Consider the following 55,438-nt stretch of genomic DNA (forward strand, 5'->3'; position numbering starts at 1 on the left):
CTTCCGCTCCGCTACAGCCGCTTCCCCGCTGCCGAGAGCGTCCAGCCTCAACCATGAGGCTTTTTATTCAAACCAACTGGCCCCTTTTTAAACCGGTGCCTGGCCCAATTTTATCCCGGCGTTGACACGGCATGTCGATGCATACGGACAAGCAGATTTTCGCCAGAGATACCGTCTGGAAAACCGAGGAGGTTATGTGTCGTCGGGATGCGGGTCGCGCGGCCATCGCCAGCATCGATGACCAGCGTAGAACGCAGAAACCGGGCTAGATAGGTGGCTGCTGTCAGCCCTGCGGGGCCGCCGCCGATGATGACGCAGTCGTACATGCGTGCCTTTCACTGAGCTCGGTCTTCACTGGTATTACGCGGAATGAGGCTTCTTCCCTCAAACGAGTGCGCGTTCTTCGAAAAAAAGGTCGGGTCGTGAGGGGTAAACCCCGTCGCTGCGTAAAATCAGATGAAGCCCATCGCCTAGCAGGATGGACAGCCGAGGTGCCCACGGGTCGCAGCGTGGCGCGGGGGCGAGCGGATGTGGGGAAGACGGATTGGAATAAACCGATCGCGCTCCATGTCGCTCGCCCCGCAACAACCACAGGCCGCAACGTCAGGGGGCGACGAAACCATCATCGTCGGGGGAGAGATGGAGACCTACAGCCCTTTTTCGGTTTCGATGGGCCAGGCGCTTTGGGTGATAATGGTTGTCGCTGGACCCCCGCTGATAATCATGCTGGTGGTCGGGCTCATTATCTCCATGATCCAGGCTGCGACTTCGATCAACGAACAGACTGTGAGCTTCGTCCCCAAGCTCCTGGCGTTCATTTTGTTCCTCGCGCTTTACGGGGCAACCGTTGGCGATCTCCTGATCGGCTACACCCGTGACCTGCTGACGCATATTCAGGACGATATCAGATGACGCGGGTCGCTTTTCGTCCTGGGCGGCCGCGCAAAAACTGTTCGTATACGGGGCGGAGTGTTAGCGTTGGAGAAGATCGACGCGAATGGGGGAACGGGGTTTGGCGGAATTTGAATTGCTGGCGCGGCAACTGATCCAACGATGGAGGGAAGATCCGAACGCGACGTATCAGAGCTGGTTTCTATGGGACGAGCGCATCAAGAATTTTCGTTCGATACGGCGTGGTCTCGCCCAGGTGGTCGCTGAAATCGAAGCCGGAAGGTTCGGCGTCGCCTATCGCGGATCTTCGCTGGAAACGGTCGTTCATTCAGTCGCAGAACAGAGGCAGATCTTCAAAGGCGCGGACCATGCGTTTCTCTGGAAGCCCAAATTGCGGATCCCCGACATCTATGAAAACCCGGCGAACCAGCGCGCCTTTGGCCGATTGCTCGATCACTGCGCCTGTTGCGACACCGCGGAAGAGATTATCGCAGGTATCCACACGATTGATCGCCTGAACATCAAGGGGCTGGGGCCTGCGGTCGCCAATCTCCTCTATTTCCTGCATCCGACCCTCGTGCCGCCGTTCAACACCGCGATCGTCAACGGCTATAACAAGCTGACCGGCGGCAAGGTGAAGCTCGGAAGCTGGCACCATTTTCTCGCCATGCGCTCGGGTGTGCTCGACCTGAACGAGCGGTTTCGCGATCTTCTGTCAAACGATCTGGGCGCTATTGGCGGCCTCCTGTTCGATATCGGCTCTGGCCGTTATCCGGCGCCGCCCCGCGACGAGGAAGACCAGACCCTGGGATCCTGGACCGCACGCCTCGAACAAGCTCGGGCGGAAGCACAAACGCTCAACAAAGCGCTGCAGAAGCAGGGCGAGAGTGATCGAACCCATTCGGAAATCCAGGCATGGCTGCGCGATATCGGTCTGGCCCTGGGGTATGACGTCTGGATCGCATCCAATGATCGGGGGCGACTGCATGACGGTGTGCGTTTGGGGGAGGGGTGCCTCGAGAGCTTGCCGGCTTCAATTTCGACGTCGACCGGAGCGGATGCTATCCGCCTCATTGATGTTTTGTGGCTGGAGCGGGGTGGTGACCGGGTCGCGGCAGCCTTCGAAGTCGAACATTCGACTTCCATCTATTCGGGGATCGTCCGGATGCTCGATCTTGCCCTGAGCGGCAGCGACCTGCATGCCACAGCCGGATTGTTCCTTGTCGCTCCAGATGCTCGCGAAAGCGAAGTGCGCGCGCAAATCGCAAGGCCGGCGTTCAGCCGGATCGCGGACCTGGAGATCGCCTATCTCCCTTATGGTGAGCTAGAACGGAACAAGGACGCGATTTCCCGGTTTGGCTCGGGCCTTAAAGCGATCAAAGCTATTTCGCGCGCGCTTCCATGAAGGCGGATTACATCCCCGATGCAGGTGGGGCCAGCAGTCCTAACCATGCAACGAGGGCTAGAATGACAAGAGCGCATCCGGTTTCAATGGCGAGGCTGCGACGAAGTGTTCCTATCGCCGAGGATGTATTGCCCGTTTCAATGGCTGCAGCGAGGGAGGGGGTCAGGAAGAAGCGATTGGCGGCGGCCAGCGTCAGCATGACGCCGAACAGTATCAGCTTTGCCCCCAGCAGAAGGCCGTAGAGACTGGCAAAAAGGGAACCGAGCCGGGATGGTCCGATCAGGATCCAACTGTTGATGAATCCCGACAGGATAAGCAGCCCTACGACTACCGATCCGACCTTTGCAAAGCCATCCAGCGCGCGGTGAGAAAGGTGGATATGATCGATCGCCATGCGAGCTGCAGGGCGGAAAATGAGAAGGCAAAGGGCGAATAATGCGCCTACCCAAATCCCCGCCGCCCAAAGATGGGTGATGTCGGCCCCAAGATGGACCCATCCCCGCAAGCCTTCGTCGGCAGCGCCATGCCCCGTCCAGGCCAAGGTCGCCAGAGCGACAGCGGCGGTCGCTGACAGCGACCACAGGGCGAAAGCGGGACGCCGCCAACCGACGATGGAAAAATAGAGCACGAGCAGGAGGGCCGCGACCCGTACCTGCCAGACCGTCCCGATCGCAGTGCCCGATATGAGAAGATTGACCGTGGCGCGGTCTACCTGATCGAGTGGCACGCCCCCCATCGAGGCCGCCAGGACCATCATGCCCAGGATAGATAATACGATACCGGCCAGCGCGATTGTCGCCAACACCGACCGGAAACGCAGGACCGAGCCGGATGCCCGCTCAGTCCCGCGCAACGTGTAGAGGCCGAACATCGGCAACCCGAAGAGGAGCATGAGATCGAGGAAAAGTCCCAGCCTCACTGCGATCGCTATGATGTCCGGCACGGTCTTACTGGACCTTGAAGGTGTAGCTGCCCTGGATGCGATGGGTGTCAGCAGAGACGACGTGATAGTCGACCTTGTAGGTTCCAACCGGCAACGGCTTGGCAAGCGTCGCGACGAGCGTCTTGCCATCGGCGCCCACGGTGGCCTTGACGCCGTTCATCTTCATCGGCGCCATCTTCATGCCTGGCATTTCGGTCATCGTCAGGTCGAGCCCGGAAAATTGTGCGACGAGCGCTTCAGAAAAGACGAGCTGAATTCTGGTCGGGGCGGCGACCACGGCATTTGCGGCAGGGGTGGCGGCATTGAGCTTAGGGTGAGCCTGCGCAGCGGTAGCGGTGAGGACAGACGCCGCCATGGCGACGGCAAAGATTGTTTTACGAAACATCGATTTCTCCATGGGCGGCGAGACTGCCGACACATCGAATTACGCACCACGCGGCGCCACCCCTCATCAGGCGCGCAAGAATTCTGCAAATCAGAACCCCGGCGGGATTTGCGAATGAGATCTGCGCGACAGATGAGGGATCGAAGCTTGCAGTGCGTATGGACAATTGGATGGGTGTGAGAACCACCCGGATCCAAGGGACGCTGCCGCTCGGGAGGAAGCTATGGAGAATGCTAGGACGACTTGGCTGCGCAGGCACTTTCCAAGTGTAGGTTTTATCGCTGCGACAGCGCTGGTCGGCGGCGCGCTAGCGGGGATCGTCGTCTATGTGGGTGCCTATGACATCGGGGCGGATTCGCCGCACACCAAACCGGTCTATTGGCTGATCGAGCAGCTCCGAGATCGTTCCATCGCCGTGCGATCTCGTGATGTGAATGTCCCGGCCAACCTTGGGGACGTGAAGCGGCTGCAGAGCGGGGCGGGGCTCTACACCGAGATGTGCAGCGGCTGCCATCTCGGGCCAGGACTGGAAAAGTCCGAAATCAGCCAGGGACTCTATCCGAGGGCGCCGGAGCTTTCCCGCGAGGAGCAAAGATCGCCAAAGGAGCAATTCTGGATCATCAAGCATGGGGTCAAGCTGACCGCGATGCCAGCTTGGGGTAAGACCCATAGCGACGAACTGATCTGGGATATGGTGGCTTTCGTAAGGCAACTTCCGCGTATGTCACCCGCCCAATATCAGGCGGCAATAGCCAGTGCGCCCGAAGACCATGACGCGATGATGAAGGATATGCCCGGCATGACGAAGACGGCGCCATAGCGTTGCGGCTGCTCCGTCGCTGTTGCTCAGATCTGCCCGCTATGTGCGATGCTTTGACGGACAGGCTGATAGAGGGGAAAGTAAAGAACACGTCCTGGGCCGTTGCCCCGGATTGATTGAGGATTGGACTTTTCGATGGATACCGACCTGGACCGGCTGCTGAGCCGCTTACGCAACGAACCGACGCATCCGGGGCTGATTGGTCTGGAGGATGCTGTGTTCCGACGCATAGCGGCATTGCCGCAGGTTTCGACCGCGTCTCAATTCCGCCTCGGTGCGGTCGCGGCTTTCGGAGCGGTACTGCTGGGTATCGCCAGCAATGGCTTTACGCCGCGTGCCGAGGCGTCGGTCACGCTATCGCCTTTCGGGCCATCAAATCCGCTTGCCCCTTCGACGCTGCTGGTAGGTTCTCAATGAAGCCCAAATTGCTCCTCCTCGTCGCCATCGTCGCCTTTGCATCGGCGGTTGCGGGCGTGTTCCTGGGCCGCTACTTTTTCCCGCGGCCCAAGGCAGCCGGCGTCGAGCTCCACGATGTCTTGCACAGCAAGCTCGATCTGGATGATCGTCAGAAGGCCAAGATCGAGCTGCTAGAGCAGGGTTTCGCCGTGCGTCGGCGCGCGCTGGAGCTTGAACTGCGATCGGACAATGCGCGTCTCGCAGCCGCGATCGAGGTCGAACATGGCGAAGGGCCGCGTGTGACCGCGGCCGTCGATCAGTCGCATCAGGCAATGGGCGAACTGCAAAAGGAAACGCTCGGGCACATCTTCGCCATGCGGCAAATCCTTCGCCCCGATCAGGCCAAGACCTTCGATCAGGCGGTGGTTCATGCGCTCACCGACGATGCACGGTGAGTCTGGATCTCCAGGCGTGTTCGGACGGTGAACTAGCGGCACTGACGCTTGCCGGTCGGCAGTCGGCTTTCGCCGAGATTATGCGTCGGCACCAGACAGCGATATTTCGACTGGTGCGCGGCCTGGTCGGGAATGCCGAGGAAGCACTTGATCTCACGCAGGACTGCTTTGTATCCGCGTTCAGCCATCTGCGGAAATATGATGGTGCGCGTCCGTTGCGCGCCTGGCTATCCCGGATCGCGATTAACAAATGTCGCGATTGGCGCCGCCGCCAGAGGGTGCGGCAGCTCTTCACATTTGGCTCCGCGCCGTCGGATGATGAGATTGAGCAAGTGCCGGATGACGCACCCTCCGCACATGCCAGTGCTGAATCGAAAATAGAGGTGGAGCGACTGTCGGCGGCGATCAGCGCATTGCCCTGCCACGTTGCGTGAAGTCCTGATGCTCAGGACCGTCGAAGGGCTCAGTCAATCAGAGGCCGCCAAAGCGCTTTCCGTCAGTAGCAAGGCTGTGGAGACGCGCCTGTATCGCGCGCGCGCGCGCCTCGCAGAAATACTCGCTGAGGAATGAGGGGTGCGCGCTGCTCGCGCGTAAGGATAAAGAGATACCGCGCTTAAGCGTCTTTTCAGACCCAAAGTGCTGCACGTTGAACAAGGAGATATTATGTCCCCCGGATTGAACCGCCGCGACCTTTTCCGCGGCGCTGCGCTGGCCGGCGGTGGCCTCGCATTGTCGGCATGGCTGCCGGCATGGGCTCAACCCATTTCGTCCGGGATTGCCAAGCCACTGCCAACGGTCAGCGGGAACGATATCACGCTCAAGATCGCGCATCAGATGATGATGATCGACGGCCGACAAAGCCATGCCATCGGCATCAATGGCACTGTGCCTGCGCCCCTCATCCGTCTGCGTCAGGGCCAAAACGTCCGCCTGTCGGTGATCAACGATCTCGAGGAAGACAGCTCGATCCACTGGCACGGCCTGCTTTTGCCGTTCCAGTTCGACGGCGTGCCCGGCATCAGCTTCCCCGGCATCAAGCCCAAGTCGACCTTTGTCTATGAGTTCCCCATCGTCCAGGCTGGCACCTATTGGTATCATAGCCATTCGGGGCTGCAGGAGCAGTTAGGTCATTACGGACCGATTGTCATCGACCCGGAAGGCGAGGATCCGATTCAGTCGGATCGAGAGCATGTCATCGTGCTCTCCGACCATAGCCAGATGCATCCGCACGCAATTTTCCGGAAGCTCAAGCAGGTCGGCGGTGGCTATTTCAATTATCAGCGGCAAACGCTGGCCGGTTTGCTGGCCAAGGAAGACCAACCCCTCAAGGACCGACTTGACTGGGGCAATATGCGGATGGATCCGACCGACGTGTCCGATGTCACGGGCTCGACCTATACCTATCTCGTGAATGGGCATGGCCCACGGGACAACTGGACCGCGCTTTTCAAGCCAGGTGAGCGCGTTCGCCTGCGTTTCGTCAATGCCTCCGCGATGACGACGTTCAATGTCCGGATTCCCAGTCTCAAACTTACGGTTGTTCAGGCCGACGGGCTCAATGTCAGGCCGGTCGAGGTCGACGAGTTTCAGATCGCGGTTGCCGAGACCTATGATGTCATCGTTACTCCGACCGATGATCGCGCCTACACGCTGGTCGGTGAATCCGTTGATCGTTCGGGCATGGCACGCGCCACACTGGCTCCGCGTGAAGGCATGACGGCCGAAGTTCCGCCGCTCCGCAAGCGGCCCCTTGCCGATATGAAGGACATGGGCATGGGGGACATGGATATGAGCGGCATGTCCGGCATGGACCACGCAGCAATGGGGCATGACATGTCTGCCGGCGGAGCTGCCGCGGGCGGGATGGCAGGCATGGATATGGGGGCCGGCGCGTCGATGCCAAGCATGCAAAAACCGGCGGATAGTTCCATGGCCAACATGCCCGGAATGGGCAGCGGGTCCGGTGATACAATGGGCGGCATGGCGACGGGCGGAATGGGCGGCATGAACATGCGCGACGCCAGCAAAGCGCCGCAGGTTAAGATGGGACCGGGTGTCCAGACGATCTCGCCCATGCCGATGGATCGCACGGGAGAACCGGGACAGGGTCTCGAAGACGTTGGCCACCGGGTTCTTGTCTATCGCGATCTCATGGCGGTGGAGCGCAACCCCGATGTTCGCGCGCCAGACCGCGCGATGGAAATCCACCTGACCGGGAATATGGAACGCTATATGTGGTCGTTCGATGGGGTGAAGCTCAGTGACAAGCGCGAGCCCATTCCCTTTATCGAAAACGAAAGGGTCCGCGTCACGCTCGTCAATGACACGATGATGTCGCACCCGATCCATCTTCATGGGCATTTCTTCGAGCTGGTGACCGGGCATGGCGAGTATTCGCCGCGCAAACACACCGTCAATGTCGCACCAGGAGGCAAGGTAAGTTTCGACGTCACCGCAGACGCAGTCGGCGACTGGGCGTTTCACTGCCATATGCTCTATCACATGCATGCCGGGATGATGCGCGTCGTCTCCGTCCGTCCCCGGGGAGATGCCGCATGAAGTCGCTTCTCCTTCTGATCGGCGCGGCCCCGCTCGCCTTGGCGACCCCAGTCAGCGCGCAGTCGATGCAGAATATGCCGGGCATGAACATGCCTGCTGCTCAGCCAGCGGCGAAGAAAAAGCCGGTGGCCAAGCCAGCAAGCCAGCCCAGGCGCGCCGCTGCGCCCACGGCTAAGGGCAAGCCTGCCACCCCGAAGCGCCGGGCACCGGCAGCAAAACCCAAGTCGGCGCCGCACGACATGTCGGGCATGGGGGCTATGTCCGGCATGGAGATGCCCGGTGACAAGACGCCTCCAACGGCTGACCCGCATGCCGGCCACGACATGTCCGGCATGCCTGGCATGACCATGCCCGATGGGGCGGGCGGTACGATGAAACACGACATGCCCGGCATGGACATGCAGGCGGCACCCGGCGGTCAGCCGATGCAGCACGATATGTCGTCGATGCCCGGCATGGCGATGGATGGGCCGATGGCAGCCCATGGCGCTGGTGGCACCAGTCTCATGCCCGGCAACGCCCCTGCACCCCAACCTCCTACCGACAACTATGCCGACCGCGTCTACAAAAACGGCGAGATGGCGGCTTCGCGTACCATGCTGCATAAGGAACATGGCGGCTCATCCAGCTCGATGATCCTGTTCAATCTGGCGGAATATCAGGTCCGTAACGGCCGCGACGGCTATCGGTGGGACGGGGAGGCGTGGTTCGGCAAGGATCTCGATCGGCTGGTGGTCAAGACAGAGGGTGAGGGCGTTCTTGCTGGCAGAAGCGGCACCTACATGGAGACCGCAGAAGTTCAGGCGCTCTACAGTCGTGCACTCGACCCTTATTGGAACCTCCAGGCGGGTGTCCGTTACGATTTCAAAGCCAACCCATCCCGTACTTATGCGACGATCGGTATTGAGGGGGTGGCGCCTTACTGGTTTGAGACCGAGGCTGCCCTGTTTCTGTCGAACAAAGGCGAGGTGTTGGGGCGGATCGAGGGCTATTATGATCAGCGTATCACGCAACGCCTCATTCTCCAGCCGCGCCTGGAAGTGAACCTTTCAGCACAAAATGTCCCGGAGACGCGGATTGGAGCGGGCATCACGAACGCCGAATTGGGACTGCGTTTGCGTTACGAACTGCGCCGCGAATTTGCCCCCTACATCGGCGTTTCTTACGACCGAAAGTTCGGGCGGACGGCGGACTATGCACGCTCAGACGGAGGGGACGTGAAGGCGGCCAGCTTTGTAATCGGTGTTCGGACCTGGTTCTGAGAAGCGCCAAACTCCGCTTCCACATCGGGGCTAGCCGCGTTCATCGCTGGTTAGCCCTGGTTATCGGCGTCCAGCTGCTGCTTTGGTTTGCGAGCGGTCTTGTCATGAGCCTGTTGCCGATCGAGCGAGTCCGCGGTGAACATCTCGTCGAGCGATCGTCGCCGGCGATATTGGAACAGTCGAGATCGCGCGCGCCGTTGGACCTAGTGTTGCGCGCGGCGACCAGACCCGTGCGTGAAGTCCGATATCGCGCGCTGCTCGGCCGCGAGATTGCGGAGGTCGAGTCTATCGATGGGACGATCTCACTCCACGATGCAGAAACAGGTCGTCGACTTGGTCCCGTGAACGCTGCGATGGCTCGCGCGGTGGCGATACAGGCCTACCGTGGTACGTCGGAGCCGCCGAGCGTGCGCCTGGTTGTGGCGTCGACCCCAGAATTCAAGGGCGTCCTGCCGGCCTGGCGGGTGGACTTCCCTGACCGCGAAGCGACCCGCGTCTATGTTGCCCAGAATAGTGGTCGGATCGTCGCTGTGAGAAATGGAACGTGGCGCCTGTACGATTTCTTCTGGGCGCTCCACATCATGGATTGGAAAAACCACGAAAATTTCAACACGCCGTGGTTGATGGCGTTTGCCGCAGGTGGTCTCGCATTGGCGATCGCGGGTTCGGCACTTTTGTATCTTCGGTGGCCGCGAAAGCGACGCCGCACGGGTTGAATAGTCAAGCAGGATCGGGGCGGGGGCCAAAGGAGACGACCAATGATGAAAAATGCCTATGCGAGCCTCGCCCTGCAGACCTTGGTTGGCGGCGTCATCATGTATCTGGTGATGTTCGTCATGATCGACAGCTTGGGGAGCTTCTACAACAACCTGAATATGCTCTACATGACGCTAATGATGGTGGCGCCCATGGTGGTGCTGATGGTCCTCGCGATGGGCCATATGTTCCCGTCGAAAAAGGCAAACGCGGCCCTTATATTAGGGTCAGTTGCGATATTCGCCGGATCATTTGCCCTCATCCGCACGCAAACAACGATCGGCGATACAGCATTCCTCCGATCGATGATCCCGCATCATTCGGGCGCGATCCTGATGTGCCGCGAGGCCTCCTTGAAGGATCCGGAAATCGTTCGTCTGTGCAGCGGCATCGAGGAATCTCAGCGCCGCGAAATCGATGAAATGAAGGCTATTCTAGCCCGCAAGTAGGCTTCGCGCTCCCGTTCCCGTAAATTTTGTGCCGCCTCACGAGGGAAATGGCGCGCCCATGCGTATTATCAATGCGGGGCGCTGAGGAGAGAATTGTGAAGAAAATAGTCCCCATCATCATCGCTGGACTGGTGGCCGCGCCGGCGATCGCCCAAATGCAGGGCATGGACCATAGCAAGATGGACATGCGCCAGACCATGAACCCCACGCCAGCCAATCCTTACCCGCCTGCAGAAATGGAGATGCATCAGAAGATGATGTCCGCCACGGGCAGCGATGCAACGGAGACCTGGGTGCGCAAGATGATCGAGCATCATCGCGGTGCGATTGCGATGTCACGCATCGTTTTGCGCGACACCAAGGACGCGCAGGTCCGAATGATGGCGAACAAGTCAATCACCGAGCAAACGCGAGAAGTGGGCGAGCTTCAAGGCTGGCTGAGAGCCCACAACAAGCGCGCCCAATAGACCTTTCCTCCCCCGCCCAGGGGCGGGGGAACCAATAAGGGATCGTATGACACTCAAATTTGCCCTCGCTGCGTTCATAGCAGCCTTCTCCGTCGCCAGCGCCGAAGCTGCCCCGATCATCATGCATCGTGACCCTGGTTGCGGTTGCTGCGAACAGTGGGCGGCCCAGGTGCGCAGACAATTTGGACAAAGCGTCAATATCGTCGACGACCAGCAACGCGGCCGCTTTCAACGCGCTCAAGGCGTGCCCGCTGCGCTGGCATCATGCCATACTGCAATTGTCGATGGCATGGTTTTCGAGGGCCACGTTCCCATTGCCGACATGAAGCGCGCGATCGCGAAGCGCCCGAAGGGCGTAAAGGGATTGGCCGTAGCGGGCATGCCGCTGGGTTCTCCGGGGATGGAAGTCCCCGGCCAAAAACCACAACCCTACTCTGTCATCGCCTTCGGATCGGCGGGTCAGACGGTATTTGCCCGACACGGCGGGTGACCATCTCGTTGATCTTTGATGCTACGAGGCGTAATAAATAACGGCTGTGAAACGCGTTTTGCAACTTCTTCTCCTTCTGGGAGCCATGGTTGGCTTGATTGGCCAAGCGGCGGCCTTTGCGTCCGCTCCGCCTGCGATGTCCGCCCCAATGGCCACGTCTGTGCAGGCCGTGGCTGGGATGTCGGAAGACTGCATGAAGATAATGGCACAGCAGCAACAACCTGCTCAGAAGCCTTGCAAGGGCATGACCCTGGAATGCATCGCGGCCATGGGCTGCGTCGTTCCGCTGGCCGTTCGTAATGACGCGCCTATGCTGGAAGCACGCGAAGCCAGTCCAGCTCTGCCCTTCTGGGCAACCATCACTGTCCTGCACGGCAGTGACCTCACTCCCGAACCGGAACCACCGACTCTCCTTGGCTGATCGACACCGGCTGCCAGGCTGACAGGATTCTTGCGTCTATCGCGCATCTGAAAATCCTGTCTGACCCGCGGCTACCACGATATTTTGCCCAAGGATTACAGTCATGAAGAACCGTGTTTTCTATGCCCTGCTGGGCATTGCGCTTGCCGCTCCCGTTGCCGCTTTCGCCGGCGAACCCAACACAAACTCGCAGTCTGGCCATTATGAATGGCGTTAATCGCCAAACTATGGCCCGCGTGCGCCATCTATGAGCCCCCGTCGCGTCTGGGTGCCCGATGCTCCGCAGATGGCGAACTGCAACTGCGACATGATGAAGATGAGCGCGGCGGACTGCATGAAGGAGATGCATAGCATGGCATCGCCTTCGTCGGCTCCCTCGGCCGGCTAGGCACAGCCTCTGGCCGTGTAAGGTCGCATAGACGGCCAGGCCAGCAGTGGCGGCGGGATTGCCCCCATCCCGCCGCCACTGACATGCCTGCCAGAGTGCGCGACGCCGGCCTGATCCTCCGATCAGGAGTTTTCCATGCGATTGTTTGTTTGTCTGCCGCTGCTCGCGGCGATCCCCGGCGTTGCATTCGCTGGTCCCCTCACTTTCGACGCTGCGCTCCAGCGCGCGCGGCAGGAAGCGCCGTCGATCAAGGCCAAGGCGCTCGCCGCCGAGGCCGCTCGTTCCGCTCGTGGCGGCGCCGGATCGCTACCTGATCCGACTCTGGCCGTTGGGCTCGACAGTTTCCCGATCTCGGGGCCATTGGCGTTTGCTCCCGGGCAGGACAATTTCACGATGGCGCGGGTGGGCGTGTCCCAGGATATTCCCAACCTCGCCAAGCGCCGTGCGCAACGCGCCCGCGCTGACAGCGATATCAAGGCTGCAGATGCCGACACCGCATTTGAGGCGCGTTCGGTTGAGGTCGGCACTGCGCTTGCCTGGATCAACCTTGCCTATGCCGAGCGCCGGCTGACCGCGCTTGATGATCTTCTAGCCCGTCTGGAGCGCGTGGTGCGGACAACGCCCAGTGCCGTCGCGTCGGGCAATGCCCGGCCTGCGCAGACTCTTGCCGGCCGACAGGCTATCGCCTCATTAGAAGATCGTCGCAGCGAACTGGTCTCAAACATAGCGCGGGCACGGGCTGCTCTGACGCGATGGACGGGTGACCCGGCGCCTGAAATTGCCGGATCTATTCCCGACTTCCCTGTCGATGGGGCCGAACTGCGCGCTGGCCTGGATCGCCTTCCCACCATGGCAATGATCGACGCCCAGTCCGGTCAGGCAATGGCCGATGTGCGTATGGCCGATGCCAACCGCCGTTCCGACTTCGGGGTGAACCTTGCCTATCAACGCCGCGACCCTCGTTTTGGAGATTATGTGTCAGCCGGTGTGACGGTCAGTCTGCCCTTCTTTACCCGCAGTCGACAGAATGCGGGCATTGCGGCGGCCCAGGAGAATGCCGGACGCATCCTGGCCGAACGCGACGCGGCCCTGCGGGCGCTGGCCGCTGATCTCGAAACCGATCTTGCGGACCATATCATGCATCATGAACAGTGGCTGCGCGCGCGGGACACATTGCTGCCACTCGCCGAGCAGCGGGTGACGTTGGAGACGGCAAGCTACGGGGCAGGTCGCGCCAATCTTGTCGATATCGCGGATGCCTATGCGGCCCTTGCCGACGTCACCCTCAACACTCTCGACCGTGAAGCCCTTGTCGCTGCTGACGGTGTTCGACTGAACCTTACGTATCGGAGCGAATCGCAATGAGCCATTTCACAATCCCTCGGGGCGGCCTTTTCGGTGCCGCGGCGCTGCTCGCGGTCGCCGCTGGCGGGGTCGGTTTCACCATCTCTGAATGGAGAGGAGGATCACCCGACGCTACGGCCGCCAAACCGCCGGCACGCAAGATCCTCTATTGGTATGACCCGATGATCCCCGCTGAGCATCATGACGGTCCAGGCCTGTCGTCGATGGGAATGCAAACAATCCCGCGCTATGCGGATGAGGTGGGGGCAAGCGCGGCACAGCCGGGAATATCGATCGACCCGTCCGCCTCCCAGGCGCTCGGGATGCGAACGGTGGCTGTGCGGCGCGGCGAATTGGCGAGCAGTCTCACCGCCACCGGCACGATCGACTTCAACCAGCGCGACGTTGCGATCGTTCAGGCGCGTGCAGGCGGCTTCGTTTCCCGTGTCTATGGCCGCGCACCTGGTGATGTGATCGGTGCAGGCGCGCCGCTTGCCGATGTTCTGGTGCCGGAATGGGGCGGCGCACAGACCGAGTTTCTGGCGGTCCGCCGCACCGGCAACGCCGCTCTGATCCAGGCCGCGCGTCAACGGCTCATGCTGCTCGGCATGCCCTCCGGCACGATCGCATCGGTCGAGCAAACCGGACGACCGCATAATGTGATCACCATCTCCACGCCCACGGGCGGCGTGATCAAGACGTTGAACGTGCGGGGCGGCATGACCTTGATGGCAGGCCAGACGCTTGCCGAGGTCAACGGGCTCGGCACGGTCTGGTTGAATGCCGCCGTGCCGGAAGCGGTCGCCGGTCCCTTGAAGCCTGGACAAGCGGTGCGAGCCGCGCTTGCAGCCTTCCCCGGCGAAACCATCTCCGGGCGCGTTTCGGCGATCCTCCCCGAGACACAGGCCGACAGCCGCACACTCACCGTTCGGATCGAGCTGCCCAATCGCGGCGGGCGACTGCGTCCCGGCATGTTTGCGACCGTCTCGTTTGGCGGGAGCGCGCAGCCGGCGTTGCTGGTGCCGTCCGAAGCCCTGATCCGCACTGGCAAGCGCACGTTGGTCATGCTCGCGCTCGACAAGGGGCGCTACCGCCCTGCCGAGGTGCAAACTGGGAGGGAAGCTGGCGATGATACGGAGATTCTGGCGGGCCTGAGCGAAGGCGAAAAGATCGTCGCTTCGGGTCAGTTCCTGATCGATTCCGAAGCAAGCCTCTCGGGCGTGGAAGCACGGCCGATCGGTGCTGACATGCCAAAGAGTCCTGCCAAACCTATGCCGACCGGCGCAGTCTATGAGACCGTCGGTACGATCGAAAAGATCACCGCCCAGTCGGTGACGCTGAGCCATCAAGCCGTGCCAGCCATTGGCTGGCCAGCGATGACGATGACGTTTCAGCTCACAGACCCGAAAGTCGCGCGCGGCTTAAAGACGGGCGACCGGGTCCGGTTCGGGTTCGATCAACCACCGAGTGGACCAACCGTGCGACGCATGGCGAAGGTAATGGGCCAGTGATCGCCCATCTCATCCGCTGGTCAGTCAGAAACCGCTTCTTCGTCATGATCGGGGTGCTGACGCTGATCGGCGTGGGCGTCTGGGCGGTGCGATCGACCGCGATCGATGCGTTGCCCGATCTCTCGGACACGCAGGTGATCATCCGCACCTCCTATCCCGGGCAGGCGCCGCAGATCGTCGAGAACCAAGTCACTTATCCGCTCACCACCACAATGCTCTCTGTGCCCGGCGCAAAGACCGTCCGCGGCTATTCCTTCTTCGGCGACAGCTTTGTCTATGTGATCTTCGAGGACGGCACCGATCTCTATTGGGCGCGCAGCCGCGTGCTCGAATATCTCAACCAGGTACAAGGCCGGCTGCCGGCCAGCGCCCGCAGCGCGCTGGGGCCGGATGCGACCGGGGTGGGCTGGGTCTATGAATATGCGCTGGTCGATCGCACTGGCCGCCACGATCTCTCGCAGCTTCGCGGGCTTCAGGACTGGTTCCTGCGCTACGAGCTGAAAACGGTAACGGGGGTCGCAGAGGTCGCCAGCATTGGCGGCATGGTGAAGCAATATCAGGTGCTGCTCGATCCGGTGAAGCTCGCCGCCTACGGCGTGACCCACGCCCAGACGGTCGATGCCATTCAGAAGGCCAATCAGGAGAGCGGCGGCTCGGTACTGGAGATGGCCGAGGCCGAATATATGGTCCGTGTCTCCGGCTATCTGAAGACGCTCGACGATTTCCGCGCCATTCCCTTAAGGACCGCAGCCGGCGGTGTGCCGGTGCGACTGGGCGACGTTGCCACGATCCAGGCCGGCCCCGAGATGCGGCGCGGGATTGCCGAACTGAACGGTGAGGGCGAGGTCGCGGGCGGCGTTGTGATCCTGCGCTCGGGCAAGAATGCGCGCGAGACAATCGCGGCGGTCAAGGACAAGCTCGCAGAGCTCAAGAAGGGCCTGCCACCCGGCGTCGATGTGGTTACGGTCTATGATCGCTCGCAGCTCATCGACCGCGCCGTTGAGAATCTGACCCACAAGCTGGTCGAGGAATTCATAGTCGTTGCGATCGTCTGCGGGCTCTTCCTTTGGCATGTCCGTTCGGCGCTCGTTGCAATTCTCACGCTTCCGCTTGGTGTGCTGGCAGCCTTCGTCGTCATGCGTTTCCAGGGGGTCAATGCCAACATCATGTCGTTGGGCGGCATCGCGATCGCCATCGGCGCGATGGTCGATGCCGCGGTCGTCATGATCGAGAATGCCCATAAGAAAATCGAGCGATGGGAGGAGGATCACCCGGACGAACATCTCGAGGGGGATACCCGATGGACCGTCATCACCGAAGCGGCAGCCGAAGTTGGGCCAGCGCTGTTCTTCAGCCTTCTGATCATCACCCTGTCGTTCATTCCGGTGTTCACGCTGGAAGGACAGGAAGGACGGCTGTTCGCACCGCTCGCTTTCACCAAGACCTATGCGATGGCGTCGGCGGCGATCCTGTCGGTGACCCTGGTGCCGGTGCTCATGGGTTTGCTGATCCGGGGCAAGATTCCGCCCGAGCAGTCCAACCCGGTCAATCGCTGGCTGACGAACATCTACCGGCCCGCGCTCGACTGGACGATGCGGCGGCCAAGGACCGTACTGCTGATCGCGGCGCTCGCTTTTGCAACAACCGCCTGGCCGCTCACCCAGCTTGGCGGCGAGTTCATGCCGAAGATGGAGGAGGGTGATCTGCTCTACATGCCCTCGGCGCTGCCGGGTCTCTCGGCGGCGAAGGCGTCGGACCTGCTCCAGCAGACCGACCGCCTGATCAAGACCGTGCCCGAGGTCGAGAGCGTGTTCGGCAAGGCCGGCCGCGCCGAGACTGCCACCGATCCTGCGCCGCTTGAGATGTTCGAGACGACGATCCAGTTCAAACCTCGCGACCAATGGCGACCGGGCATGACTCCGGACAAGCTGGTCGAGGAGCTTGATCGAACGGTAAAACTGCCCGGCCTCGCCAATGTGTGGGTGCCGCCCATTCGCAACCGGATCGACATGCTGGCGACCGGCATCAAGAGCCCGATCGGGGTCAAGGTGTCGGGTGCTGACCTCGCTGAGCTCGACCGCATCGCGCACGATGTCGAGACAGTTGCGAAAACCGTGCCCGGGGTCAGTTCGGCGCTCGCAGAGCGCTTGACGGGCGGGCGCTATGTCGATGTCGATGTCGATCGGGCCGCTGCCGCCCGATTTGGGCTCAATATTACGGACGTGCAGCGGATCGTCTCTGGCGCGATCGGCGGCGAGACGATCGGCGAGACGGTCGAGGGGCTGGCACGGTATCCGATCAGCGTCCGCTATCCGCGGGAGCTACGCGACAGTCTTGACGGAATACGGATGCTGCCGGTCCTGACCCCGTCCGGACAGCAGATCACGCTCGGCACCATTGCGCGCGTCTCGATCGCTGAGGGGCCCCCGATGCTCAAGACCGAAAACGCCCGCCCATCGACCTGGGTCTATGTCGACGTGCGCGGACGCGACCTTGCGTCGGTCGTGAGTGACCTGCAGCATGCGATCGCAAGACAGGTGACGCTCTCGCCAGGGGTTAGCGTCGCCTATTCGGGACAGTTCGAATATCTCCAGCGTGCCGTTGCCAAATTGAAGCTCGTCGTGCCGGCGACGCTGCTGATCATCTTCGTGCTGCTCTACATGATCTTCGGGCGGTTCGATGAAGCAGCTTTGATCATGGGGACGTTGCCGTTCGCGCTCACCGGCGGCATCTGGATCCTCTATCTGCTCGGCTTCAACCAGTCGGTCGCCACCGGGGTAGGTTTCATCGCGCTCGCTGGCGTCTCCGCCGAATTCGGCGTCGTGATGCTGATCTACCTGAAGAACGCCTTGGAAGAGCGCACCGATCCGGATGTCGCCGAGGTCGAGACGGCAGTGCGCGAAGGCGCACTGCTCCGCGTTCGGCCCAAGGCGATGACGGTCGCCGTGATCCTCGCTGCCCTCTTGCCGATCCTGCTGGGATCGGGCGCCGGATCCGAAGTCATGAGCCGGATCGCCGCGCCGATGATAGGCGGCATGCTGACCGCGCCGCTGTTGTCGATGTTCGTCCTGCCTGCCGCCTATCTGCTGCTTCGGCGGCCGAAGATGAAGCCCAATGACCAACACGTTTCATTATAAAGGAGAAGACCATGAACTACGGACGACTGACCTTTGCCCTCGGCCTCGCGGCACTGACCGTCGCTTGCGGGAAAAAAGCCGAACCGCCCGTTGCGGTCGAGACCAACAAGGCAGAACCCGCCGCCGCTATGAGCGGCAACATGGCAAATATGGCGATGGAGCCGTCGGCTGCCACTGCAATCAAGGTGAAGGGACACGGCACGGTCACCGCGATCGACAAGTCTGCGGGCACGATCACACTCGATCATGGCGCCATCCCCGAAGCCAAATGGCCGGCAATGACAATGGCGTTCAAGGCTGCCCCGGCGATCACAGATGCAGTGAAGGTTGGCGATAAGGTCGATTTTGACCTTATGTTGACGGGCAACGCCGGCGAGGTAACGGCGATCCAAAAGCAGCCGTAAATCCGCGCTACTACGGGCGTTCTTAAATCGTAATTAACCTTGTTCGTTCACGCTTGCACTATGAAGAAAGATAGAGCTGGGCGCGAAACGCAGGTCTTGAGCGAAACAACCGGGTGGCGGCAATCATGATTGCCACCGCGTTCGGCTGCGTCGCGCTTTTGTGCGTCATTAGCTGGCCGTTTTTCGACGACTATCGAACCGCGGTGAAAATCCAGAGCGCGGGTGCTGCCGCCTTCGCGCTCTATTTTTTGATGCTCGGCTCACCCACTGCGGCGATAGCGTGCCTCATTTCATGTTCGCAGCTCGCATTTCCGCGTCAGTGCGTGATCGCTATGTGGTGACGAGGCTTTACGGCGCTAGTCTGATTTTGATGGCTTTTCTGTCGGTTGTGACCTGGCACGGTCTCCCCTCAGCTCTGGCGTTCACGGGCAGTTCGTTGGGCAGCTTCGCACGGCTCCAAACCTCGACTACGCGGATGAAAGGCCTTTTTCTCGTAGGGGCCCCATTCTGGCTCGTCCACAATATGATGGTCGGAGCTTTGTTCGCCTTGGGCACTGATTTGGTATCCTTGGTCTCGAACCTCGCGAACCTGATGAAGTTCGTTGTCCGGAATCGAAATCCTTTGTTGTCGATCTCTGTTTGGAATACGCTGATCAGCACATTCATCCCGGCACCAACGCGTTTGAAGCGGACCGGATGACAGAGTTTCGCGCGACGATGGAATGAGGGTGGCTCCTTCCGGAAGTGAGCAAAACAGCGGATGGCGCCGCGCCGCAATTCGCGATTTCAACGAGGACGCCGAAGGCGTTCCGGATGTTGTTGATCGGGATCGATCCCGGGACCGGTCGCGCTACGCGTAGCCCCTGGCCGCCGCCTGACTTGGCTGGGGCCATGCCTAGATGCCATCAGTTCCGGTCGAGGTCGAAATGAAATTGTCAGCAGAGTGGGGCCTTTGCCAGGTCTGGTGGATTCCGGAAAGGCCGCCACAGTCTTTCGCTCCCGTTGATGATGGCGGGGCTTAGGGGTGCGGCAGGGAGCACTGGAGTAGGCTGGAAAGGCGCTTTCTCCGGAGCTGCAGGCACCGCCTGCTCCGCCTGCCCGGGTGGCATCTGTTGCGACCGAAATGGCAGCCCGCAAGGAATTGCTCGTGAGATACGAGGGAGATAGCGAAGCGTAAATTCGTCGGACGAACCTTCGACGACCTTCTTCTATCGCCAACGTAGCCGTTTTGCGCGGCCAGCTGGACGTAAAGCGCTTGTCCTCAGGGGTTAAGGCCTGGTTCCAGACTACGTTTCATAAACACGAAAGTCGTGCCCTGGATCGTTACGTACGAGTAAGCCCGGCCTTCAGACACCTTGCCCGAAAAACTTCGGCTGCGAACACTACGTATACCGAGCTTGGACCCGGGACCATAGTCCTGTGGGCGAAGAAACAAAATCTTCCCCTCGAGAAATCGAGCAGCAGTTCTCAACGCTCACTCAAGGAGTCAAGATGATGATGAAGAAGTCCATCATGGTGGCGCTGGCCGGAATCTCGATGCTCGGCGCCTCTCCGCTATTCGCGCAAGGTATCGGCCACACCTGGTTCATGCGCGGTTCGATCGTCGACACGGGCAGCAACGGCACGGTCGTCTGCATCGGAAAGGCCGATGGCGCCGAGGTCGGCCAGAAGCTCGAGGTCTATCGCGTCGTGACCCATCCGGGTCCGTCCAAAGGCGTGGCGCCGACTTATCACCGCCAGCTCATCGGCCATGTGACGATCGATCATATCTTCGATGATCACTTCGCGCACGTGTCCGTCGCCGACGGTACGCCTGCCAAGCACGACATCGTCGAGCTTCGCAAGAACTGACGAGCCGGTGGCCCGCCGGCACAAGCTGCCCGGATGCGAGACGTCGGGGCAGCGGGCTGCCGGCGGCAACGGACCGTTCGGGGTCAAAGCGAACCGCTTGACCCTGGACACAACCGGCATGATGATCGAGCGGATGACATGGGCAATTTCAAGATCGGCGAACTGGCCGCCGCTGCGGGCGTGGGCCGCGACACGATCCGCTATTATGAGCGGATGGGTTTGCTGCGCGAACCCGCGCGCACGGCAGCGGGCTACAGGCTCTACGACGCGACCGACCTCGAGCGCGTCAATTTCATCCGCTCGGCGCAGGAGCTTGGTTTCACACTCGAACAGGCCCGGCAGCTGCTGGCGCTCAGGGCGTCGGACACCGCGCATGCCCAGGCCGTGCTCGATATCACGCTTGCCAAGATCGCGGACGCCGAAGCCCGGCTCGAGCGCCTGTCGGATATCCGCGACATGCTGCGGATGCTCGCCGACGAATGCCCGGGCGAAGTGCCCGTCTCCGATTGCCCGATCCTCGCCTTCCTGACGGCGCGGCGGAAAGACCAACAGCATAACAAGAAACATCAGGCAGCGCAGGACGAACGATCATCACTAGCGAAAGGGCTTTTGTCATGAAGAAAATGCGTTTGATCGCCGTCCTCACGCCGGCGCTGCTTCTAGGCGCCTGTGTAACCACGCGGCCGACCTCGGCGCAGGTCGAGAGTTGCCGGGCGATGGAGGGCAATATGGGTCTCCAGACGCCGCATGATCATGGCGAGATGAAGGGGCAGGGGCGCAACCCGATGAACCTCTCGCACGACCGGTGCCTTCAGATCCTGCGCAGCGCGCAATGAGCCGGTCCGGGCGCCATCCCCGGCGCCCGGGACCACAGTTTTCAAGCCAAGGAGCAAGCTATGATCGACCATGCGAAAAAAGCCCTTCCGCTTGTCGGCGGAAGCCTGTTGCTGGCGCTCGCGCTTTCGGGCTGCGACCGCCAGGCCGACCAGACGGTGCCGCCCGCGGCGAACAGCGTCGCCGCCACCCCGGTCCTGACCGACAGCGGCAACGCTGCAGACGCGGCGTCGATGGACGCGATGAGCAACCAGGCCGAGATGGAGCGGCATCACCGTCAGGCGATGGACCATGACGCGATGCGCGCCGGGGCCGGCAACCAGACCGCGCCGGCACCCGATCCCGCGCCGGGCAATTCGGCGATGCCGATGAAGGATATGTAAGCGCGCTGAAAAAGGGGATGAGGATGTCCAGGCGGATCAGCCTTCGACGCTTGAGCCTCGGCTGCGCAATCGCTCTCAGCCTGTCCGCGGGCGCGGGCGCGCAGGAGGGCGAGGATCATGCCGCGCATCATGGCGCAGGCATGCCGGCCGGCGGGGGCATGTCCGCACCGGCATCGTCGGGGTCGTCGGACATGGCGAAGATGATGAACCCCATGATGGATCGCATGATCAATGGGGAAGGGGAGAATGAGCACGGCCACGAATCGCGCCGGACCGGCTTCATCTCGCAACTGCTCGCCTTTCCCGCGCTCGACGAAGCGGCAAGGCAGCGGGTCGCTGCGCAGGCTGGCGAACGGGTAAGCACGGGCCTAGCGATGATCAACGCCGCCTCGGCCGACGGCGCGCGTGCAACCACGGTCTCGGCCCGGCTCGATGCGGCGCGCCGCCTGCGCGAGGGAACCGACCTGTTCCGGTCCGGCACCGCCGCGCAGGGCGCGATCGGCGGCTTGCAGCCGCCCCGGGAGGTCGGGCTTGCCTGGCTGCGCGATCAGCTCGACATCGACCAGGCCGCGCCCGGCCATGCCGACCACTGGTTCGGCATCTCGCCCTCACACCTCCTTCTCATGCTCTTCCTGGGGCTGGTGAGCGCCACGCTGATCGCGCTGCAGATCTTCCGCCTCCGGCGGATCGGGGCGATCGCCGGCGGTGTCGCCACCGCCAAGACCTCGGAAAAGCCGGAGCCGAAGGCTGTCCCGCCCGCTGCGAAGTTCGCGCCCGCACCTGCCCCCGTTGCCGGCAGCGCCGGGCTCGCCTCGAGCAATGCGGCCGCGCCCGCGGGAGCTTCGCTGCGCAAGCCCAAAAGCTGGGCGGGGCAGCTGCGCATGGTCCAGATCGTGCGAGAGACGCCGAGCGTGCTGACCTTCCGGCTCGCGGACCCGGCCGCCGACCGGCTGCCGTTCGACTTCCTGCCGGGCCAGTTCCTGCAGGTCGAGGTAGAGCCCGAAGCGGGCAAGACCGCGCGCCGTTCCTACACGATCGCCTCTTCGCCGACCCAGCGGGCCTATGTCGAACTGACGGTCAAGCGCGAGGAGCAGGGCGTGGTCTCGCGATACCTGCACGACAAGGTCGTCGCCGACGATCTGCTGAAGGTCAGCGGACCGTTCGGCGCCTTCACCTTCACGGGAACGGATGCCCAGAGCATCGTGCTGATCGCGGGCGGGGTCGGCATCACCCCGATGATGTCGGTGCTGCGCTATCTCACCGACACCGCGTGGAAGGGTGATATCTTCTTCTTCTACGGCGCACGGTCGACCGAGGAATTCGTGTTCCGCGACGAGCTCGAACGGCTCGAACGCCGTTTTCCCAACCTCCATGTCGTCGCCGCGATGCAGCGCGCGCCCGGCACCGTCTGGATGGGCCCCGAAGGGCCGATCACCCGCGAGATGATCCTGGCCGCGGTGCCGGAGATCGCGAGCCGGCGGATCCATATGTGCGGCCCGCCGGCGATGATGGGCGCGATGCGCGGCGTGCTGGCGGAACTCGGCGTCCCCGAAGCGCAGCTGCACACCGAGGCGTTCGGTCCGGCCTCGCTGCCGGCCGACCACGAGGATCTCGAGGTCAAGCCCGCGCCCGCGCCAGCAGCTAAGCCGGCCCCGAGCGCCGAGGTGGCACCGAGCACGGTGACCTTCTCCGTGTCGGGGGTGTCGGCGGCTTTGCCCGCGGACGAGACCGTGCTCGAGGCGGCCGAGGGCGCGGGCGTCGAGATCCCCTATGCCTGCCGTGCGGGCACATGCGGCGCCTGCGTCGTCAAGCTGCTGCAGGGCGAGGTGACGATGGAGGTCGAGTCCGGCCTCGCGCCCGCCGACAAGGCGCAGGGCTATGTGCTCGCGTGCCAGGCGAAGGGCACGGGCACGCCGCTCGTGGTCGAAGCCTGATGCGCGAACGCAGCGACATCGCCGTCGGCCTGCTGGTCGCGTTCCTGCTGCTGTTCCCGTTCGGCTACCTCGTGCATGTGTCACCGCGCTTTCCGGGCAGCCTGGCCGGCGGGATCATCGGGATCGCAGCGCTCGTGCTGATGCTGCTGACGCTTCCCTATGTCGCGGCCAAGCATATCGCCTGGGTCGACAAGGCGCTCTCCCGGCTCGTCAGCAAGCCGACCCTGCTCGCCATCCACATCTATGCCGGCGTGCTGGCGCCGATCCTGGGTCTGGTCCACGCCGCGCACAAGCTCGAAAGCCCGGTCGGACTGCTTCTGACCATCCTTCTGCTGATGACGGTCATCACCGGCTTCATCGGCCGCTACCTGCTTGCCCAGCTTGGTCGGGCGCTGCGCGGACGCAGGTCGGAACTGGCTTCGCTTCGCGCCGCCTTCCTCGAGGAGCCGGCCGCGCCGACGCAGGCCGATACCGCAGCCGCGCCGCTGTCGGGCTGGAGGCGCTATCTGTTCGTCGCCGGGGATGCGCCCGCGGGCCAGCACCCCCAGGACAAGGCGGGGATCGCCGCGGCGCTGGCCGATACCGAATTCGCGATCCGCGCCGAAGAGGCGACCAACACCCTGTTCGCGCGATGGCGGTTCCTGCACATCCTGCTGGGCTGTCTCATCTTCGCGCTGCTCGCGCTCCACGTCGGCGCGGCGATCTATTACGGGCTGCGCTGGCTATGAGCTGGCAGCGTCTTTCCTACGCCGTCTTCATCGCGGCCCTGCTGGTGATGGTCGCCGCGGTCGCGATCCGGATGCGATCGGACGCGCCGAGGGATGCCGGCCTGGTGGCGCAGCTCGTAGCGCCCGGCCCGCTCTCGAGCGCCCACCAGTCCTTCGCCGGCCAATGCACGGCCTGCCACACGCCGGGCAAGGGCGTCGAAACCCGGACCTGTCTCACCTGCCATGCGGGCACGGATTTCGGGACGAAGCAGTCGACTCAGTTCCACGCGAAAGCGACGCAGTGCACCTCCTGCCACGTCGAACATGAGGGAGAGCGCGGCATCATCCGCATGGATCACGCCGCCTTGCTCGACATGGCAAAGTGGCGGCAGCCTTCGGCGGGCATGTCGACAAACACTAGAAGCCTGACTCCCGAGACCGCGCTCAATTGCGCGAGCTGCCATGCGTTCCGCGATCCGCACCAGGCCCTGTTCGGCACCGACTGCGCGAGCTGCCACAAGACCGACAGCTGGAAGATCGTCAATTATCGCCATCCATCGGTCAATTCGACGCAGTGCGCCGAGTGCCACAAGGCGCCACCCAGTCACTTCATGGAGCATTTCAGCATGGTCTCGCAGCGCGCAGCCGGATCGAAAGCGCGCGTCGACCAATGCTATGCCTGTCACGCCACCGACAGCTTCAACAATATCCGCAAGCGAGGCTGGTATGATCACCATTGAGGCCGACTGGCTGAGCGCCTTCTTCCGGCTTGCGGTGATCGGCCTGGAACTGGCGGGCACGCTGACCATCCTCGTCGGCGCGGGGCTCGCAACCTTTCTGTTTGCGCGGCGGGCGAGGGCGGGCGACCGGACCGAGGCCTATAGCGCGTTCCGCTCGGCGCTCGGCCGCAGCATCCTGCTCGGTTTGGAATTTCTGGTCGCCGGCGACATCGTCAAGTCGCTGGTGATCAACCCGACGCTCGACGATCTCATCGTGCTGGCCGGGCTTGTGCTGGTGCGGACCTTCCTGAGCATCTCGCTTGGGGTCGAGATCAACGGCCACTGGCCTTGGGAGGAAACCCGGATGGCGCGGGAGAAGGCGCGTGCTGCGGCGTTGGATGGGTCGCCTATGACGGCTGAGGCCGCCGGACGCGGCGCAGCGCTCAAGGGATAGCAGATGGGAGGTGCATGATGATCGAGAGACGCGAATTGCTGATGGCCGGCGCCGGCCTTGCCGCCGCTGGAACGCTGGCTGGGCCGGCGGCGGCGCAGCAGCATCGAATGGAAGGGATGGCGATGTCGATGACGGACTGCATCGACGATTGCGTGGCTTCGCACCGCATGTGCCTGGAGACCGCCGCCTGGCTGACGAAGCAAGGCGGCGCGTCAGCCACGGCGTCGCTGATCGCCATGCTGAACGACTGTGCGGAACTGTGCCAGGCGACCGCCAACTCGATGTTGCGCGAATCCTCCCTCCATACCATCCTGTGTCGCGCCTGCGCTGACGGCTGCGAACGATGTGCGCGGGAATGCCTGAGCCACGTCGTGGGCGAGCGGATCAAGCTTTGCTCGGCTACCTGCAAGGATTGCGCCGCCAGCTGTCGGATGATGGCGGACATGGCCAGCTGAGTGTCCTAGAACGCGCCCAGGCGTAGTGGGGTCAAGCAGCTCCGGCACGATTGAAGCGATCCGTCGGCTCCACAATGTGGGACCGCTGCGAAGCTGGGTCGTACGGGCGCGAAAGCGGGACTGGTTAGGTATCGGCGGTAGCGCTTTTAGACTAGCCAGGCAGCGATCGCGCCAACCACCGACTTGGTTTCGGCAACGTCGCGGACTCGAACGGTATCCAGCCCGAGGTGCTTGGCCGGATAATCATTTCCGCCCGGGAAGATCGCGTCACCGAAGAAGATCATCTCGTCGAGCGCGACGCCGGTCTGCTCGGAAAGGCGCTTAAGGCCATAGGCCTTGTCTATCCCTTCGCGCGTGATGTCGATCGATGTCGCCCCGCCGATATTGATGGCAAAGCCTGGCAGCAACGGCTGGAGCAGGGCCTGCAATTTCTTGCGCTTGGCGTGATCGGGATCCCACGTGTCCTTGGCCTCGAGCGGCGCCTCCTGACCGAGCGCGGAGAATGTGATCTGGCTGCCGCGATCCTCGATCTGCTCGCCCCAGATGTTCTCGTTTGGATAGCCCGCCTGCTCGACCGCCTTGGTCAGTGCTTCGCGGATGCGCTGGCTTTCGTCGCCGGTGAACAGATCGGCATAGATACGCGTCCATTGGCCGTCGGCGTGACGATAGAGCTTGGTGCCCGTGGTCGGCTGGATGATGAAATTGTCGAGCCGCGCCCGGGCGGGCATGCGCGACACCACCTGTTTCTCGAATTGCGGCCAGTCGCCTCCGGAGATGATCGCTACCATCGTCACGTCGAGCAGGCGGGTAAGCAGATCCGCCATTTCATCGTCGAGCGGCTGCTTGCTGAGCGCGAGCGTTCCGTCGAGGTCGAAAGCGGCCAGTCGCTTCATGATGATCCTCCCACAAGCGGCAGCAGAAATGCGTCGATGGCATCGGCGATGCCATCTTTGTCGTTGCTGGTTGAAATGTAATGCGCTGCGCTACGGATCTCCTCAGGCGCCTTGCCCATGGCGTTCGTTAGTGCAAAAGGGGGAGCGACTTGAGGAAAAAGTTGGGTGAAACCCGTAACGATCATTTCAAGACAAACGATACGTAGCATCGTAGGAATCGCCCAGGTTTCAGCTATGCTGAGCGGCATCTTATTCTGATATCGAACGACGAATTCGACAGCCGAGGACAGTGAGACTTGCAGGTGAGACGCCAGAAGCAGAGACTGCGCGACTTGATGGGCGCGTGGTCGCCTGAGGCCGTCTTCAGCAAGACCGGGAAGTTTCGCGTAGAAAGCCTTCGGAAGACCCTCACCAATTTGCAGGATCGCGCGCTGGATCTGATAGTCGTTGTCGAGTAGCCATTCGGCTGCGGCGCTGCCGCGCTGGTCGGCTTGCGTGGCTGCCTGGCGGGCTCGAGCCAGCCAGTCTTTCATGGCGTCGAGATGCGCCCAGATGGGAAGAGGCGCTGAGCGACCGATCAATCCTGTCAGCTGATGGCGTGTGGCGGTCTCGTCGGCCGCCCCCGAAATAGGGTCGGTCCCCTCAATATCGGCCATGATCAGGCTTGGGCGGCGAGGGGTAGCCGGAGGCAATTATGCCCTACGGCGATCTGCGCTTTTCCCGAGCGGATTGTCGCAGGCGTTACGAGCATTGGTACATTGCAATGCGTCATCAGGTAGGAGGCGACCGTTCCATAGGGTACGTCGGAAACATGCCGATGGCTGTGGCCGCGCGCGGACAGGACGGCAATATCGGCCCTCTCGCGCTGAATAAGATCGCACAGCACCTCGCGTACATCCTCGCCACGGATCGAAATCGTACGTATTCGTAGACCGGACGCCGAGAGGTTGGATTTCGTTCGATCCAGGTAGCTGCGTGCTGCTTGCTCATTTCGCTCTATAAGGGCTTGTTGAAGCTTCTTGTCCTCGACTTCCAGGGGCCGTGCCTCGATCATCTCGGGCGTAGGGACGACATGGACGAGCAGGAGTTCCGCTTCCGAGGCCTTCGCAAGACGCACAGCTAGGGGCAGCACGCTCTCAGCCCAACGAGAGCCGTCAAGCGGCACCACAACCCTTCTGTAGGGCGCTGCCGGAAGCGGGGCCTCTACCGGTACGAGCAGGACCGGGGCTGGCGTCTGCATGAGCACCTTGTGCACGGTTGCCCCCATGCCCGGGCGACCGGCCTCTTGCCTGCCTCGTCTTCCCAGTACGACCATGCCGTCGTCGCACTCTCGGACAAAGCGGCAAATTTCCTCCGCGGTTTGGCCTTCGGCCAATTCGATGGAGGTTTTGGTTGGAGGTGCGCTGGTCGCGGCGGCGCATCGATCGAGGGCGCGCAGGGCTTCGCGCCGCCGGAGGTTACATTCAATCGGGTCTGGACGAGAGCGCGTCGAGCCCTCGCCGTCAAGTACTTGTAGCAGGGTAATAGGGACGTCGAGCGTTGTCGCGAGCGCACGAGCGTGTGAGTAGATCCACGCATCATGATCGGAGCAATCGATACAGGCGACAATCCCGGACTGCGGTCGGGGGGACGCCTGCGCCAGAGCTGGAAATGCTGAAGCGGCTGATATCAAATGCTCCTCTTGCCTTGGATCTCCATCGAATTCGTGGCGGCTAGGACAGCGGGAACAACCGGCATTTCGGCCTGGCGTCCCCTCCACGACTCGAACCTGCTCTGACCCTATCTGGGGGGAACGACCCGCGAAATTGTGATATATACGAATGGCGATCGGTCGGTTGACTGGGGCGCAAGAGCATCAGAACCGAAAACCGGTCGCTTGCGATTAGTACATCGGGCGGGCCTATATGCCTCCGCCTCGGCACCCGGCTTGAGCGTCCAAACCAACATGTCGGGATAGAATGAAGGTCACCTGGTCACCTTTTCCTCGTCCGGAAGCGAACTCGTCACCCCCGTTACCGCTCATGTGGTTGCTCGCTTGCACTGCGCATGAGACGATCACCGTCATCCCAAGTTCTGCGCCGGCTGCCTTGTCCTGGGCGATCTGCGATCAGATGCCATCGCAGGCGTCTCTTCTGTCTAGCGACAAATACGCATTACCACCGGCAGATGGTCGGCATAGTCTGCCCAGGGCAACCAACGAAGCTCGCAGCGGAGTGAGTGTGGATCGGAAGGGAACAGTATGACGATCGCGCTTAACGGGTTATATCGATGCCGGCTGCTCACTTTCACACGGTGGTCGTGTTCCATCTGGGCGATTTTCGCCGCGCTCACTGTGCCAACGCTACCTTCGCCGGCCAGGGTCGTTCCCGCAAGGGAAGATACCTCGACCACCAAGCTCGCGGGTGTCTGGTCATTTGATGGCCGATCCGGCTGTAAGTCGGGGATGGCCTGGGTTCTTAATCGCAACGGATCTTACAGCGAAATCCGATTGCCTGACCAGACGCCGCTTGGCGGAGGAAAGTGGTATGAACGCGGCGATACCATCTATTACTCATTGCCGCGAGTACTGACAGCGGCCGCGGGACGGCCCGACAAGCGTATGGTCATTATAGAGCGCGGCCCGCGGCGCCTGGTGGCCGTGACGAACCGCAGGGTTCGTCATGTGATGCACAAGTGTCCGGGATGATCGAATGCCTTCGATCGAGATGTGCGAAACGTTCTGGCCCAAGCCCGAAAAGGGAACAAAAACGAGAGTGGAGTTCGAAGTCACACGTCGAGCATTGCCCCCTTATTGGCATATGCAGGATTTCGCTTCTTGAGTTGTTCCCACTACGTCACGGAAAACTGACCCATCATGCCTTCGTCCTCGTGCTCCAGGATATGGCAATGGAACAGGAAGGGCGCTTTTGAAGCAGGCTGGTCGAAGCGGATTAATAACTCGACCGGTTCGTCCACGACGATGGTGTCACGTGGCCCCTGATCAAGAAGATCTGGTTCCTCGCCATCGCGACGTAGCACGTCGAAGTGCACTCCATGAATGTGGAAGGGATGGGCCATTTTCTGCCCGGAGACTTTCCATATCTCGACGGCGCCAAGCTCGACTTCCTCATCGATGCGATCAATATCGAATCGCCTGTGGTTGATCGTTAGCGGCTCTTCGTCGCTATCCATCATACCTCCCAGCCTCATGTTGAGCACCAGACGTCGCCGTGCGACGACCGTCGCCGGATCTGGCACCGCGCGGGACGCCAGGAGGAGCGGAAGCGTGGTGCTACCTCGCTTACTCGATGCCAAGCGCGGTGAAAATGTGAGGACAGTTTCATCCCCTGCGTTGTTTTCGCTAGCCTCGTGCCGATGCATCATGCCCATGCCATGCATCCTGAGGGTGCTTTGGTCCGGAGCCGATACCAACGAGACCGGTTTGCCATCGCTGAAGTCCACCAAGATCTCAGCCCGCTGACCGGAGGCCAGAGTGAGGGACTGCAATTCAACGGACTTTTCCAAAAGGCCGCCCTCGGTGCCGATCCAATAAAAGGCTCGTCCGTCGCTGAACGAAAGATCGTAAGTCCGGGCATTCGAACCATTTACGAGCCGCAGCCGCACTAAGCTTCTGGGAACGTCTGCTCGCGGGTTGTACGCGCCGTTTACGAGAATAACGTTGCCCCGCCTCCCGTCCAGCGCCACCATCATGCCCGCCGGTAACACCAGACGGCCATCCACGAACTGCCGATCCTGGATCAAGATTGGTAGATCGTCGACGCCGTAATCCGAAGGCAAACCGAGACCTTGCTCTTCCTCGTCGGTGACGAAGAGCAATCCCGCTAGGCCTGCATAGACCTGCTCCGCCGTTCGGCCGTGTGCATGCGAATGATAAAAGAGAGTGGCCGCCGGCTGACGGATCGGCAGCGTCGGACGCCAAGTCTCGCCTGGACTAATGGTCTGGTGGGGGCTGCCGTCCAGCTCTCCCGGTACGAGCAGCCCGTGCCAGTGAACCGTGGTATCAGCAGACAGATTGTTGCTGACAGTCACCGTCACGTCGTCCCCGCGATGTACCCGCAGAGTCGGGCCGAGATAGCTTCCGTTGTATCCCATGGTGGCGCTCCGCCGCCCTGGGAAGAAAGTGGTTTCCCCTTCCTGCGCCCTCAGTCCAATTCTCTGCCCATGGTCGCGTGCATCTAACAGGCGAGGAATGGGCAGCGTGCCTGCTTGGTCCGGCGTCGCAAATCTGCGCGTGCATGCCGCCCCCAGCAGGAGGCCTCCGCCCGCCAAGACAGTTCGCCGGCTCAGAAAAGTCATTTCGAAGCCCCTCCTGAGCAATCGTGAAACTGACGCAAACGCGCTTTTCTCGATCCGATGAGATCCACCGAGGCGAAGCGCCGCTCTTCCCTTAAAGGGCGCGCGGGAGGGCAATATCCGTAATACCCGAACCGATCGCTTTTGTGCCCGCCCCCTCTGGGAAGACAAAATTGCCCTTCTAAGCTGGTTGCGGCCCTCGCCAGTTGATCAATAATCAGCCAGGCGAGCGTTCAATCACTGCGGCACCGATCCGAGCGAGCGTCTATTCCGACAATTTAGCCTGGGCCAGTCCGAGTGGCTGGTTCGGCGGTGGGCCTTGCCACGATGGCGCCGAAGCAAAAGCGGCGTGCGATTTACGTTTCGCTGTTCGCCACTGCAGCAGGCGGCGTCGCTTTCCAGTGCTCGGGCTAGGCGGAGGCTTTGATGGCCGCCGTCTTCGGTCATCCGCGCCCAGCTTTTGCTAGTAGCCGAACTAAAGCTGACATTGCAGGCTGACCGCCAGCTTCGCAAATTACGTATACTGCCACCTCCAGGCCGATACCATCTCAACGGCAAGCTCCCTGGGGAGCGAGAATCGACCGGGCATGTGTCCGGTCGCACTGAAACTCAGACTTGAAGGAATCATATTTGCGCAAGAAAGCAGCGATTATCGCTTCGCTCGCAGCCTTTGGCGTCCTTGCCGTCGGCGCCGGGCCAGTTCTCGCCGATGGGATGCCGCCGGGCATGCCCGACCTTGAACAGACGCTCAAGGCGAAGCCGGCGCCGGCTCGGTCCGACACGGCCCAGATGCAAGGCATGCGACACCGCGAAGTGCGGATGCCCGGTGAGATGATGCAGGACCATCGGATCGCTACGCGGGAGATGGGGACCCAGGACGGAGCCTCCCGCATGTTGCATAGGTCGCGGGGCGGTTGCTGACCCTGCAATTAAGCCAGCTCCGACCACGAGGCGGGGTGGCCAACGACCGTGGCCTGGTTCAACCGCAGCTTTGGCCCGCCGTTCTCCCACGGCGGGCCAATTGGTTTTTGCACTTCGCTGCCGGCCGCCATCAAGCGGGATCATGAATTGGCTTGACCTTGGACCATGGTCCACCCCGCACGATCCCGCGCATGCTTGTCGCGATCAAAAGCGGATTCGTAAGTTACGTATACAGACTGCGTCTCGCTAGCAGCATTGAAGCTTTGGAATTGCCGGGATCGGAACGTCGATCGGGCAACAGGACGAACACTCGGAGACCCTCAATGCGACAGACGACATTTCGCGCGGCGACCATCAGCCTCTTCGTGACGCTAACCTTCGCCGCCGGCACCGCTCTCGCCCAGTCGACGCCCGCGCCCGCGCAGACTGCGCCGGCCCATGCCCACCAGCAGGGCATGGATCATGGCGGGCAGCAGATGCACGATCAGATGATGAAGGATCATCAGGCCGGCGCGCAGAAGCAGCAGGGGAAACCGGCCCAGCAGGATCAACAGGGCATGTCGGGGATGGCCGGCATGTCCGGCGGGTCGCCTGCATCGAACGGCTCGGGCATGGCCGGTAAGGCGAAGAGTGGCTGCTGCAAGATGCCGATGAAGAAGGCCAAGCCGGCCGCGAAGAAGAAGACCGCCAAGCCCATGGCCGACAAGCCCATGGCCGACAAGCCGATGAGCGACATGTGACGTTTCCAGCCCCGATAAAACACCCCCCCCCGGGGCTGAGGGCCCGCCGCCGCCCCCGCGGCGGGCCAGTTCTTTGACGATGCCCAGCGTCGCCCCGTGCTCCCGGCCTTCAAAGCCGGGTCCGAGCGTCTGACGTGACAGAGGAAACAGTGATGCGAAAACATCTTGGCGTCGGTGCTGCCGTTGGCTTTCTGCTCTTTGGCAGCACGCCGCTCCTCGCACAGGGTATCGGCCATCGCTTGTTCATGCGCGGCAAGATCGTCCGTATGGATGCGGGCGGCACAGTGGCCTGCCTGGGCAAAGCCGATGGCGCACACATCGGGCAGATACTCGACGTCTATCACGCAACGCCGCGCCACCGCCGCCTTGTCGGTCATGTCGAAGTCGACCAGATTTTCGACGACCATTACGCTCATTTCCGCGTGAGGGACGGGACGCTTCAGAAAGGCGATTGGGTGAGCCTAAAGCGCGTCCGGGCGTAACGCCAGAATTGGAATGCCAAGCGCCGCCCTCGCCAAAAGAAGAAGCGGCCGAGTAACGCCTGTCTCGGCATAATTCCGATCAGGCGTGCGCGAATAGGTTCGGGAGTCGATGAATACTAATCGGCTCCGTCGGCGTGTCTGACCCTCAAAGCCCGCGACAGCGACACCAGACTACCTTCTGCGGAACTTACTTATAGGCCGCCCGGGCAAAGAGATTACTCCGTCAGGCTATCGATAGAGATGGAGTCAGGTTATGTTCGAGAAGGCGATCGGGACCATCAATGCGGCGGCCTCCTTCCGACACCGCTATGATAATTTCATCGGAGGCCGCTGGAGCGCTCCTGCGGGCGGCGAGTATTTCGCGGACACGAGCCCGATCAATGGCGCCCAGATCGCCGAGTTCGCGCTGTCGACGCCGGAAGATGTCGAGCGCGCGCTCGATGCGGCGCACGCCGCCAGGGATCAATGGGCAAGGATCGCGCCCGCCGAGCGCGCCAGGATTCTCAATCGCGTCGCCGACCGGCTCGAGGATAATCTGGAGCTGCTGGCGCTTGCCGAGACGATCGACAACGGCAAGCCGATCCGCGAGACCCGCGCTGCCGACGTGCCGCTTGCGATCGACCATTTCCGCTACTTCGCCGGCTGCATCCGGGCGGAGGAAGGCGGCATCTCGACGATCGATGCGGACACCATCGCCTATCATTTCCGCGAGCCGCTCGGCGTCGTCGGCCAGATCATCCCGTGGAACTTCCCGCTGCTGATGGCGGCGTGGAAGATCGCCCCGGCGCTGGCGGCGGGCAACTGCACCGTCATCAAGCCCGCATCCCAGACGCCGCTCACCTTGCTGATGTTCGCCGAGCTCACCGCCGACATCCTGCCGCCCGGCGTGCTCAATGTCGTCACCGGCCCGGGACGGACCGTCGGCCAGGCGATCGCCGCCAATCCGCGCATCGCCAAGGTCTCGTTCACCGGCGAGACCGTCACCGGCAAGCAGATCATGCACGCGGCTGCCGACCATCTGATCCCCCAGACGATGGAGCTTGGCGGCAAGTCGCCCAACATCTTCATGGCGGACGTGCTCGACGAGGACGATGCCTTCTTCGACAAGGCGCTCGAAGGCTTTACTTTGTTCGCGTTCAACAAGGGCGAGGTCTGCACCTGCCCGTCGCGCGCGCTGATCCATGAGTCGATCTTCGACCGCTTCATCGAGCGCGCCGTGGCGCGCGTCGCCGCGATCCGCCAGGGCGATCCGCTCGACCCCTCGGTCCAGGTCGGCGCGCAGGCGTCGGAGGACCAGCTCCACAAGATCCTGGGCTATATCGATATCGGCAAGGCCGAGGGCGCGCAGTGTCTGGTCGGTGGCGCCAGGGCGCTGCCGGGCGGTGCGCTGGACCAGGGCTATTTCGTGCAGCCGACCGTGTTCGTGGGTCAGAACCACATGCGCATCTTCCAGGAGGAGATCTTCGGTCCCGTCCTGTCGGTCACCACGTTCAAGACGGTCGAGGAGGCGATCGCACTTGCCAACGACACCGCCTACGGTCTTGGCGCGGGCGTCTGGACCCGGAGCGGCAACACCGCCTACCGGCTCGGCCGCGCGATCGAGGCCGGGCGGGTCTGGACCAACTGCTATCATCAGTACCCCGCCCATGCCGCCTTCGGCGGATACAAGGCGTCGGGCTTCGGGCGTGAAAATCACCGGATGATGCTCGACCATTATCAGCAGACCAAGAACCTGCTCGTCTCCTATGACGAGCACGCGCTCGGCCTGTTCTGACCCCTCGCTCAAAAGGAGAAACGGACATGGCGAAAACCATGAAGGCGGCGGTCGTCCGCGAATTCGGCAAGCCCCTGGTCATCGAGGAGGCGCCGATCCCGGCGGTCGGCCCCGGGCAGATCCTGGTCAAGATTGCGGCAACCGGCGTGTGCCATACCGACCTGCACGCGGCAGAAGGAGACTGGCCGGTCAAGCCCAACCCGCCCTTCATTCCTGGCCATGAAGGCGTCGGGCATGTCGCCGCCGTCGGTGCAGGCGTCACCCATGTGAAGGAAGGCGACCGGGTCGGTGTGCCCTGGCTCTACACCGCCTGCGGGCACTGCGTGCATTGCCTGGGTGGCTGGGAGACGCTTTGCCACGAACAGCAGAACACCGGCTATTCGGTCAATGGCAGCTTTGCCGAATATGTCCTCGCCGATCCCAACTATGTTGGTCACCTTCCCGACAATGTCGACTTCCTCGACATTGCGCCGATCCTCTGCGCGGGCGTCACCGTCTACAAGGGATTGAAGGCCACCGAGGCCCGACCCGGCGAGTGGGTGGTCGTCTCCGGCATTGGCGGGCTCGGCCACATGGCGGTGCAATATGCCCGAGCCATGGGTCTCAATGTGGCCGCGGTCGACATCGACGATAGCAAGCTCGACCTCGCTACACGCCTTGGCGCCACACTGACGGTCAACGCGCGCAACGAGGACCCTTCGGCAGCGCTCAAGAAAGCCATTGGCGGCGCGCACGGGGCGCTGGTGACCGCCGTTTCGCCCAAGGCGTTCCAGCAGGCGCTCGGCATGGTCCGGCGCGGCGGCACGGTCGCGCTCAACGGCCTGCCGCCGGGCGACTTCCCGTTGTCGATCTTCGACACCGTGCTGAACGGCATTACCGTGCGCGGCTCGATCGTTGGCACGCGGCTCGATCTGCTCGAGGCACTGGCGTTCGCCGGCGAGGGCAAGGTCAAGGCCACGGTCCATGCGGACAGGCTCGAGAACATCAACGACGTCTTCTCCCGCATGCATCATGGCGACATCGAGGGCCGGATCGTCCTCGACCTCGCCTGAAGCCGACTTCGCGAAAGTACAGTTCATGTCTCCCTTACATATCCGGCCGATCGCGCGGCGCCGTTTCGTCCAGGGGCTGGCGATCGGCGGCGCGGTCGCCGGTTTCGCCCCGGCGCTTCTCGCGCGATCCGCACCAACCTTGCCCGCTGAGCTGAGCGGGACCGAGTTCGACCTCGAGATCGCCGAGCTGCCGGTCAACTTCACCGGCAAACGCCGTATCGCGACCGCCGTGAACGGCAGCGTGCCCGCGCCGGTCCTGCGCCTGCGCGAAGGCGACACGGTCACGCTGCGCGTACGCAACGGCCTCAAGGAGATGTCGAGCATCCATTGGCACGGCATCATCGTGCCGGCGGAGATGGACGGCGTGCCCGGCATCAGCTTTGCCGGCATCGCGCCGGGCGAGACCTTCACCTATCGCTTCGAGGTCCGCCAGAGCGGAACCTACTGGTATCACGCTCACACGCTCGCCGAGCAGACGGGACTCTATGGAGCGATCATCGTGGAGCCAAAACAGGTGCCGACGGCGCGGGCGCCCGATCGCGACTATTGCATCGTGCTCAGCGACTGGTCGGACGAGCCGCCGTTGCAGATCTTCCTCAATCTCAAGAAGCAGAGCAGCTACTATAATTTTGCGCAGCCGACCGCCGGCGATTTCCTCAAGGATGTCGGCACCATGGGCTTGGGCAAGGCGCTCGAGCGGCGGCGGATGTGGAACAGCTCGCGGATGAACCCGACCGACTACAGCGATGTCTCTGCCGCGACCTACACCTATCTGATGAACGGCGCGCCGCCCGCCGGCAACTGGACCGGTATCGCCGCGCCCGGCGAGCGCGTGCGCCTGCGCTTCGTCGGCGCGGGGACGGCGACGTTCTTCGACGTGCGGATCCCCGGGGTCGAGCTGACGGTCGTATCGACCGACGGGCAGCCGGTCGAGCCGGTCACGGTCGAGGAATTCCGGATCGGCCCGGGCGAGACCTACGACGTCGAGTTCACCATGCCCGAGGGCGGCGCCCGCACCATCTTCGCGCAGGCGATCGATCGGAGCGGCTATGCGCGTGGCACGATCGCACCGGCCCCGGGCATGGCGGCAGCCGTGCCGCCGCTCGATGCCCGGACCTGGCTCGAGCCGGTCGACATGATGGGCGCGATGGCGACGATGGGCGCAATGGGAGGCGACGCGCATGCCGGGCACGGCATGACCGAGATGCCGGCCAGGGCACGGCACGCCCGCACCGAATATGGCGCCAATACCGACATGCGCGTCGACTATCCGCGCACCAATCTCGACGATCCCGGCGCCGGGCTGCGCGGGCGCGGCTGGCGCGTGCTGACGCTGGCCGATCTGCGCACGCCGGGCGGCGATCCCGACCCGCGCGAGCCCGAGCGCGACATCGAGCTGCATCTGACGGGCAATATGGAACGGTTCATCTGGTCGCTCGACGGCATCAAGCTCAACGATTCCAGGCCGCTTCATTTCAAGCCAAACGAGCGGCTGCGCGTCACCTTCGTCAACGACACGATGATGGCGCATCCGATGCATCTGCACGGCATGTGGAGCGATGTCGAAGGCCCGGACGGCGCCTTCCAGGTCCGCAAGCATACGGTCGTGGTCCAGCCCGCCCAGCGGGTGAGCTTCCGCGTCACCGCCGACGCCATGGGCCGATGGGCCTTCCACTGCCATCTGCTCTATCACATGGCGGCCGGCATGTTCCGGGAGGTGGTGGTCGCATGATCCGGATTTTCCCCTCGCGCGGCATCGCTCTTGGCGCTGCCCTCTTCCTGGCGCCGGCGATCACGGCTCCCGCCCTCGCGCAGGATGCCTCGCCCCCGTCGCCCGCCGCCACCCCTGCCCAAACGGCCACTCCCGCTCAGCACACCCCTTCCGCGCAAGGCTCTCAGGACCATGCGGGCATGGACATGCCGGGCATGGATATGACCGACACGAAGGCGTCCGGTAACGGCGCCACGATGGACATGGGCTCGATGCAGGGTGGCAAGGCCCCGCCGGACGCGCGCAACTCGGACGATTATGCCGACGGCTATCGCAACTCGACGCTGCCGGGCTATGAGATGGCCGACAAGCTCTCGATCCCCAAGATACTTGTCGATGAGCTCGAATTCGCCAGCGGCAACGAGGGTCAGGGCGTGGGTTGGACCGTGCTCGTCACCAAGGGTCAGGACAATGACAAGCTCTGGCTGCGCAGCCAGGGCCTCAAGAACTCCCGCGACCAACGTCTCGATCCGGAGAGCAGCGTCGAGGCGCTGTGGTGGCACAGCAAGAACCCGTTCTGGGGCACGCTGCTCGGGGTCAGGCAGGATCTCGGCAAGGGCGCGACGACATGGCTGGCCGCCGGCGTCGAGGGACTGGCGCCTTATTGGTTCGACGTCCAGCTCACCGGCTATGTAGGAACCGATGGGCGTCTCGCGGCGCGCGCCAAGGCCTCCTATGAGGTCCTGTTCACCAATCGGTTGATCCTCACACCGCAGGTAGAGACCAATATCTATTCGAAGCGGTCGAGAGATCGGCAGCTTGGCAGCGGCTTCAGCAATGTCGAGCTGAGCGGACGGTTGCGCTACGAGGTGTCGCGCAAGTTCGCGCCCTATATCGGCTTCGTCTGGGAGCGTGCGTTCGATGGCACGGCGGGCTTCCGACGCCTGCGGGGCGAGGGGTCATCCGAACACCGGCTGGTGATCGGCTTGCGCGCTTGGTGGTGATACCGGCTCTCCGACGAACCGCTGACCCGCTTGTTCCCCAAGGCGAATCACACGATGGCAAGCGTGGTCAATCCTCCTTCATTGTGTTGCTGCTCGCGGCGGTGTCGGCCTCGGCAGGGCAGACGGCCATTCTCGCTTTCCTTCCGACCCTGGTCGACCCAAATCCCGGCGGGCTTTCCTCAGCGCATGATTTTCATGTCGCGAGCTTGACCGCCGTCCACCCGCTGGCAGCACTGGTGGCGGCACCGCTTTGGGGCTGGATTGCCGACCGGGTCGACTACCGCGTCATGTTGCGCACAGCGCTCATTATCCTCGCGATGGTGACTGCACCAGTTGGCCTCGTAGCTCTGCCGACTCTCTACGTTTTGCGCACGGTCGCGGGGATGGCGGCCGCCGCCATCATACCGCTTGCGCTGCTCAGTGCGAGTTTCGCCGCGGTCAGCCGTGGGGAGCAGGCGCGGCGTTTCACCTGGTTGACGGGGTCTGTATTTTTGGGAGACCTCGGCGGACCGCTTTTGGCGGAAGCCTCCGTTGCGATCATGCCCGGCGCGCCGCTCATGATCGTTGCTGCCAGCATCGGCACCGTCGCGGGGTCGCTTTGCCTTGTAAGCCTGCCAGGCCGCTGTGCGCACTGCCTCGACTCAGGAGATCCGCCGCCGCCGACAGTCTGCGCCACGGGAGTCCTATTACTCATCACGATCGCTGCGGGGGCCGGGCTTGCCGCTATGCACGTCAATCTCCTGATGACGCGCAGTGCGGTCTCGCTGAGCCGCGAGCAGATCGCCTGGATGCTCAGTCTTTGCGGATTCGGCATGCTGGCGGCGCAGATCTTTCATGCAAGGCTCGATTGGTTAGTGAAGGTTCCCGGGCGTCTTGCCGGATTGACGCTCGGTTTGCTGGCAGCGGCGCTCGTTGCCTTTCCACTCGCATCAAGCATAGCCGATATGAGCGTGTTCATCCTGGTCGCCGGTTGGAGCTCGGCGAGCCTGCGATTGGTCACAAGCTTCTGGATCAGCGGTTCTGCGGCGGCCTCAGGGGTGAGGCTTGGCCTCCAGCATTCGGCTGCCAGCATCGGGCAGGCACTGGCGCCCGTGGCGCTCGCTTTCGCCGCACCCGGCGCTCAGCCTCTCGTCCTCTGGAGCATTGCCGGCCTGTCGCTCCTGCTGCTTGTGGTCCTGCCACTAGCTTGGAAACGGCCCTCTTCAGGTGCTAATTCGTCAGGCGGATAAGGGGAGCGCGTAAATCGATATGAATCGTACCGTCCACCACTATCCAAGATGTGTTGCTGTGACAAATGAGCCCAGCCGCGGGCAAGGCCCTTGGGCGCAGCTGGGTTGGTTTCCTCTGGAAAAACGACGTGCTCGTGTCCCCACCTGGCCTCTTTAGCGTTGGCGGTCGGACGCGGTCCATTTACTCATTCGACGAGAGGCGTCTGTGACGGCCGATTGCCTCGAGGAGTAGACGGCTCCTTAGTGGTTTAGTGATCATGTGATCAAAGCCCGCGTCGGCAGCGCGGCGGGCGAGAACCTCGTCATGGAAGCCCGAAATCATGATGGAGCATCCGGACCAGCCCAGCGATCGGAGTTGGCGCAGGATCGAAAAGCCATCAATGTCCGGCATGCGATAATCAACAATCAGGCAATTGGCTCGCTTGGAATGCGGATCGGCCAAAAGCGCGCTACCACTTGTATAGCTACAGACGCAGTAGCCACGGGATCTAAGGAGAAGCTGAAGGGCACGCCGAACACCCGGGTCGTCGTCGGAGACGAGGATGGTGTAGCGCCCATCACCTTGTGTGTCAGAAAACGAAGACATCTCGCGCGACATGAGGACCTGTTGCATCACGGCAATGGCTCGCACGATGCGGCATCCTCGTCGCTACGTAGAGGGCGCAGTTATCACGTCTTGCGACCGAACCCGGCAGCAAAGGCGATCCTCAACGCCTCAGAGAGATTGCGGACCTCGAGCTTGGCCATGAGGCTGGCGCGGTGAACCTCGACCGTCCGGGATGAGCAACCCAGATCATAGGCGATCGTCTTGTTGGGCAAGCCGTTCGCCAATCCTTCCAGCACTTCCTGCTCGCGGGGGGTCAAGGCAGCAACCCGCACCTCGGCTTCCGACGATTCCAGCGCGCGAAGGTCGACATCGTCGAGACGAGCGAAAGCGCGCCTCACGGCCTCGAGCAGGGCAGCCTTCTCGAAGGGCTTTTCGAGAAAGTCAATCGCGCCGCCTTTCATAGCCTGCACAGCTACCGACACATCGCCGTGGCCGGTCAGGACGATGACCGGCATGTTGATCCCACGCGCAGCCATAGTGGTCTGGACTTGGAGACCGTCCATTTCAGGCATCCGCACATCCAAGATAACGCAGCCTACTTCAGCGGACTTCGCTGTCCTGAGAAATTCCACTCCGGAGGTGTAGGCGATGACATCATAGCCCGCGGTTTTGAGCGCGAAGCTTGCCGCCTTGCGGATGCTCTCCTCGTCGTCGACCAGATGAATGATGCGTCTATCCCCCATGTTCCTCCTTCGCCCGCGCGTGGATCAGCGTGAAGTGAAAGCGCGCGCCGCCGCGGTCGGGGCGCTCCATCCAGATACGGCCCCCATGCGCTTCGATGATGGTCCGGCAGATCGAAAGGCCGAGGCCCATGCCGTCGGCCTTTGTCGACTTGAACGCCGTGAAGAGCTGCTCCCGGACCTCGTCGGCGATGCCGGGGCCGGTATCCGCCACGGTCACCTCGATCAGCCCGTCAGGGCGCAACCTGGTCGCCACCTTGAGGTCGCGAACCGGACACTCCGCCATCGCCTCGATGGCATTGCGCATCAGGTTGACCAGCACCTGCTGGATCTGCACCCTGTCGACGAGGACCGGCGTCGCGGCGGGATCGACTGCAAAGAAGCTGCGGATGCCGCGCTCGCGGGCGTCGACCAGCGCGAGCTGGCTCGCCTCGGCGATGACCCGCGGCAGCTCGTGGAGGCTCTTGTCGACCTCGCCGCGGGCGACGAAATCGCGCAGGCGCCGGACGATATGGCCGGCCCGCAGCGTTTCCTGTGCCGCATCATCCATCACCGACCGTAGCGACACGAAGGGTTCGTCGTCCCGCTCGTCGAGCATGTCGCGGATCGTCTCGAGATAGAGCGCGACCGCGGCAAGCGGCTGGTTGAGCTCATGCGCGAGGGTCGAGGCCATCGTGCCCATCGCGCTCAGCCGGGAGACATGGACCAGCTCTGCCTGCAGTTCCTTGAGCCTGAGCTCATCCTGCTCCTTGGCGGTGAGATCCCGGATGAAGCCGGTGAACAACCGCTGCCCGTCTTCACCGGCCTCGCCAACCGACAGCTGCATCGGGAAGGTCGAGCCGTCGCGGCGCTGGCCGACCACGACGCGGCCGAGGCCGATGATCCGGCGCTCGCCGGTCTGGAGATAATGCGCGATATATTCGTCGTGCCGGTCGCGATCGGGCTGGGGCATCAGGCAGGAGACGTTGCGGCCGACGAGCTCGGTTTCCGAATAGCCGAACAGGCGTTGGGCGGCCGCGCTGAACGACGTGATGGCGCCGGTCTCGTCGATGATGATCATCGCATCGGGGACGGTCGCCAGGATCGACTGGAGATGCTGCTCGCGGGTCTCGATTGACGCCCGGACCGCCGCCTCGTCGGTGACATCGCGACTGATGCAGGCAAAGCCTCGATGTGTGTCGCCTTCGAACAGGGCGCTGATCGTCAGGCGCGCGAGATATTCCGCGCCGTTCTCGCAGACCCGCCACGCTTCGCGCTCCAGCGTGCCCTCGTGAAGGGCGGCCGCCAGGTCTGCGCGTGGACGACCCGCCGCAATCTCGTCGGGCGGGTAGAACAGGTCATGGGGCTGTCCCAGGACGCGATCGAGGGGCCAGCATTCGGCACGCTCGCCTTCTTCATTATAGCTCAGCACGATCCCGGCAGGATCGAGCAGCGTCAGGACATGGCCGCCAGCCTGTCGCAGGAACAGCGGCGCAAGCCGCGCTACGTCGCTGGCAATCTCGTCCGGCCCGCGCCTCGTGTCGACCATCGTCCCGGCTCACATGCCTGGCCGGGCGCACGGATCCGGGCGTAGCCCGACCGTGCCACTCAGCGCCGCGCGAGTATGGCCTTCATCTCGTCGATTTCCTGCCGCTGCGAGCGCTTGATCGCTTCGCAAAGCCGGATGACTTCCGGATCGCTGAGCTTTGCTTCCTGGCACATCAGGATCGCCCCGGAATGATGCGGGATCATCGAGCGCAGAAAGGCCGTGTCGCCGATCGTGGTCTGGGTGCGGATGAGCGCAAAGCTGCCGAAGAAGGCGACCAGCGACGCGGCGATCAGCGCGATGTTGGCGGCTTTCGACGCGAACATGTGCCCCATGGCGAGGATCATCAGCACCACCATCGGCGCGACCATCATCAGCGTCATGTAGAGCATGTTGAGGTTGTTGTAGAAGCTGTCGAGCCCGTCGATCATGACGAACATCACCAGATACATGATGACGCCGCTGATGACGGTCTGAACGGCAAGGCTCCAATAGGCGCCCATCTTCCGGGTGTTCATGTGGGACGAATGGTCCATGACGTATCTCCTTCGCTCGGCGCCGGCCGACCTTGGTATGAGTGTAACGCCCCGCTCTCCTGTTCGCCCCCGCCATCAGCCGTCCTGATGCTAAAACCAGAAGCGAACGCCGGCGACGAAGCTGGTCGCATGGACGTCCTCGCCGGCAAGCCTCGACAGCCGCGCCGTGTCGCCGGCTTTGCGCAGATAAGAGACGCCGATATAGGGTGCGAACTGGCGGCTAAACTCATAGCGCAGGCGCGCGCCGAGCTCTATGTTGACCAGCCCCGAACCGATGTCGTTCTCCGGAATATCCTGCGCGGCGAAATTGACCTCGGCGCGCGGCTGCAAGATCAGGCGCTGGGTAATGCGCTGGTCGTAATAGCCCTCGACCCGGCCCAGAACATCGCCCTTGGTCGAGAGGAACAGCGCGCCTTCGACTTCGAACATGCCGGGAGCCAGGCCCTCGACGCCGACCGTCGCGTAAGTGCGGTCGGGCCCGCGGCCGAAGTCCTGGCGGATACCGCCCTGAAGATTGAAATAGGGGTCGATGGCCCGGCTATAGAGCACCTGCACCTCCGCGCTGTCGATGCCGCGGCCGAACTCGCCTTCGCCCTCGCTCTTGAGCCAGAGCCGGTTGATATCGCCGCCGTAAAAGCCTTCGCCATCCCAGCGATAGCCATCGCGACCGCTATGCGCTTGATACTCGAACAGGTTGAGCAGCACCTGCCCGAAATTGCTGCCGCCGCTGTCCTTCATCATGATGTCGCGTGAGCGCGCCATCTCGGCGCCGGGAAAATCACGATCGGCGAAGTGGTCGCTGGGGGGAGGCGGCGGGGGCGCATTGCCGGCCGGAAGCGCCGTGCCGGTCATTTGCATGCCGGGCATGGCGGTCTGGCCATGCTGCGAATGGTCCATCCCGGGCATGTCCGGCATCGCGCCGTCCTGATGCTGGGAGTGGTCCATGCCCGGCATGTCCGGCATCGCGGGAGACGCGGGTTGCGGCTGACCGGCCGCATCTCCCTGCGGCGCAGGACTGGCCTGGTGCTGCGAATGGTCCATCGCCGAGGTGGCGTCTGGCGCTGGTGTCTGAGCGCGCGGCCTGGCGGCGGCCTTGTCCTTCTTCTTCTCCTGCGCCGGCGCCACTTCGCCCGGCGGCGCCATGCCGGGCATGCCGTGCATCGAATGATCCTGGGCAAAGGCGGGCGCGGCAGCGAAAAGGGCGATCGCGCTCACCAGCGGCGTGAGGATGCGGGTCATTACGCGTCTCCCTTCGGACGGACGCTCACGACCCGCATCATCCCTGCATGCATGTGGTAGAGGAGATGACAGTGGAAGGCCCAGTCGCCGACCGCGTCGGCGGTGAAGTCCCAGGTCACCTTGCCGCCGGGCTGGACGATCACCGTATGCTTGCGCGGCGCATGATCGCCATGCCCCGTCACCAGCTCGAAAAAATGCCCGTGAATATGGATCGGATGCCCCATCATCGTGTCGTTGATGAGATTGACGCGCACCCGCTCGCCTTCGATGAAGGGGATCGGCTCGTGATGGTCCGACATTTTTTCGCCGTCGAACGACCACATGAACCGCTCCATGTTGCCGGTGAGGTGAATGTCGATGCTGCGGCTCGGCGCGCGCACGTCCGGATTGCGATCGAGCGCCATCAGGTCCCTGTAGACAAGCACCTTGTGGCCGACGTCGGCGAGGCCCTGGCCGGGCTCGCCGGTGCGGTCTACGGGCATCGGCGAGATGGTCTGGACGCTCGGGTCGCGCTTCACCTGCGGCGCGTTCGAGAAGTCGCGCATCTTCATCGAGCCCATCGCGTGCCCGCCATGATCCATGCCCGCCATCTGGCCATCGGCGCCCATCGCGCCGTGGTCCATGCCGGCCATCGATCCATGATCCATCCCCGAATGATCCATGCCTGCCATGGCGCTATTGTCCATGGTCGCCATCGCTGCCGCCGCGCCGGTCGCGAGGCGCGCGGACGCGTTCTTCTCGGCCGTCGGATCGACGCCCCGCATAGCGCCGCCCGACATGTCCATGCCTTCCATGCCCGGCATCGAGGACATGTCCATGCCCATGTCCTTCATGTCGGCGAGCGGCCGTTTGCGTAAGGGGGGAACCTCGCCGGCCATGCCGGCGCGCGGCGCGAGCGTGGCACGCGCCATGCCCGAGCGGTCGATCGCCTCGCCGACAAGGGTGTAGGCCTTGTCATCGCCTGGGCTGACAACGACGTCGTAGGTCTCGGCAACACCAATCTGGAACTCGTCGACGGTGACCGGCACCACATTCTGCCCGTCGGCCTGGACGATGGTCAGCGGCAGGCCGGGGATGCGGACGTTGAAGGTGGTCATCGCCGACGCATTGATGACCCGCAGCCGCACCCGTTCGCCCGGGGTGAAGAGCGCGGTCCAGTTGTCCATCGGACCATGGCCGTTGACGAGATAGGTGTAGGTGGATCCGGTCACATCGGAGATGTCGGCCGGGTCCATCCGCATCTGGCCCCAGTCGAGCCGGTCCTTGAGCGGCTGATCCTTGCCCGACAGGAGCCCGGCCAGGGTCTGGCGCTGGAAATTGAAATGGCCGGGGTTGACCTTGAGGCGCCGGAAGATCGCCTGCGGCGAGAGCGCGCTGTGATCGGCGAGCACGATGACATGCTCGCGGTCATAGGCGACCGGATCGGCACCGGCGGGATCGATGATGATCGGGCCGTAATGGCCTTCCTGTTCCTGCAGGCCTGAATGGCTGTGATACCAGTAGGTGCCGCTTTGCACGACGGGGAACTGGTAGAGGTAGTTCGATCCCGGCTTGATGCCCGGAAAAGACACGCCCGGCACGCCGTCCATATTGGCCGGCAGGATCAGCCCGTGCCAGTGGATCGAGCTGTCCTCCTCGAGTTGATTGACGACGTTGAGCCGCACGCGCTGGCCTTCGCGCAGCCGGATCAGCGGGGCGGGGACCGTGCCGTTGAGACCGATTGCGCGGAACTGGCGCCCGTCGATGCTCATCGACTGCCGGGCGATGGTCAGCGTGATGTCTTCGCCCGACACGGTCGGCAGCGTCGGTCGCATCCCCGGCGAGATGGTCTGCGCCCAGGCAGGCAGCCAGGCTGATAATGCGGCGCCACCACCGGCGAGGGCCGCGCCGCGAAGGAACTGGCGGCGGTCGAGGGCAGAAATCATTCGGTTTGTCTCAGCTTGCAGAAAGAGGGCGGACCTATTGGAAATACGCAGCCCACCCGCCTGCCCCTCAAACTTTCTTCAAACTTTCCGCGAGGCGCGCCCGGGCGCGGTAGAGGCGGGTCTCGACGGCCTTCTGGGAGATGCCGAGGATCTCGGCGGTTTCGGCTTCCGATTTCTCGTCGATCGTCCGCAGGATGAGCGTGTCCTTGAGCGAGGCGGGCAGGGCGGCGATCGCCGTCATCGCCTCGGCGAGTTGCTGTTCGGCATCCAGGGCGCGGTCGGCCGAGGGGGCGTCGTCGACGATATGTTCGGCTTCGCCCAGAGGAAGGGCGAAGGAAAAGAAATTGCGGACCGCACGGCGACGGCGCCAGTCGTGGCATTTGTTGATGACGATCCGCGACATCCAGACCGGGAAGGGCCGCGTCCCATCATAGCGGCTGAGCGCGGAAAAGGCGGCCACGAAGCTCGCCTGAGTGACGTCGAGCGCCTCGTCGGGGCTACCGACATGGCTGCGCACGAGACGGTGTACCCAGCCCTGATGCCGGCGGACCAGCTCGCCATAGGCCGCTTGCCGGCCCCCCAGCGCCAGAGCCGCAAGCTCCCCGTCCGAGCAGTCGGGGAGGTGGAGCGTCATTTTTTCTCGGCCGTCAGCGCTTTCACGACGGCGTCGTCGAACTTCACCGTCTGGTCGGGGCGGAGCACCGCACGCATCGCGAAGATATGCTCGAGCGTTTCCTTCTGCAGCGCGCCCATCGCCTGGTGTGACCGGTCGACGGCGGCGGAGACCTGAGGCCCATAGCCATGTTCCGACCTGATGGCCTGCGCGAGCCATGCATTGTCGGCGCGCAGTTCCGCTTCCAGGGCCTGTCGGCGGATGGCGTAGCGGGCTTCGATAGCCTCGAGCCGTGCATGTTGCGCGCTATCCAGCTTGAGATCGCGATGGAGCAGGTCGTGCAGCTCATTCTCGACAGGGGGCGCCGGCACGACATAGAGCCGGCCGATCACGACCCCCGCTACTGCCGCAACAAACGTCAGCAGCACGAGAAGGAGAAGGCCGCGGCGATCGCGCATCATTGCGCGCTCAGCAGCGTCGAAGGAGCGAGCGCGAGCCGCGCGTCGAAGGGCGATGCCGCAGCATCTGCCGAACGCACTGGCACCGCGGAACCGGCGATGCCGATGAAGAGCGCGACCGCGGCTGCGACACCGAAGGTCGTGGCGCTCAGGCGCGGCATGGCCTGGAGCCGGGCGATCTCGGCCATGACGCGGCTGTCCAGCCCGGCAAGCCGGGGATCGAGGGGGGCTTCCCGCAACCGGCTGAGCATGTCGTCGAGGTGGTCCATGATGTTTCTCCGTCTTCTCTTCTCAATACGCAGGGTGGTCTTCTAACCCTTGTCCGGGAACAAAAAGAAAATTGCGAGGGGTGCAGGTCGCGGCTGCGTATTCTCTCATGTCACTGACAGGAGAATGTCCAAATGCGCTTCTTTTCGCCGCTCGCAGCCATCGCCGCCGTCGGCCTGAGTGTTTCTGCTCCGGCCTACGCCCATCCCAAGCTCGTGTCCTCGACGCCCGCCGCCAACGCCAGCGTCCCGGCGCCGTCGCGTATCACGCTCACCTTCAGTGAAGGTCTGATGCCGAAGCTGTCGGGCGCCGAGATCGTGATGACCGGCATGCCCGGCATGCCCAACCACCGCATGGCGGTAACCGGCTTCAAGACGTCCGTCGAAGGCGACAAGACGCTCGTGCTGACGCTCGCCAAGCCGCTCATGGCGGGCAGCTATCAGGTCGCCTGGCACGTCGTCTCGACCGACACGCACCGCATCCAGGGCAATCTCGCCTTTACCGTCAAGTGACGCCATGAACGACGTGGCACTCGTCGCCGTCCGCTGGGCGCTCTACGTCGATCTCGGCCTGCTGTTCGGCCTGCCGCTGTTCGCGCTCTATGCGCCCGGCGGCGGCCGGATGGTGCAGCGGCATCTGCCGATGGCGGCAATGGTGGCCGGTCTCGCCTGTCTCGCCCTCCTGCTGTCGGCGCTGGGGTTCGCGTTGCAGGCTGCGGCGATGACCGGGCTGCCACTCGCCCAGCCTGATCTTTCCATGGTCGCAGAGCTGTTCAACGGCACTTCCATGGGAACGGCGCTGAAGGCGCGCCTCGTCGCGCTCCTCGTTCTTCTGCTCTGCATCCCCTTGTATCGCCGGCAATCCCGTCCTGCCTTCATCGCCTCCACTCTGGCGGGCGCGGTCGCGCTCGCGACCCTCGCCTGGAGCGGGCATGGCGCGGCCGGCGAAGGCGAGGCGGGCTGGCTGCAACTGCTGGCCGATCTCATCCATCTGCTCGCCGCCGGCGCCTGGGTCGGCGCGCTTGCCGCCTTCCTCGCGCTGGTACTTCCCAGGCTCGCAACCGATGATCTCGCCGCTCAAGACATGGACCGGATCACGCTCGCCGAGGAAGCCCTGCGGGGCTTCTCCCTCGTCGGCACGATCATCGTCGCCCTGCTGATCCTGACCGGGACGGTGAACGGCTGGTTCCTGGTCGGTCCGGGCAACGTCGCCTCGCTCGGGCAGTCGACCTACGGCCTGCTGCTCATCGCCAAGCTGCTGCTGTTCGCCGGCATGCTGGGCCTGGCCGCGCTCAACCGTTATCGCCTGACCCCGGCACTGGCGCAGGCGATCGAGGAAGAGGACGCGCCACGGGCGCAGGCGCTGCTGCGCGCGAGCCTCGTCGTCGAAGGCGGTCTTGCGATCGTCATTCTCGGGCTCGTCGCCTGGCTGGGGACACTATCGCCGCCCATGTCGATGTAGCTTATCGTTTCGGACGCCTCGCGTTGGGAGAAGCCAATGCAATCCTACACCCCGCCGCTCGGGACCGGATCGACGAAAGACTATGATCGCGCGATCCGCCTGTGGACGCGGGAGAAGCGGTGGCGTGCCGCCATGCTCGCCGCCCTGGCGCCCAAAGCCGGTGAGACGGTCGTCTACGTCGGCTGTGGCACCGGCAGCTTCGCGCTGATGCTCAAGCAAGCCGAGCCCAGGACGCAGGTGATCGGTCTCGATCCCGATGCCGAGGCGCTCGACATCGCGCGGCACAAGGCCGCTGCGCGGCAGGCCGATATCGACTGGCGTCAGGGATTTGCCAGGGACGTGGCCCCAGGCACCGCCGACGCTGTCGTGTCGAGTCTCGTGCTGCATCAGATGCCGGTCAGGGAGAAGGCGGCAACCCTGCGCGCCATGTTCGCCATGCTGCGCCCGGGTGGCCGCCTGGTGATCGCCGATTATGGCCGCCAGCACGGTCTCATGCGGCTCGCCTTCCGCCTGACCGTGCAGGGGCTCGATGGCATCGATGATACCCGGCCCAATGCCGACGGCGTGCTCCCCGGCCTGATCGCGGCGGCCGGCTTCAGGCATGTGGCCGAGACGTTTCGGCTTTTGACCATCACCGGCGCGATCGACCTGTTTACGGCGCATCGACCGGCGCAGGACCACGGCCTTACGGTTGCCAATGACCTTGGCTGATGGCGGCCAGGCGAACGGGCCCGCCGATTTGTCCGCTTAGGCGATTACGTATTGACCCTGACACGGTGTCAGACCCTAGATCGTCATGCGTCGAAAGGAGCAAGGCGATGAACGAGACACATGGAGCGGCGCATGGCGGCGGTTGCTGCGGCGGCCACAGCGCCGCGAAAGCGGCGACCGGCGTCAAGGACCCGGTCTGCGGCATGACCGTCGACCCGGCGACCACGGCGCATCACGCCGAGCATGGCGGTGAACGCTATCATTTCTGTAGCGCGGGCTGCCGGACCAAATTCATCGCCGATCCCGAGCGCTATCTCGGCCCGCCAGCGCCGCCGGTCGCGGCGCCCGAAGGCACGATCTGGACCTGCCCGATGCATCCAGAGATCCGGCAGGACCATCCCGGATCCTGTCCGATCTGCGGCATGGCGCTCGAGCCCGCGACCGTGACTGCCGACAGCGGCCCCAGCCATGAGCTGGTCGATTTCACACGGCGCTTCCGGGTCGGCCTGATGCTGGCCCTCCCGGTGCTGATCCTCGAGATGGGCGCGCATCTCTTTCCCGCGATCCATCGCCTCGTGCCGATGTCGATCTCGGTATGGATCCAGTTCGTGCTGGCGACACCCGTCGTGCTCTGGGCGGGCTGGCCCTTCTTCGAGCGTGGCTGGGCCTCGCTCAAGACCCGCAACCTCAACATGTTCACCCTGATCGCGATGGGGACCGGGGTCGCCTGGATCTACAGCGTCGTCGCGACGCTCGCGCCCCAGCTGTTCCCGCCCGCCTTCCGCGGAGAGGACGGCATGGTTGCCGTCTATTTCGAGGCGGCCGCGGTGATCACTGTCCTCGTGCTGCTCGGCCAGATGCTCGAACTGCGCGCGCGCGAGCGGACCTCGGGCGCGATCAAGGCGCTGCTTAACCTTGCTCCAAAGACCGCGCGCCGGATCGGTTCCGATGGCAGTGAAGAGGAAATCAGCCTCGATCTCGTTGCGGTCGGCGACCGCCTGCGTGTGCGTCCCGGCGAGAAGGTGCCGGTCGATGGCGTGGTCGAGGACGGCCGTTCCTCGCTCGACGAGTCGATGGTCACCGGTGAGTCCATGCCCGTCACCAAGGCCAAGGCCGACACGGTGATCGGCGGCACGCTCAACCAGACCGGCGCGCTCGTTATCGTCGCCGACAAGGTTGGCCGGGACACCATGCTGGCGCGCATCGTCCAGATGGTCGCCGAGGCGCAGCGCTCGCGCGCGCCGATCCAGCGCATGGCCGATCAGGTGTCGGGCTGGTTCGTGCCCGTGGTCATCGCGGTCGCGGTGGTCGCGTTCATCGCCTGGGGCATCTGGGGCCCCGAGCCGCGCTTCGCCTACGGGCTGGTTGCGGCGGTCGCCGTGCTGATCATCGCCTGTCCCTGCGCACTGGGTCTCGCCACGCCGATGTCGATCATGGTCGGGGTTGGCCGCGGCGCCGGGCTCGGCGTCCTCATCAAGAATGCCGAAGCGCTCGAGCATATGGAAAAAGTCGACACGCTCGTCGTCGACAAGACCGGCACGCTGACCGAAGGCCGGCCTGCCGTCACCCAGATCGTGCCGGCGCCCGGCTTCGACGAAGCCGAACTGCTGCGGCTTGCCGCCTCGGTCGAGCGGGCCTCCGAGCATCCGCTCGCGCTGGCGATCGTCGAGGCCGCCAAGGATCGCGGCATCCCCACGAGCGACGTCACCGACTTCGATTCCCCCACCGGACGCGGCGCGCTCGGCACCGTCGACGGCCGCCGGATCGTGCTCGGTAATGCGCGGTTCCTCTCGGAAGAGGGCATAGCAACCGACGCGCTGGCGGAGCAGGCCGACGCCCTGCGCCGGGATGGCGCCACCGCGATCTTCATCGGCGTCGACGGCACCGTCGGCGGCGCCTTTGCAATCGCCGATCCCGTGAAGCAGACGACGCCGGAGGCCCTGGCCGCACTCAAGGCCGAAGGCATTCGCGTGGTGATGTTGACCGGCGACAACCGCACCACAGCAGAGGCGGTGGCAAGGCGGCTCGGCATTGACGATGTCGAAGCCGAGGTACTGCCCGACCAGAAGAGTGCCGTCGTCGCGCGGTTGAAGAGCGAGGGGCGCGTGGTGGCGATGGCCGGCGACGGGGTCAACGACGCCCCCGCACTGGCTGCCGCCGATGTCGGCATCGCAATGGGATCGGGCACCGACGTCGCGATCGAGAGCGCGGGCGTGACGCTGCTCAAGGGCGATCTCATGGGCATTGTGCGGGCACGGCGGCTGAGCCAGGCGACCATGTCCAACATCCGCCAGAACCTGGTCTTCGCCTTCATCTACAATGTCGCCGGGGTGCCGGTGGCGGCGGGCGCGCTCTATCCGCTGTTCGGCATCCTGCTCTCGCCGATCATCGCGGCCGCCGCCATGGCGCTCTCCTCGGTCAGCGTGGTCACCAACGCGCTGCGCCTCAACCGGAAAGCGCTGTGAACATCGGGGAGGCGTCGAAGCAAAGCGGGGTCTCGGAGCGGATGATCCGCCATTATGAGAAGATCGGCCTCATCCCGGCGCCGCCACGCCGGGGTGCGGGCTATCGCGACTATGGCGCGCGCGATCTCCATCGCCTGCGGTTCATCGCAAATGCCCGCGATCTCGGTTTCCCGATCGAGGAGATCCGCACGCTGTTGGGCCTTTGGGCAGATATTGGACGGGCAAGTTCGGAGGTGAAGACCCTCGCATTGGCTCGGGCTGAAGAGCTTCAACGCAAGGCCGAAGCCTTGACCAGTTTGCGCAACACGGGGGCGTCACATAAAACGGGCACAGATATACGCTCTCATGACTGCCATCCGAGACGCTGGCCGAGTTTACTCCTTCGCTGGCCTCGAGACCAGCGGTCGCATTGACCTTGGCGGGTGTGCCGCGGGCGCCTGATCGACGACGATTGATCATGCTCTCATCCGCGGGTTGATTACCGCACTACCCGTATCCGTCGCTGGGCCTATCCTCCGTCTAAGTTCGGGCGTCGGACGAACCTGCCCCACCGTACACCGTGGATTGCCCATCACAGTCGGGTGCCCGCGGCACGCCGGCCAAGGCTATGCAGTTGGTGCGCTGGCGCCTCCTCTCGTTAATGTCGTGGGTGGATCAGCCGGCTATCGCCGGCGACACCCGACGGGCGATGTCCCAGGCATAGCCGGCCAGTTCACGCGCGATCGCGGTGGTCACCTTGGGCTGAGGCTTGCCCGTGGCCGCCAGGCGACGGTAGCGCTGGCACAGGCGAACCTGCGCTTTCCACCCGATCGCCTGGATGTCCTCGGACAAGTCGATGACCCGCTCACGGTAGCGTCGTTCCTCGCGAGCGGGCAGTCGATACGACCAGCCCGCCTCAATCAGCATGGTTCGTGCCTGCGCGTTGCCCGCGCGGGTGATCCGGCCCCGTTTGGTCCGAGCGCCGCTGGAGTGCTCGGACGGCACCAAGCCGACATACGCCATCAGTTGCTTGGGATTGTCGAAGCGGGTGAGATCGCCTACTTCAGCGACCAGCGTCGCAGCGCTGACCAGCCTGATTGTCAAACGAACTGAGGATTTGACCCCTTGGGCGAAGTGAAGAACTGCCCCCTTTCATGAAGCGGTTGCGTTGCTGGTTTCAAGCGTAGGTCCGGCCTTCTGCAGAAGGCCGGACCTACGCTTTTCGCGAAGCCGATAGCTGTCTCCGCGGATGGTAATGACTGTGGAATGGTGCAGCAGCCTGTCGAGGATCGCCGTGGCAACGACAGGATCGCCGAAGACGCCGCCCCATTCGCCCACTGAACGGTTCGAAGTGACCAGGATCGAGCCCTTTTCGTAGCGCCGCGAGACCAGTTGGAAGAACAGATGGGCGGCGTTGGCCTCGAACGGCAGATAGCCCAATTCGTCGATGATCAGGAGTTTGGGGCGGCTCAACTGGGTCAACTGCTTGTCGAGCAGGCCGTCGTCGTGGGCCTTGGCCAGCATCGCTACCAAGGTCGCCGCGGTCACGAACTGAACCGAGTAGTTCTGCCGGATGGCTTCTCGGCCAAGGGCGACGGCCAAGTGCGTCTTACCGGTTCCCGGCGGGCCCAGAAGCAGCGTCGTGTCGCCATGCGCGATCCACCGGCAGGTCGCGAGTTCGCGGATATGCCCTGGATCCAGCGATGGCTGGGCATCAAACTCGAAGCCGTCGAGCTCACGCACGAACGGGAACTGGGCGATTTTGCTGGCCATGGTGATGCGCCGCTCGTCACGCCGGGCAATCTCGCGCTGGACGAAGAAGGCCAAAGACTCGCGCAAGGTCATTTCCGAGCGTGCGGCTTCGTCCAGTAGCGTATCGAGCTGGTCGCGGATCGCGGTTAGCTTAAGCCGGTCGAGCATCGCTATAAGCGCGTCATGATCGATGGTCGCCATCACCAGCCTCCCCCAACAACGGCTTCATATTCAGCAAGCGGCCGCAGCAAGGCCGGCGTCTGCAGGGGCTGCGGCGATAGTTCCCGGATCGGACCGGCGCCGACCAACCCCGTCAGGTGGGCTCTGTCGGTGACCTGCTGACGGCGCCCTTCGCAAACCGGGTGATCGGCGACAACTTCGCCGGCATGACGCACGATCACGCGGCCGGCCAGCACCACGACCTGCACCGTCTCACCAACCAGGCGCCAGGGGACCGAGTAGCTGTTGGTATCGAGGTCAATCGCGCAATCGGGCCGAACCTTGCGGATCAGGTCGCGCAGCTGGCCAAAGGGAGCACGGCCGCCCAATGGTCGATGCACCCCGGCCTCATCCGCGAACCGCACGATGGGTAATTCGCCGGTCGTGCCATGCACACGCTGGTCGGCGATCTCCCGGTTCCACTGGTCGAGGTGAGCAACAAAGGCGCCCCAGGACGGGAAGCGGCGCCCGGCGATCGCATTGTGCTTCACGTAACCGACACCGCGTTCATCCTTGCCTTTGGTGCGGGCCCGATAAGGAGCGCATGCTCGAGGCTTGAACCCCCAATACCGGGCAAAGGCATGAAGCCGGCCGTTGAAGCGAACCTCGCGTGTCGCGGCATCATGATGCTCGACCAGCGCCCTGGCATTATCGAACAGAACCTCGGTGGGTACGCCTCCGAAGCGCAGGAAAGTCCCCTCCATGCCTTCGAACCAGTCAATCTGGCGCTCGCGAAGCGACGGGCGGATATGCATCCGGCGCGAGTAGCAAAGCGTCGCAACAAAGATATGCACGCGGATCCGTTCGTCGCCGATCCAGACCCGGGCCTCGCCAAAATCGATTTGCAGTTGATGGCCCGGAGGCGTTTCGAAGCGTACCGTCGCCCGCTTCTGCGCCTTCAACTCCCGGCGCCAGCGCTGAACCCGAAGCTCGACCGACCGCAGGCCAATCACGATCCCGTGCTCGCTGGCCAGTTCCTGACGCACGACGTCGGCATTGCCGCCATGCCGGAAGAAACGTTCGCGCAGCCAGTCATCGAGCCCGTCGAATGCTGTCTTGCGCGTCGGTCTGTTGAAGGGGGC

The 55,438-nt window shown here is 63.3% G+C and carries 59 protein-coding genes and 2 pseudogenes (1 of these 61 cut by a window edge); 42 read left to right on the forward strand and 19 right to left on the reverse strand.

Annotation, left to right across the window (positions count from 1 at the left end):
* Positions 1 to 110: 110 nt before the first annotated feature.
* Positions 111 to 326 carry an NAD(P)/FAD-dependent oxidoreductase gene (locus C2R25_RS03475; protein ID WP_369825688.1) on the reverse strand — a complete coding sequence of 72 codons (216 nt, stop codon included), beginning with the start codon at positions 324 to 326 and terminating at the stop codon, positions 111 to 113.
* Between the two features lie 241 nt (positions 327 to 567).
* On the opposite strand from C2R25_RS03475, the gene C2R25_RS03480 reads away from it, so the two are divergent.
* Entirely contained in the window at positions 568 to 912 is a 345-nt protein-coding gene (locus C2R25_RS03480; RefSeq protein WP_233203742.1) for a flagellar biosynthetic protein FliQ, read from the forward strand.
* 85 nt (positions 913 to 997) lie between these two features.
* Positions 998 to 2,296, forward strand: a complete 1,299-nt coding sequence (locus C2R25_RS03485) for a hypothetical protein (RefSeq protein WP_037522285.1) — start codon at positions 998 to 1,000, stop codon at positions 2,294 to 2,296.
* A 7-nt stretch (positions 2,297 to 2,303) separates the two neighbouring features.
* On the opposite strand, the gene copD (C2R25_RS03490) is transcribed toward C2R25_RS03485, so the two are convergent.
* Together copD (C2R25_RS03490) and copC (C2R25_RS03495) are read right to left on the reverse strand one after the other, a co-directional pair.
* Positions 2,304 to 3,239 carry a copper homeostasis membrane protein CopD gene (gene copD, locus C2R25_RS03490; RefSeq protein ID WP_017502271.1) on the reverse strand — a complete coding sequence of 312 codons (936 nt, stop codon included), beginning with the start codon at positions 3,237 to 3,239 and terminating at the stop codon, positions 2,304 to 2,306.
* 4 nt (positions 3,240 to 3,243) lie between these two features.
* On the reverse strand, positions 3,244 to 3,636 hold the full coding sequence (gene copC / locus C2R25_RS03495) for a copper homeostasis periplasmic binding protein CopC (protein WP_051035789.1): 393 nt from the start codon (positions 3,634 to 3,636) through the stop codon (positions 3,244 to 3,246).
* 211 nt (positions 3,637 to 3,847) lie between these two features.
* On the opposite strand from copC (C2R25_RS03495), the gene C2R25_RS03500 reads away from it, so the two are divergent.
* The 27 genes and pseudogenes from C2R25_RS03500 (at position 3,848) to C2R25_RS03625 (ending at position 25,820) form a co-directional block, all read left to right on the forward strand.
* On the forward strand, positions 3,848 to 4,444 hold the full coding sequence (locus C2R25_RS03500) for a cytochrome c (RefSeq protein ID WP_017502273.1): 597 nt from the start codon (positions 3,848 to 3,850) through the stop codon (positions 4,442 to 4,444).
* 135 nt (positions 4,445 to 4,579) lie between these two features.
* Positions 4,580 to 4,861, forward strand: a complete 282-nt coding sequence (locus tag C2R25_RS03505; RefSeq protein ID WP_017502274.1) for a hypothetical protein — start codon at positions 4,580 to 4,582, stop codon at positions 4,859 to 4,861.
* A complete protein-coding gene (locus tag C2R25_RS03510; protein ID WP_017502275.1) occupies positions 4,858 to 5,295 on the forward strand; it encodes a periplasmic heavy metal sensor in 438 nt (145 codons plus the stop codon). Before C2R25_RS03505 ends, C2R25_RS03510 begins: the two co-directional genes overlap by 4 nt.
* Positions 5,292 to 5,865, forward strand: a pseudogene (locus C2R25_RS03515) (RNA polymerase sigma factor). Before C2R25_RS03510 ends, C2R25_RS03515 begins: the two are co-directional and overlap by 4 nt.
* Positions 5,866 to 5,958: 93 nt before the next feature.
* Positions 5,959 to 7,854 (forward strand): copper resistance system multicopper oxidase, encoded by a 1,896-nt coding sequence (locus tag C2R25_RS03520; RefSeq protein ID WP_103727902.1) that lies wholly within the window; start codon positions 5,959 to 5,961, stop codon positions 7,852 to 7,854.
* Positions 7,851 to 9,116, forward strand: a complete 1,266-nt coding sequence (locus tag C2R25_RS03525; RefSeq protein WP_103727903.1) for a copper resistance protein B — start codon at positions 7,851 to 7,853, stop codon at positions 9,114 to 9,116. Before C2R25_RS03520 ends, C2R25_RS03525 begins: the two co-directional genes overlap by 4 nt.
* 23 nt (positions 9,117 to 9,139) lie before the next feature.
* Entirely contained in the window at positions 9,140 to 9,832 is a 693-nt protein-coding gene (locus C2R25_RS03530) for a PepSY domain-containing protein (RefSeq protein WP_026109409.1), read from the forward strand.
* 42 nt (positions 9,833 to 9,874) lie between these two features.
* Positions 9,875 to 10,321, forward strand: coding sequence for a DUF305 domain-containing protein (locus tag C2R25_RS03535; RefSeq protein ID WP_017502281.1), 447 nt, complete (start codon positions 9,875 to 9,877; stop codon positions 10,319 to 10,321).
* A gap of 71 nt (positions 10,322 to 10,392) precedes the next feature.
* Positions 10,393 to 10,788, forward strand: a complete 396-nt coding sequence (locus C2R25_RS03540; protein WP_017502282.1) for a DUF305 domain-containing protein — start codon at positions 10,393 to 10,395, stop codon at positions 10,786 to 10,788.
* A 46-nt stretch (positions 10,789 to 10,834) separates the two neighbouring features.
* Positions 10,835 to 11,278 carry a DUF411 domain-containing protein gene (locus tag C2R25_RS03545; RefSeq protein ID WP_017502283.1) on the forward strand — a complete coding sequence of 148 codons (444 nt, stop codon included), beginning with the start codon at positions 10,835 to 10,837 and terminating at the stop codon, positions 11,276 to 11,278.
* 244 nt (positions 11,279 to 11,522) lie between these two features.
* A complete protein-coding gene (locus C2R25_RS20850) occupies positions 11,523 to 11,699 on the forward strand; it encodes a hypothetical protein (protein ID WP_231377893.1) in 177 nt (58 codons plus the stop codon).
* A 247-nt stretch (positions 11,700 to 11,946) separates the two neighbouring features.
* On the forward strand, positions 11,947 to 12,087 hold the full coding sequence (locus tag C2R25_RS20855; RefSeq protein ID WP_233203744.1) for a hypothetical protein: 141 nt from the start codon (positions 11,947 to 11,949) through the stop codon (positions 12,085 to 12,087).
* A 135-nt stretch (positions 12,088 to 12,222) separates the two neighbouring features.
* Positions 12,223 to 13,452 (forward strand): TolC family protein, encoded by a 1,230-nt coding sequence (locus C2R25_RS03560; protein WP_017502287.1) that lies wholly within the window; start codon positions 12,223 to 12,225, stop codon positions 13,450 to 13,452.
* A complete protein-coding gene (locus tag C2R25_RS03565; protein ID WP_017502288.1) occupies positions 13,449 to 14,942 on the forward strand; it encodes an efflux RND transporter periplasmic adaptor subunit in 1,494 nt (497 codons plus the stop codon). Before C2R25_RS03560 ends, C2R25_RS03565 begins: the two co-directional genes overlap by 4 nt.
* Entirely contained in the window at positions 14,939 to 18,079 is a 3,141-nt protein-coding gene (locus tag C2R25_RS03570) for an efflux RND transporter permease subunit (RefSeq protein WP_017502289.1), read from the forward strand. Before C2R25_RS03565 ends, C2R25_RS03570 begins: the two co-directional genes overlap by 4 nt.
* Positions 18,080 to 18,090: 11 nt before the next feature.
* Entirely contained in the window at positions 18,091 to 18,483 is a 393-nt protein-coding gene (locus tag C2R25_RS03575) for a copper-binding protein (RefSeq protein WP_017502290.1), read from the forward strand.
* A gap of 125 nt (positions 18,484 to 18,608) precedes the next feature.
* Entirely contained in the window at positions 18,609 to 18,824 is a 216-nt protein-coding gene (locus C2R25_RS21130) for a YgjV family protein (protein WP_017502291.1), read from the forward strand.
* Complete coding sequence (locus C2R25_RS21275) at positions 18,776 to 19,183, forward strand: YgjV family protein (RefSeq protein ID WP_009824019.1); 408 nt, start codon at positions 18,776 to 18,778, stop codon at positions 19,181 to 19,183. The genes C2R25_RS21130 and C2R25_RS21275 overlap by 49 nt, the downstream gene beginning before the upstream one ends.
* Before the next feature lie 794 nt (positions 19,184 to 19,977).
* Positions 19,978 to 20,334, forward strand: coding sequence for a hypothetical protein (locus C2R25_RS03585; RefSeq protein ID WP_004213015.1), 357 nt, complete (start codon positions 19,978 to 19,980; stop codon positions 20,332 to 20,334).
* A 138-nt stretch (positions 20,335 to 20,472) separates the two neighbouring features.
* Positions 20,473 to 20,952, forward strand: coding sequence for a heavy metal-responsive transcriptional regulator (locus tag C2R25_RS03590; protein ID WP_004213016.1), 480 nt, complete (start codon positions 20,473 to 20,475; stop codon positions 20,950 to 20,952).
* A gap of 5 nt (positions 20,953 to 20,957) precedes the next feature.
* Positions 20,958 to 21,170 (forward strand): hypothetical protein, encoded by a 213-nt coding sequence (locus tag C2R25_RS03595; RefSeq protein ID WP_233203746.1) that lies wholly within the window; start codon positions 20,958 to 20,960, stop codon positions 21,168 to 21,170.
* Positions 21,171 to 21,230: 60 nt separating this feature from the next.
* Complete coding sequence (locus tag C2R25_RS03600; protein ID WP_009824017.1) at positions 21,231 to 21,551, forward strand: hypothetical protein; 321 nt, start codon at positions 21,231 to 21,233, stop codon at positions 21,549 to 21,551.
* 23 nt (positions 21,552 to 21,574) lie between these two features.
* Positions 21,575 to 23,485, forward strand: coding sequence for a 2Fe-2S iron-sulfur cluster-binding protein (locus C2R25_RS03605; protein ID WP_103727915.1), 1,911 nt, complete (start codon positions 21,575 to 21,577; stop codon positions 23,483 to 23,485).
* Entirely contained in the window at positions 23,485 to 24,213 is a 729-nt protein-coding gene (locus tag C2R25_RS03610; RefSeq protein WP_017503491.1) for a hypothetical protein, read from the forward strand. The genes C2R25_RS03605 and C2R25_RS03610 overlap by 1 nt, the downstream gene beginning before the upstream one ends.
* Positions 24,210 to 24,932 carry a cytochrome C gene (locus tag C2R25_RS03615; protein WP_103727904.1) on the forward strand — a complete coding sequence of 241 codons (723 nt, stop codon included), beginning with the start codon at positions 24,210 to 24,212 and terminating at the stop codon, positions 24,930 to 24,932. Before C2R25_RS03610 ends, C2R25_RS03615 begins: the two co-directional genes overlap by 4 nt.
* Positions 24,919 to 25,365 carry a DUF1622 domain-containing protein gene (locus tag C2R25_RS03620; RefSeq protein WP_044663289.1) on the forward strand — a complete coding sequence of 149 codons (447 nt, stop codon included), beginning with the start codon at positions 24,919 to 24,921 and terminating at the stop codon, positions 25,363 to 25,365. Before C2R25_RS03615 ends, C2R25_RS03620 begins: the two co-directional genes overlap by 14 nt.
* A 14-nt stretch (positions 25,366 to 25,379) precedes the next feature.
* Complete coding sequence (locus tag C2R25_RS03625) at positions 25,380 to 25,820, forward strand: four-helix bundle copper-binding protein (RefSeq protein WP_103727905.1); 441 nt, start codon at positions 25,380 to 25,382, stop codon at positions 25,818 to 25,820.
* A gap of 146 nt (positions 25,821 to 25,966) precedes the next feature.
* On the opposite strand, the gene C2R25_RS03630 is transcribed toward C2R25_RS03625, so the two are convergent.
* From C2R25_RS03630 to C2R25_RS03645, 4 genes are all read right to left on the reverse strand, one after another.
* Positions 25,967 to 26,713: an HAD-IIB family hydrolase gene (locus tag C2R25_RS03630; RefSeq protein ID WP_062788722.1), complete on the reverse strand. Its 747-nt coding sequence runs from the start codon at positions 26,711 to 26,713 to the stop codon at positions 25,967 to 25,969.
* On the reverse strand, positions 26,710 to 27,369 hold the full coding sequence (locus tag C2R25_RS20645; RefSeq protein WP_093067927.1) for an HAD hydrolase family protein: 660 nt from the start codon (positions 27,367 to 27,369) through the stop codon (positions 26,710 to 26,712). Before C2R25_RS20645 ends, C2R25_RS03630 begins: the two co-directional genes overlap by 4 nt.
* A 2-nt stretch (positions 27,370 to 27,371) precedes the next feature.
* Entirely contained in the window at positions 27,372 to 28,472 is a 1,101-nt protein-coding gene (locus tag C2R25_RS20650) for a universal stress protein (protein WP_233203748.1), read from the reverse strand.
* A gap of 1,070 nt (positions 28,473 to 29,542) precedes the next feature.
* Entirely contained in the window at positions 29,543 to 31,009 is a 1,467-nt protein-coding gene (locus tag C2R25_RS03645; RefSeq protein WP_009823982.1) for a multicopper oxidase family protein, read from the reverse strand.
* Positions 31,010 to 31,636: 627 nt separating this feature from the next.
* On the opposite strand from C2R25_RS03645, the gene C2R25_RS03650 reads away from it, so the two are divergent.
* The 8 genes from C2R25_RS03650 to C2R25_RS03690 all read left to right on the forward strand — a co-directional run bounded on the left by C2R25_RS03650 (position 31,637) and on the right by C2R25_RS03690 (position 39,919).
* Positions 31,637 to 31,927: a hypothetical protein gene (locus C2R25_RS03650; protein ID WP_076605627.1), complete on the forward strand. Its 291-nt coding sequence runs from the start codon at positions 31,637 to 31,639 to the stop codon at positions 31,925 to 31,927.
* A 323-nt stretch (positions 31,928 to 32,250) separates the two neighbouring features.
* Positions 32,251 to 32,667, forward strand: a complete 417-nt coding sequence (locus C2R25_RS20655; protein WP_043150657.1) for a hypothetical protein — start codon at positions 32,251 to 32,253, stop codon at positions 32,665 to 32,667.
* 152 nt (positions 32,668 to 32,819) lie between these two features.
* Complete coding sequence (locus C2R25_RS03665; protein WP_043150735.1) at positions 32,820 to 33,149, forward strand: hypothetical protein; 330 nt, start codon at positions 32,820 to 32,822, stop codon at positions 33,147 to 33,149.
* Positions 33,150 to 33,402: 253 nt separating this feature from the next.
* Entirely contained in the window at positions 33,403 to 34,923 is a 1,521-nt protein-coding gene (locus C2R25_RS03670) for an aldehyde dehydrogenase family protein (protein WP_043150655.1), read from the forward strand.
* A 26-nt stretch (positions 34,924 to 34,949) separates the two neighbouring features.
* On the forward strand, positions 34,950 to 35,975 hold the full coding sequence (gene adhP / locus C2R25_RS03675; protein ID WP_037569599.1) for an alcohol dehydrogenase AdhP: 1,026 nt from the start codon (positions 34,950 to 34,952) through the stop codon (positions 35,973 to 35,975).
* Between the two features lie 25 nt (positions 35,976 to 36,000).
* Positions 36,001 to 37,707, forward strand: a complete 1,707-nt coding sequence (locus tag C2R25_RS03680; protein WP_015449263.1) for a copper resistance system multicopper oxidase — start codon at positions 36,001 to 36,003, stop codon at positions 37,705 to 37,707.
* Positions 37,704 to 38,690, forward strand: a complete 987-nt coding sequence (locus C2R25_RS03685; RefSeq protein ID WP_170172290.1) for a copper resistance protein B — start codon at positions 37,704 to 37,706, stop codon at positions 38,688 to 38,690. The genes C2R25_RS03680 and C2R25_RS03685 overlap by 4 nt, the downstream gene beginning before the upstream one ends.
* A gap of 83 nt (positions 38,691 to 38,773) precedes the next feature.
* Complete coding sequence (locus tag C2R25_RS03690) at positions 38,774 to 39,919, forward strand: MFS transporter (protein ID WP_231735490.1); 1,146 nt, start codon at positions 38,774 to 38,776, stop codon at positions 39,917 to 39,919.
* 181 nt (positions 39,920 to 40,100) lie between these two features.
* Here the strand turns inward: C2R25_RS03690 and C2R25_RS03695 are convergent, their stop codons facing one another.
* The 9 genes from C2R25_RS03695 to C2R25_RS03735 form a co-directional block, all read right to left on the reverse strand.
* The gene (locus C2R25_RS03695; protein WP_103727918.1) at positions 40,101 to 40,505 is read right to left on the reverse strand and encodes a response regulator; all 405 of its coding nucleotides are present in this window, start codon (positions 40,503 to 40,505) and stop codon (positions 40,101 to 40,103) included.
* An 83-nt stretch (positions 40,506 to 40,588) separates the two neighbouring features.
* A complete protein-coding gene (locus C2R25_RS03700; protein WP_037486757.1) occupies positions 40,589 to 41,209 on the reverse strand; it encodes a response regulator transcription factor in 621 nt (206 codons plus the stop codon).
* Complete coding sequence (locus C2R25_RS03705) at positions 41,199 to 42,734, reverse strand: PAS domain S-box protein (RefSeq protein WP_103727906.1); 1,536 nt, start codon at positions 42,732 to 42,734, stop codon at positions 41,199 to 41,201. Before C2R25_RS03705 ends, C2R25_RS03700 begins: the two co-directional genes overlap by 11 nt.
* Positions 42,735 to 42,793: 59 nt before the next feature.
* Positions 42,794 to 43,267, reverse strand: a complete 474-nt coding sequence (locus tag C2R25_RS03710; RefSeq protein ID WP_103727907.1) for a DUF305 domain-containing protein — start codon at positions 43,265 to 43,267, stop codon at positions 42,794 to 42,796.
* 90 nt (positions 43,268 to 43,357) lie between these two features.
* On the reverse strand, positions 43,358 to 44,506 hold the full coding sequence (locus C2R25_RS03715; protein ID WP_103727908.1) for a copper resistance protein B: 1,149 nt from the start codon (positions 44,504 to 44,506) through the stop codon (positions 43,358 to 43,360).
* Positions 44,506 to 46,431, reverse strand: coding sequence for a copper resistance system multicopper oxidase (locus C2R25_RS03720; RefSeq protein ID WP_103727909.1), 1,926 nt, complete (start codon positions 46,429 to 46,431; stop codon positions 44,506 to 44,508). Before C2R25_RS03720 ends, C2R25_RS03715 begins: the two co-directional genes overlap by 1 nt.
* 67 nt (positions 46,432 to 46,498) lie before the next feature.
* Positions 46,499 to 47,065 (reverse strand): RNA polymerase sigma factor, encoded by a 567-nt coding sequence (locus C2R25_RS03725; RefSeq protein ID WP_017501305.1) that lies wholly within the window; start codon positions 47,063 to 47,065, stop codon positions 46,499 to 46,501.
* The gene (locus C2R25_RS03730; RefSeq protein ID WP_026109207.1) at positions 47,062 to 47,502 is read right to left on the reverse strand and encodes a periplasmic heavy metal sensor; all 441 of its coding nucleotides are present in this window, start codon (positions 47,500 to 47,502) and stop codon (positions 47,062 to 47,064) included. The genes C2R25_RS03725 and C2R25_RS03730 overlap by 4 nt, the downstream gene beginning before the upstream one ends.
* On the reverse strand, positions 47,502 to 47,771 hold the full coding sequence (locus C2R25_RS03735) for a hypothetical protein (protein WP_037447996.1): 270 nt from the start codon (positions 47,769 to 47,771) through the stop codon (positions 47,502 to 47,504). The genes C2R25_RS03730 and C2R25_RS03735 overlap by 1 nt, the downstream gene beginning before the upstream one ends.
* Before the next feature lie 132 nt (positions 47,772 to 47,903).
* Between C2R25_RS03735 and copC (C2R25_RS03740) the strand changes: the two genes are divergently transcribed.
* From copC (C2R25_RS03740) to C2R25_RS03760, 5 genes are all read left to right on the forward strand, one after another.
* A complete protein-coding gene (gene copC / locus C2R25_RS03740; RefSeq protein WP_007406420.1) occupies positions 47,904 to 48,281 on the forward strand; it encodes a copper homeostasis periplasmic binding protein CopC in 378 nt (125 codons plus the stop codon).
* Between the two features lie 4 nt (positions 48,282 to 48,285).
* Positions 48,286 to 49,230, forward strand: coding sequence for a copper homeostasis membrane protein CopD (copD, locus tag C2R25_RS03745; protein ID WP_062787970.1), 945 nt, complete (start codon positions 48,286 to 48,288; stop codon positions 49,228 to 49,230).
* 36 nt (positions 49,231 to 49,266) lie between these two features.
* Positions 49,267 to 49,941, forward strand: coding sequence for a class I SAM-dependent methyltransferase (locus tag C2R25_RS03750; RefSeq protein WP_103727910.1), 675 nt, complete (start codon positions 49,267 to 49,269; stop codon positions 49,939 to 49,941).
* A 107-nt stretch (positions 49,942 to 50,048) separates the two neighbouring features.
* Complete coding sequence (locus C2R25_RS03755) at positions 50,049 to 52,406, forward strand: heavy metal translocating P-type ATPase (RefSeq protein WP_103727911.1); 2,358 nt, start codon at positions 50,049 to 50,051, stop codon at positions 52,404 to 52,406.
* Positions 52,403 to 52,819, forward strand: a complete 417-nt coding sequence (locus C2R25_RS03760) for a MerR family transcriptional regulator (RefSeq protein ID WP_010336581.1) — start codon at positions 52,403 to 52,405, stop codon at positions 52,817 to 52,819. Before C2R25_RS03755 ends, C2R25_RS03760 begins: the two co-directional genes overlap by 4 nt.
* 241 nt (positions 52,820 to 53,060) lie before the next feature.
* Here the strand turns inward: C2R25_RS03760 and C2R25_RS03765 are convergent.
* From C2R25_RS03765 to istA, 3 genes and pseudogenes are all read right to left on the reverse strand, one after another.
* A pseudogene (locus tag C2R25_RS03765) lies at positions 53,061 to 53,477 on the reverse strand (transposase); the annotation flags it as partial.
* Positions 53,478 to 53,537: 60 nt separating this feature from the next.
* Positions 53,538 to 54,338 carry an IS21-like element helper ATPase IstB gene (istB, locus tag C2R25_RS03770; protein ID WP_103727912.1) on the reverse strand — a complete coding sequence of 267 codons (801 nt, stop codon included), beginning with the start codon at positions 54,336 to 54,338 and terminating at the stop codon, positions 53,538 to 53,540.
* Positions 54,338 to 55,438, reverse strand: partial view of an IS21 family transposase gene (gene istA / locus C2R25_RS03775; protein WP_103727913.1) — the 3' portion only. 186 nt of this gene lie beyond the right edge of the window; only the last 1,101 of its 1,287 coding nucleotides appear in the window; its start codon lies off the right edge, out of view; its stop codon occupies positions 54,338 to 54,340. Before istA ends, istB begins: the two co-directional genes overlap by 1 nt.

Origin of the sequence: Novosphingobium sp. HII-3 (genome assembly GCF_002916655.1) — a bacterium.
GTDB lineage: Bacteria > Pseudomonadota > Alphaproteobacteria > Sphingomonadales > Sphingomonadaceae > Novosphingobium > Novosphingobium panipatense.

What these genes read in the sequence shown, in the direction of transcription:
- C2R25_RS03475 (WP_369825688.1), bottom strand. Translation starts at nt 326, where the DNA reads ATGTACGACTGCGTCATCATCGGCGGCGGCCCCGCAGGGCTGACAGCA.
- C2R25_RS03480 (WP_233203742.1), top strand. Translation starts at nt 568, where the DNA reads ATGTCGCTCGCCCCGCAACAACCACAGGCCGCAACGTCAGGGGGCGAC.
- C2R25_RS03485 (WP_037522285.1), top strand. Translation starts at nt 998, where the DNA reads ATGGGGGAACGGGGTTTGGCGGAATTTGAATTGCTGGCGCGGCAACTG.
- copC (WP_051035789.1), bottom strand. Translation starts at nt 3,636, where the DNA reads ATGGAGAAATCGATGTTTCGTAAAACAATCTTTGCCGTCGCCATGGCG.
- C2R25_RS03500 (WP_017502273.1), top strand. Translation starts at nt 3,848, where the DNA reads ATGGAGAATGCTAGGACGACTTGGCTGCGCAGGCACTTTCCAAGTGTA.
- C2R25_RS03505 (WP_017502274.1), top strand. Translation starts at nt 4,580, where the DNA reads ATGGATACCGACCTGGACCGGCTGCTGAGCCGCTTACGCAACGAACCG.
- C2R25_RS03510 (WP_017502275.1), top strand. Translation starts at nt 4,858, where the DNA reads ATGAAGCCCAAATTGCTCCTCCTCGTCGCCATCGTCGCCTTTGCATCG.
- C2R25_RS03520 (WP_103727902.1), top strand. Translation starts at nt 5,959, where the DNA reads ATGTCCCCCGGATTGAACCGCCGCGACCTTTTCCGCGGCGCTGCGCTG.
- C2R25_RS03525 (WP_103727903.1), top strand. Translation starts at nt 7,851, where the DNA reads ATGAAGTCGCTTCTCCTTCTGATCGGCGCGGCCCCGCTCGCCTTGGCG.
- C2R25_RS03535 (WP_017502281.1), top strand. Translation starts at nt 9,875, where the DNA reads ATGATGAAAAATGCCTATGCGAGCCTCGCCCTGCAGACCTTGGTTGGC.
- C2R25_RS03540 (WP_017502282.1), top strand. Translation starts at nt 10,393, where the DNA reads ATGCGGGGCGCTGAGGAGAGAATTGTGAAGAAAATAGTCCCCATCATC.
- C2R25_RS03545 (WP_017502283.1), top strand. Translation starts at nt 10,835, where the DNA reads ATGACACTCAAATTTGCCCTCGCTGCGTTCATAGCAGCCTTCTCCGTC.
- C2R25_RS20850 (WP_231377893.1), top strand. Translation starts at nt 11,523, where the DNA reads ATGACCCTGGAATGCATCGCGGCCATGGGCTGCGTCGTTCCGCTGGCC.
- C2R25_RS20855 (WP_233203744.1), top strand. Translation starts at nt 11,947, where the DNA reads ATGAGCCCCCGTCGCGTCTGGGTGCCCGATGCTCCGCAGATGGCGAAC.
- C2R25_RS03560 (WP_017502287.1), top strand. Translation starts at nt 12,223, where the DNA reads ATGCGATTGTTTGTTTGTCTGCCGCTGCTCGCGGCGATCCCCGGCGTT.
- C2R25_RS03565 (WP_017502288.1), top strand. Translation starts at nt 13,449, where the DNA reads ATGAGCCATTTCACAATCCCTCGGGGCGGCCTTTTCGGTGCCGCGGCG.
- C2R25_RS03575 (WP_017502290.1), top strand. Translation starts at nt 18,091, where the DNA reads ATGAACTACGGACGACTGACCTTTGCCCTCGGCCTCGCGGCACTGACC.
- C2R25_RS21130 (WP_017502291.1), top strand. Translation starts at nt 18,609, where the DNA reads ATGATTGCCACCGCGTTCGGCTGCGTCGCGCTTTTGTGCGTCATTAGC.
- C2R25_RS21275 (WP_009824019.1), top strand. Translation starts at nt 18,776, where the DNA reads ATGTTCGCAGCTCGCATTTCCGCGTCAGTGCGTGATCGCTATGTGGTG.
- C2R25_RS03585 (WP_004213015.1), top strand. Translation starts at nt 19,978, where the DNA reads ATGATGAAGAAGTCCATCATGGTGGCGCTGGCCGGAATCTCGATGCTC.
- C2R25_RS03590 (WP_004213016.1), top strand. Translation starts at nt 20,473, where the DNA reads ATGGGCAATTTCAAGATCGGCGAACTGGCCGCCGCTGCGGGCGTGGGC.
- C2R25_RS03595 (WP_233203746.1), top strand. Translation starts at nt 20,958, where the DNA reads ATGCGTTTGATCGCCGTCCTCACGCCGGCGCTGCTTCTAGGCGCCTGT.
- C2R25_RS03600 (WP_009824017.1), top strand. Translation starts at nt 21,231, where the DNA reads ATGATCGACCATGCGAAAAAAGCCCTTCCGCTTGTCGGCGGAAGCCTG.
- C2R25_RS03605 (WP_103727915.1), top strand. Translation starts at nt 21,575, where the DNA reads ATGTCCAGGCGGATCAGCCTTCGACGCTTGAGCCTCGGCTGCGCAATC.
- C2R25_RS03610 (WP_017503491.1), top strand. Translation starts at nt 23,485, where the DNA reads ATGCGCGAACGCAGCGACATCGCCGTCGGCCTGCTGGTCGCGTTCCTG.
- C2R25_RS03615 (WP_103727904.1), top strand. Translation starts at nt 24,210, where the DNA reads ATGAGCTGGCAGCGTCTTTCCTACGCCGTCTTCATCGCGGCCCTGCTG.
- C2R25_RS03620 (WP_044663289.1), top strand. Translation starts at nt 24,919, where the DNA reads ATGATCACCATTGAGGCCGACTGGCTGAGCGCCTTCTTCCGGCTTGCG.
- C2R25_RS03625 (WP_103727905.1), top strand. Translation starts at nt 25,380, where the DNA reads ATGATGATCGAGAGACGCGAATTGCTGATGGCCGGCGCCGGCCTTGCC.
- C2R25_RS03630 (WP_062788722.1), bottom strand. Translation starts at nt 26,713, where the DNA reads ATGAAGCGACTGGCCGCTTTCGACCTCGACGGAACGCTCGCGCTCAGC.
- C2R25_RS20645 (WP_093067927.1), bottom strand. Translation starts at nt 27,369, where the DNA reads ATGGCCGATATTGAGGGGACCGACCCTATTTCGGGGGCGGCCGACGAG.
- C2R25_RS03645 (WP_009823982.1), bottom strand. Translation starts at nt 31,009, where the DNA reads ATGACTTTTCTGAGCCGGCGAACTGTCTTGGCGGGCGGAGGCCTCCTG.
- C2R25_RS20655 (WP_043150657.1), top strand. Translation starts at nt 32,251, where the DNA reads ATGCGACAGACGACATTTCGCGCGGCGACCATCAGCCTCTTCGTGACG.
- C2R25_RS03665 (WP_043150735.1), top strand. Translation starts at nt 32,820, where the DNA reads ATGCGAAAACATCTTGGCGTCGGTGCTGCCGTTGGCTTTCTGCTCTTT.
- C2R25_RS03670 (WP_043150655.1), top strand. Translation starts at nt 33,403, where the DNA reads ATGTTCGAGAAGGCGATCGGGACCATCAATGCGGCGGCCTCCTTCCGA.
- adhP (WP_037569599.1), top strand. Translation starts at nt 34,950, where the DNA reads ATGGCGAAAACCATGAAGGCGGCGGTCGTCCGCGAATTCGGCAAGCCC.
- C2R25_RS03680 (WP_015449263.1), top strand. Translation starts at nt 36,001, where the DNA reads ATGTCTCCCTTACATATCCGGCCGATCGCGCGGCGCCGTTTCGTCCAG.
- C2R25_RS03685 (WP_170172290.1), top strand. Translation starts at nt 37,704, where the DNA reads ATGATCCGGATTTTCCCCTCGCGCGGCATCGCTCTTGGCGCTGCCCTC.
- C2R25_RS03695 (WP_103727918.1), bottom strand. Translation starts at nt 40,505, where the DNA reads ATGTCTTCGTTTTCTGACACACAAGGTGATGGGCGCTACACCATCCTC.
- C2R25_RS03700 (WP_037486757.1), bottom strand. Translation starts at nt 41,209, where the DNA reads ATGGGGGATAGACGCATCATTCATCTGGTCGACGACGAGGAGAGCATC.
- C2R25_RS03705 (WP_103727906.1), bottom strand. Translation starts at nt 42,734, where the DNA reads ATGGTCGACACGAGGCGCGGGCCGGACGAGATTGCCAGCGACGTAGCG.
- C2R25_RS03710 (WP_103727907.1), bottom strand. Translation starts at nt 43,267, where the DNA reads ATGGACCATTCGTCCCACATGAACACCCGGAAGATGGGCGCCTATTGG.
- C2R25_RS03715 (WP_103727908.1), bottom strand. Translation starts at nt 44,506, where the DNA reads ATGACCCGCATCCTCACGCCGCTGGTGAGCGCGATCGCCCTTTTCGCT.
- C2R25_RS03720 (WP_103727909.1), bottom strand. Translation starts at nt 46,431, where the DNA reads ATGATTTCTGCCCTCGACCGCCGCCAGTTCCTTCGCGGCGCGGCCCTC.
- C2R25_RS03725 (WP_017501305.1), bottom strand. Translation starts at nt 47,065, where the DNA reads ATGACGCTCCACCTCCCCGACTGCTCGGACGGGGAGCTTGCGGCTCTG.
- C2R25_RS03730 (WP_026109207.1), bottom strand. Translation starts at nt 47,502, where the DNA reads ATGCGCGATCGCCGCGGCCTTCTCCTTCTCGTGCTGCTGACGTTTGTT.
- C2R25_RS03735 (WP_037447996.1), bottom strand. Translation starts at nt 47,771, where the DNA reads ATGGACCACCTCGACGACATGCTCAGCCGGTTGCGGGAAGCCCCCCTC.
- copC (WP_007406420.1), top strand. Translation starts at nt 47,904, where the DNA reads ATGCGCTTCTTTTCGCCGCTCGCAGCCATCGCCGCCGTCGGCCTGAGT.
- copD (WP_062787970.1), top strand. Translation starts at nt 48,286, where the DNA reads ATGAACGACGTGGCACTCGTCGCCGTCCGCTGGGCGCTCTACGTCGAT.
- C2R25_RS03750 (WP_103727910.1), top strand. Translation starts at nt 49,267, where the DNA reads ATGCAATCCTACACCCCGCCGCTCGGGACCGGATCGACGAAAGACTAT.
- C2R25_RS03755 (WP_103727911.1), top strand. Translation starts at nt 50,049, where the DNA reads ATGAACGAGACACATGGAGCGGCGCATGGCGGCGGTTGCTGCGGCGGC.
- istB (WP_103727912.1), bottom strand. Translation starts at nt 54,338, where the DNA reads ATGGCGACCATCGATCATGACGCGCTTATAGCGATGCTCGACCGGCTT.